At 48.2% G+C, this 57,671-nt stretch carries 42 protein-coding genes (1 of these 42 only partly in view); 15 read left to right on the forward strand and 27 right to left on the reverse strand.

The window, feature by feature from the left end; all coding sequences use genetic code 11:
- Window positions 1-126: 126 nt before the first annotated feature.
- Window positions 127-1,572 (forward strand): leucine-rich repeat domain-containing protein, encoded by a 1,446-nt coding sequence (locus HMPREF0658_RS00245; protein ID WP_006947666.1) that lies wholly within the window; start codon window positions 127-129, stop codon window positions 1,570-1,572.
- A 1-nt stretch (window position 1,573) separates the two neighbouring features.
- Window positions 1,574-1,786 carry a hypothetical protein gene (locus HMPREF0658_RS00250; RefSeq protein ID WP_006947667.1) on the forward strand — a complete coding sequence of 71 codons (213 nt, stop codon included), beginning with the start codon at window positions 1,574-1,576 and terminating at the stop codon, window positions 1,784-1,786.
- Window positions 1,787-2,579: 793 nt separating this feature from the next.
- Here the strand turns inward: HMPREF0658_RS00250 and mutL are convergent.
- From mutL to HMPREF0658_RS00290, 8 genes are all read right to left on the reverse strand, one after another.
- Window positions 2,580-4,394 (reverse strand): DNA mismatch repair endonuclease MutL, encoded by a 1,815-nt coding sequence (gene mutL / locus HMPREF0658_RS00255; protein ID WP_006947671.1) that lies wholly within the window; start codon window positions 4,392-4,394, stop codon window positions 2,580-2,582.
- A 13-nt stretch (window positions 4,395-4,407) separates the two neighbouring features.
- Window positions 4,408-4,698: a hypothetical protein gene (locus HMPREF0658_RS00260; RefSeq protein ID WP_006947678.1), complete on the reverse strand. Its 291-nt coding sequence runs from the start codon at window positions 4,696-4,698 to the stop codon at window positions 4,408-4,410.
- Entirely contained in the window at window positions 4,695-6,374 is a 1,680-nt protein-coding gene (locus HMPREF0658_RS00265; RefSeq protein ID WP_006947679.1) for an OstA-like protein, read from the reverse strand. The genes HMPREF0658_RS00260 and HMPREF0658_RS00265 overlap by 4 nt, the downstream gene beginning before the upstream one ends.
- Entirely contained in the window at window positions 6,371-7,792 is a 1,422-nt protein-coding gene (locus tag HMPREF0658_RS00270; protein ID WP_006947680.1) for a peptidylprolyl isomerase, read from the reverse strand. Before HMPREF0658_RS00270 ends, HMPREF0658_RS00265 begins: the two co-directional genes overlap by 4 nt.
- 13 nt (window positions 7,793-7,805) lie before the next feature.
- Window positions 7,806-9,227, reverse strand: a complete 1,422-nt coding sequence (locus tag HMPREF0658_RS00275) for a peptidylprolyl isomerase (protein WP_006947681.1) — start codon at window positions 9,225-9,227, stop codon at window positions 7,806-7,808.
- Between the two features lie 86 nt (window positions 9,228-9,313).
- Window positions 9,314-10,798, reverse strand: coding sequence for an IMP dehydrogenase (guaB, locus tag HMPREF0658_RS00280; protein WP_006947682.1), 1,485 nt, complete (start codon window positions 10,796-10,798; stop codon window positions 9,314-9,316).
- Window positions 10,799-11,224: 426 nt separating this feature from the next.
- Complete coding sequence (locus HMPREF0658_RS00285) at window positions 11,225-12,310, reverse strand: glycosyltransferase family 9 protein (RefSeq protein ID WP_006947683.1); 1,086 nt, start codon at window positions 12,308-12,310, stop codon at window positions 11,225-11,227.
- A 145-nt stretch (window positions 12,311-12,455) separates the two neighbouring features.
- Window positions 12,456-13,085 (reverse strand): DUF4254 domain-containing protein, encoded by a 630-nt coding sequence (locus HMPREF0658_RS00290; protein ID WP_024990918.1) that lies wholly within the window; start codon window positions 13,083-13,085, stop codon window positions 12,456-12,458.
- A gap of 323 nt (window positions 13,086-13,408) precedes the next feature.
- Here HMPREF0658_RS00290 and HMPREF0658_RS00295 point away from each other — a divergent pair, with 323 nt between their 5' ends.
- From HMPREF0658_RS00295 to rnc, 3 genes are all read left to right on the forward strand, one after another.
- Window positions 13,409-13,645, forward strand: a complete 237-nt coding sequence (locus HMPREF0658_RS00295; protein WP_006947693.1) for an acyl carrier protein — start codon at window positions 13,409-13,411, stop codon at window positions 13,643-13,645.
- Between the two features lie 83 nt (window positions 13,646-13,728).
- Window positions 13,729-14,991 carry a beta-ketoacyl-ACP synthase II gene (gene fabF / locus HMPREF0658_RS00300; RefSeq protein WP_006947695.1) on the forward strand — a complete coding sequence of 421 codons (1,263 nt, stop codon included), beginning with the start codon at window positions 13,729-13,731 and terminating at the stop codon, window positions 14,989-14,991.
- Window positions 14,981-16,060: a ribonuclease III gene (rnc, locus tag HMPREF0658_RS00305; RefSeq protein WP_006947696.1), complete on the forward strand. Its 1,080-nt coding sequence runs from the start codon at window positions 14,981-14,983 to the stop codon at window positions 16,058-16,060. Before fabF ends, rnc begins: the two co-directional genes overlap by 11 nt.
- Window positions 16,061-16,207: 147 nt before the next feature.
- Here the strand turns inward: rnc and porZ are convergent, their stop codons facing one another.
- The 6 genes from porZ to HMPREF0658_RS00335 all read right to left on the reverse strand — a co-directional run bounded on the left by porZ (window position 16,208) and on the right by HMPREF0658_RS00335 (window position 23,978).
- On the reverse strand, window positions 16,208-18,493 hold the full coding sequence (gene porZ / locus HMPREF0658_RS00310; protein ID WP_006947698.1) for a type IX secretion system anionic LPS delivery protein PorZ: 2,286 nt from the start codon (window positions 18,491-18,493) through the stop codon (window positions 16,208-16,210).
- 12 nt (window positions 18,494-18,505) lie between these two features.
- Window positions 18,506-19,111 carry a non-canonical purine NTP diphosphatase gene (locus tag HMPREF0658_RS00315; protein ID WP_006947699.1) on the reverse strand — a complete coding sequence of 202 codons (606 nt, stop codon included), beginning with the start codon at window positions 19,109-19,111 and terminating at the stop codon, window positions 18,506-18,508.
- A complete protein-coding gene (locus HMPREF0658_RS00320) occupies window positions 19,108-20,025 on the reverse strand; it encodes a YitT family protein (RefSeq protein ID WP_238305532.1) in 918 nt (305 codons plus the stop codon). The genes HMPREF0658_RS00315 and HMPREF0658_RS00320 overlap by 4 nt, the downstream gene beginning before the upstream one ends.
- Window positions 20,026-20,042: 17 nt before the next feature.
- Window positions 20,043-22,919, reverse strand: a complete 2,877-nt coding sequence (gene leuS, locus HMPREF0658_RS00325) for a leucine--tRNA ligase (protein ID WP_006947701.1) — start codon at window positions 22,917-22,919, stop codon at window positions 20,043-20,045.
- A gap of 261 nt (window positions 22,920-23,180) precedes the next feature.
- Complete coding sequence (locus tag HMPREF0658_RS00330) at window positions 23,181-23,378, reverse strand: PspC domain-containing protein (protein WP_024990919.1); 198 nt, start codon at window positions 23,376-23,378, stop codon at window positions 23,181-23,183.
- A gap of 111 nt (window positions 23,379-23,489) precedes the next feature.
- Window positions 23,490-23,978: an arginine repressor gene (locus HMPREF0658_RS00335; RefSeq protein ID WP_006947704.1), complete on the reverse strand. Its 489-nt coding sequence runs from the start codon at window positions 23,976-23,978 to the stop codon at window positions 23,490-23,492.
- 794 nt (window positions 23,979-24,772) lie between these two features.
- Here HMPREF0658_RS00335 and HMPREF0658_RS00340 point away from each other — a divergent pair.
- From HMPREF0658_RS00340 to pdxT, 7 genes are all read left to right on the forward strand, one after another.
- Window positions 24,773-25,510 (forward strand): acid phosphatase, encoded by a 738-nt coding sequence (locus HMPREF0658_RS00340; RefSeq protein ID WP_006947705.1) that lies wholly within the window; start codon window positions 24,773-24,775, stop codon window positions 25,508-25,510.
- A complete protein-coding gene (locus HMPREF0658_RS00345; protein ID WP_006947707.1) occupies window positions 25,507-26,181 on the forward strand; it encodes a M15 family metallopeptidase in 675 nt (224 codons plus the stop codon). The genes HMPREF0658_RS00340 and HMPREF0658_RS00345 overlap by 4 nt, the downstream gene beginning before the upstream one ends.
- 9 nt (window positions 26,182-26,190) lie before the next feature.
- Window positions 26,191-27,411: a THUMP-like domain-containing protein gene (locus HMPREF0658_RS00350; protein ID WP_006947715.1), complete on the forward strand. Its 1,221-nt coding sequence runs from the start codon at window positions 26,191-26,193 to the stop codon at window positions 27,409-27,411.
- Window positions 27,412-27,833: 422 nt separating this feature from the next.
- Window positions 27,834-32,312: a carboxypeptidase regulatory-like domain-containing protein gene (locus HMPREF0658_RS00355; RefSeq protein WP_006947718.1), complete on the forward strand. Its 4,479-nt coding sequence runs from the start codon at window positions 27,834-27,836 to the stop codon at window positions 32,310-32,312.
- 526 nt (window positions 32,313-32,838) lie between these two features.
- A complete protein-coding gene (locus HMPREF0658_RS00360; RefSeq protein ID WP_006947719.1) occupies window positions 32,839-33,963 on the forward strand; it encodes a hydroxymethylpyrimidine/phosphomethylpyrimidine kinase in 1,125 nt (374 codons plus the stop codon).
- Between the two features lie 4 nt (window positions 33,964-33,967).
- Complete coding sequence (gene pdxS / locus HMPREF0658_RS00365; RefSeq protein WP_024990920.1) at window positions 33,968-34,843, forward strand: pyridoxal 5'-phosphate synthase lyase subunit PdxS; 876 nt, start codon at window positions 33,968-33,970, stop codon at window positions 34,841-34,843.
- Window positions 34,844-34,847: 4 nt separating this feature from the next.
- Window positions 34,848-35,417 (forward strand): pyridoxal 5'-phosphate synthase glutaminase subunit PdxT, encoded by a 570-nt coding sequence (gene pdxT, locus HMPREF0658_RS00370; RefSeq protein ID WP_006947722.1) that lies wholly within the window; start codon window positions 34,848-34,850, stop codon window positions 35,415-35,417.
- Between the two features lie 222 nt (window positions 35,418-35,639).
- Here the strand turns inward: pdxT and HMPREF0658_RS00375 are convergent, their stop codons facing one another.
- From HMPREF0658_RS00375 to mazG, 7 genes are all read right to left on the reverse strand, one after another.
- Window positions 35,640-37,214, reverse strand: a complete 1,575-nt coding sequence (locus tag HMPREF0658_RS00375) for an Rne/Rng family ribonuclease (protein WP_006947724.1) — start codon at window positions 37,212-37,214, stop codon at window positions 35,640-35,642.
- Window positions 37,215-37,541: 327 nt separating this feature from the next.
- Window positions 37,542-37,841: an HU family DNA-binding protein gene (locus HMPREF0658_RS00380; protein WP_006947726.1), complete on the reverse strand. Its 300-nt coding sequence runs from the start codon at window positions 37,839-37,841 to the stop codon at window positions 37,542-37,544.
- Between the two features lie 618 nt (window positions 37,842-38,459).
- Window positions 38,460-38,645 (reverse strand): hypothetical protein, encoded by a 186-nt coding sequence (locus HMPREF0658_RS00385; RefSeq protein WP_006947733.1) that lies wholly within the window; start codon window positions 38,643-38,645, stop codon window positions 38,460-38,462.
- Between the two features lie 7 nt (window positions 38,646-38,652).
- Window positions 38,653-41,250, reverse strand: coding sequence for a leucine-rich repeat domain-containing protein (locus HMPREF0658_RS00390; RefSeq protein WP_169302850.1), 2,598 nt, complete (start codon window positions 41,248-41,250; stop codon window positions 38,653-38,655).
- A 585-nt stretch (window positions 41,251-41,835) separates the two neighbouring features.
- Window positions 41,836-42,750: a ribonuclease Z gene (locus HMPREF0658_RS00395; protein ID WP_006947735.1), complete on the reverse strand. Its 915-nt coding sequence runs from the start codon at window positions 42,748-42,750 to the stop codon at window positions 41,836-41,838.
- Between the two features lie 12 nt (window positions 42,751-42,762).
- Window positions 42,763-43,323, reverse strand: coding sequence for a lipocalin family protein (locus HMPREF0658_RS00400; protein ID WP_006947736.1), 561 nt, complete (start codon window positions 43,321-43,323; stop codon window positions 42,763-42,765).
- 28 nt (window positions 43,324-43,351) lie between these two features.
- A complete protein-coding gene (gene mazG / locus HMPREF0658_RS00405) occupies window positions 43,352-44,143 on the reverse strand; it encodes a nucleoside triphosphate pyrophosphohydrolase (protein ID WP_006947737.1) in 792 nt (263 codons plus the stop codon).
- Between the two features lie 89 nt (window positions 44,144-44,232).
- Here mazG and HMPREF0658_RS00410 point away from each other — a divergent pair, with 89 nt between their 5' ends.
- Both HMPREF0658_RS00410 and HMPREF0658_RS00415 read left to right on the forward strand, forming a co-directional pair.
- Complete coding sequence (locus HMPREF0658_RS00410) at window positions 44,233-46,872, forward strand: valine--tRNA ligase (RefSeq protein ID WP_006947738.1); 2,640 nt, start codon at window positions 44,233-44,235, stop codon at window positions 46,870-46,872.
- On the forward strand, window positions 46,869-48,050 hold the full coding sequence (locus HMPREF0658_RS00415) for a clostripain-related cysteine peptidase (protein WP_006947739.1): 1,182 nt from the start codon (window positions 46,869-46,871) through the stop codon (window positions 48,048-48,050). Before HMPREF0658_RS00410 ends, HMPREF0658_RS00415 begins: the two co-directional genes overlap by 4 nt.
- 144 nt (window positions 48,051-48,194) lie before the next feature.
- On the opposite strand, the gene HMPREF0658_RS00420 is transcribed toward HMPREF0658_RS00415, so the two are convergent.
- Together HMPREF0658_RS00420 and lepA are read right to left on the reverse strand one after the other, a co-directional pair.
- Window positions 48,195-48,791 (reverse strand): Crp/Fnr family transcriptional regulator, encoded by a 597-nt coding sequence (locus HMPREF0658_RS00420; protein ID WP_006947742.1) that lies wholly within the window; start codon window positions 48,789-48,791, stop codon window positions 48,195-48,197.
- A gap of 27 nt (window positions 48,792-48,818) precedes the next feature.
- Window positions 48,819-50,600, reverse strand: coding sequence for a translation elongation factor 4 (gene lepA, locus HMPREF0658_RS00425; protein WP_006947743.1), 1,782 nt, complete (start codon window positions 50,598-50,600; stop codon window positions 48,819-48,821).
- A gap of 156 nt (window positions 50,601-50,756) precedes the next feature.
- Between lepA and HMPREF0658_RS00430 the strand changes: the two genes are divergently transcribed.
- Window positions 50,757-51,182, forward strand: a complete 426-nt coding sequence (locus tag HMPREF0658_RS00430) for a hypothetical protein (protein WP_024990922.1) — start codon at window positions 50,757-50,759, stop codon at window positions 51,180-51,182.
- 351 nt (window positions 51,183-51,533) lie between these two features.
- Here HMPREF0658_RS00430 and HMPREF0658_RS00435 read toward each other — a convergent pair whose 3' ends face one another.
- The 4 genes from HMPREF0658_RS00435 to HMPREF0658_RS00450 all read right to left on the reverse strand — a co-directional run.
- Complete coding sequence (locus HMPREF0658_RS00435; protein ID WP_006947748.1) at window positions 51,534-53,063, reverse strand: hypothetical protein; 1,530 nt, start codon at window positions 53,061-53,063, stop codon at window positions 51,534-51,536.
- A gap of 283 nt (window positions 53,064-53,346) precedes the next feature.
- Complete coding sequence (locus tag HMPREF0658_RS00440) at window positions 53,347-55,902, reverse strand: DUF5686 family protein (RefSeq protein WP_006947749.1); 2,556 nt, start codon at window positions 55,900-55,902, stop codon at window positions 53,347-53,349.
- The gene (locus HMPREF0658_RS00445; RefSeq protein ID WP_006947750.1) at window positions 55,886-57,193 is read right to left on the reverse strand and encodes an inositol-3-phosphate synthase; all 1,308 of its coding nucleotides are present in this window, start codon (window positions 57,191-57,193) and stop codon (window positions 55,886-55,888) included. Before HMPREF0658_RS00445 ends, HMPREF0658_RS00440 begins: the two co-directional genes overlap by 17 nt.
- A 156-nt stretch (window positions 57,194-57,349) precedes the next feature.
- Window positions 57,350-57,671: the 3' portion of an HAD family hydrolase gene (locus HMPREF0658_RS00450; protein WP_006947751.1), read on the reverse strand. It continues 395 nt past the right edge of the window; only the last 322 of its 717 coding nucleotides appear in the window; the start codon falls outside the window, past its right edge; it ends in the stop codon at window positions 57,350-57,352.

Genomic DNA, 57,671 nt, shown 5'->3' on the forward strand with positions numbered 1-57,671 from the left:
TCCCCTATAGGCAAAGGGCTCCGAGGAGTTCCCTTTGTTTGCTTTTTCGTGCCTATTTGCAAGGTGCAGAAAGGCAAAAAATTACTCCATTTTTAGTAAGTATTCAGTAATAAAAAAATCAGTGATATGAAGAGAATTCTATTTTATTTATTTGCGCTTGTATATTCGTGTCAACTCATGGCGCAGAGTTTCATCCTCAACAATGCTGATGGCATTCCTTTGAAGTATGACATCATCAACACCAATCCGCGCCAAGTAAGACTGACCGGGCGTGGAGCAATTCCAGCCGGTTTCACCGGGACAGATTTAAATCTCCCTGGCTTCATTTCTTATGGAGGAAATTCCTATCAAGTTGTTGAAATCGGTGAACAAGCTTTCTTTACAGAGAATAAATTCACTAACCTCCATATTTCAGAAGGTGTTTTAAGGCTCAAAGCGCATGCCATAGCTCGAAGTCACTGTGTTTCCATTACGCTGCCCAGCAGTTTGGAAAAGATAGAAGATACCGAAATGTTTTCGAGTGAAACCCTTAAATATGTTTATGGGCTTGAGAATACCAAAATCACCGAATTGCCAGGGAATACTTTTGCTTCTTGTTACGTCTTGGAGTATGTCAAATTGCCCTCTCAATTGCAAGTTATCGGCGATTATTGTTTTATCCAAACCAATCTTACGGCGTTGGAAATTCCTGCCACGGTAAAGAAAATCGGTATATGGGCTTTTATGATGAGTAAAATTGCGGAGTTTGATATTCCCGCCTCGGTGGAAGAAATTGGATGGGGAGCATTTACTTCTAACAACGTGTCGAAAATAAGGATGCATCGCGCTATTCCTCCTACTGCAAGTGGTCAGCTATTTTATAATCTTACGAATCTGAGCGTCTTTGTTCCAACTGAGGCCACACTCACCTATGAAACGACAGCACATTGGGCAGACTTGAAAGGAGTCTATCGCGAAGAAGTGAAAATCGGCACTTCGGGCTATGCCACGCTCTATCTCGAGACCGAGAACTTCGAGGTACCCACGGGCTGCGAGGCATTCGTGATAGAAAGCATCGTTCCCAGTGCAACACCCGGCGAAAGGAAAAAAGCCAACGCCAAGAAGTTTGTCGCCGGCAGCATCATCCCCGCAGGACAGGCCGTGATATTGAAAGGCACAGCCGGACAGACCTATGAATACAAGGCCAACGTGTCGGGCACACCGGTCACCATCGCCCAAAACCTGCTCGTGGGCACCGCCACCGAGCAAACCCTCAACGCCCCCGGTTATAAATATTTCCTCTTCGGCAGCGGCCCGAACGGACAAGGCTTTTACCGCCAGACAGGCCATGACATCAGCTCTATCCACCTCAAGGCGCATAAGGCCGGACTGCGCATCCCCGCCTCGGTAGCCGGCTCGGCCAAGGCATTCATCATCGATTTTGATGAAGCCGAAGACGGCAGCGTGACGGCAATTCGCGACATCGAAACCGACAACCATCGCCCCGACATCATCTACAACCTGCAAGGGCAGCGCGTAACCCACCCCGAGAAAGGCATTTACATTGTAAACGGTAAAAAGAAAGTGTACTAAAATGGAAACAACAAAAATCACCAAGAGACCCTACATCGCCCCCGTCAGCCGCGTTGTACGCTTAGCCGTGAGCGGCGATATCGCAGAACAATTTCCCGTTAATTCATGGCATAGCATCAATGAAGGCGATGCCAAGCCCGGCGACTTCGACGAAGACGAGTGGGAAGACGACGAGCAGACCACCGGAACGGGATACAACCTGTGGACAGAATAAGTCGCGCACTCCACGTAACCGGATTTAGCCTCTGCCGGCATCGCTCGGCACTCTGCAAGCCGGATTTAGCCTCTGCCGACACCGTTCGGCACTCTGCAAGTCGGATTTAGCCTCTGCCGGCACCGTTCGGCACTCTGCAAGCCGGATTTAGCCTCTGCCGACACCGTTCGGCACTCTGCAAGCCGGATTTAGCCTCTGCCGACACCGCTCGGCACTCCGCAAGCCGGATTTAGACTCTGCCGGCACCGTTCGGCACTCAAATGGTTCCGGAATCATTGATTTCCGAGCAAAAGAGTGCCGTGCGGCGCAAAAATCATTGATTTCCGAGCGAAAGAGTGCCGAGCGGCGCAACTGATGCGGGAAGCATAAAAGAAACACCTTTATATATGTACACACATAGGGTGGTACGCGTCGCGACGACGCGTACCACTCGCTTTTTTTGTTGATAAAGCCGACAATGCTTGTAAGAAAGAGCCTCGGAGAGGCGATGGAGCACAGGCAGGGGTGAAGCCCCTGTTAAGCATACGCAAAAAGAAAAAGCCCCAAAGGGGCGATGGAACGGCAGCATGTCCGTTATCGTTCCGTCACTCCTCCGGAGTTTTGATGGGGGATGCTTCATGCAGGGGTTACGCTATCGCTTCACCACCTGCCTGTATTCTGTCGCCCCTTTGGGGCTTACAATCCACACAACCTTATCCCAAACTCGCGTTCTGATGGGGGCGGTACATTCATCTCAGGGCGGGCGTCCTGCGGGATTCACCATCTGCCTGCATTCCACCGCTCCTCGGGAGCTTTAAGTATTGAGCATTTGCTCGATATTCTTTTGTTCTAAGATACAGAGCACGGGTTTGCCGGTGGGGGTATAGTTCACGTTGGAACAGGCAAAGAGGGCATTGACGATGGCTTCCATCTCGTCGTTGTTCAGCACCTGCCCTTGCGGTATGGCAGCCTGACGGGCAAGGCTCATGGCCAACGAATGGTTGATGTCTTCGCGGATGTCTGTTCCTTGCTCAATGGCTGTGCTCACCATCTCGTTGATAAGGCTCACGACGTTGAGTCCCTCTATGTCGGCCGGTATGCCATTGATGGCGTAAGTGCCTCCTCCGAGATCGGTTAAGTCGAAGCCCATGCCGGTCATTTCGGGCAGGATGCGGTCGAGCAATGCGGCTTCAGATGGCGGAAAGCTGACGGTCTCGGGGAAGAGCACCTGCTGGGCATGGCCTGAGTGGTGGGTCAGCTGCTGCATATATTTCTCGTATAAGATGCGGATATGCGCCCTGTGCTGGTCGATAATCATCAGTCCGGATTTGACGGCAGTCATGATATACTGCCCTTTATACTGATAATGAACGGGCGATTTTTCGGAGATAAGGTTCTCGTCGGTACGCTCTTCTGCTTGCGGAAACAAGGTGTGTTGCGCCTCCGTGCCGCCTTTCAATCCCTCGTAAATCTGTTCCCATTGTTCGGGAGCTTGTGTGCGTCTATGAGCGGCCTGCTCTTTGAACGGATTGTAGAACGGATTGTAGTTTACTTTCGGCGTGGTGGCGTGGTTGGGAAGCGGGTTGAACACGGGAATATCGGGTTTCCCTTGTGTGTCGAAGTCTATGGAGGGAACATCGTTGAATTTACCGAACGTCTCTCTGACGGCGGCCGAAAGTATCTGCCAGATAGGCTGTTCGTTCTCGAATTTGATTTCTGTTTTCGTGGGATGGATGTTCACATCGATGTCTTGAGGATTGACATCGAAATAAATAAAGTAGGGTATCTGTTCGCCGGCAGGTACCAAACGCTCGTAGGCCGACATGACCGCTTTTGCAAAATACGGGTGTTTCATGTAGCGGCCGTTTACGAAGAAGAACTGTCGGGCACCGCGCTTACGTGCCGACTCGGGCTTGCCGATGAAACCGGAGATGCGACAGAGCTGTGTATCGGCTTTGATGGGCAGCAGTTCCTGATTGAGTTTTCGCCCGAAGATATCGATGATTCGTTGCCGTGTTGTTCCCTGCGCGAGGTTGAAAAGCTCTGTGCCGTTGCTGTGAAGGGTGAATCGAATGTGGGGATTTACCAAGACGATGCGCTCGAAGACGGTGGTGATGTGGCTCAGTTCGGTGGCGTTCGACTTGAGGAACTTTCGTCTTGCCGGCACGTTGAAGAAAAGGTTTTCCACCGTGATGTTCGTTCCTTCGGCGCACGAAACAGGCTCTTGACCGGTGAATTGGAAGCCGGAAACGGAAAGGCGGGTGCCCAATTGCGTGCCGCGAAGCCGTGTACGGAGTTCTATTTGGGCAACTGCGGCGATAGAAGCGAGGGCTTCTCCGCGGAAGCCCATGGTGTGGAGTGCGAACAAATCGTCGGCTTTACGAATCTTCGAGGTGGCATGGCGCTCGAAAGAAAGGCGGGCATCGGTGTCGGACATGCCGCACCCGTCATCAATCACCTGTATGGACGTGCGGCCGGCATCTGTCACCGAAACGTGTATGGTCTCTGCTCCGGCATCTACGGCGTTTTCCACCAATTCTTTGATAACCGATGCCGGACGCTGGATAACCTCGCCTGCAGCAATCTGGTTGGCCACTGTATCGGGTAAAAGTTGTATGATGTCGCTCATCGTTGTCTGCTTTCTACATATTTATATAAACCCATATCAACGCCAAAAGGAAGAGCAGCAGCACGGGCAGACCGATACTTACGGGAAGTGCAAAGTGGTTTTCGCCATGACGATGACGGCGTAGACGGGGTGTTGCCTCTGTGAAACGGTCTTTCCACCGGTCGGCATCCGGAGTGTTGCCGACTTTCTCTTGAACGGCACGTGCAGCCCTTTCTTCTATCTGCCGCAGGCGTTCTTTCCGTTCGTCTACGTAGATATATTCGTGGTGAAAGGGTCTCGGCCGACGTTGCTGGAAAAACATCATGGGGCAGTTCCTTTCGTTTGAGTGAGCATCGGCAGAGGAGCTTCGCGGCTTTCCTGCGGCTTCAACACCTTGTCGGCTTGTTTCCCGCGCCATTCGTAGATGTCGTCTTTGTTGAGCGGGCGCACATCATCGAACCATGCAAACGAGGGCAGGGCGTGTTTCTCGGCAGGAGCCTGCGTCATGGGATAGAGCGTACCCTCGGCCTTCGGCATCCAGATACGTTGTAATTGGCGGTCGGCGCCGATATACATCTTCATCGTATCAGTCTCAATATAGTTGAGTCCGATGAGCGTACTGTCTTTGTCGTCGATGGGATAGTACACCGATGCCACGTTTCCCTCTGCCCACGCCTCGCGCATGTTGCCGTCGATAAAGAAAGCTTTCATCTGCTTTGAAGCCACTTGGTTGTAGTGTTTCCCGTCTGCCATCTGCTCAACGGAGAGTGCTTGGCCGATGACATGGGCGAAGCGAACGGTGGAATCGTTGAAGTAAACCAATATTTTCTCTCCTAACAGTTGCCGGTTTGCATTCCACACAATAGGGTCTTTGTACATCGTCATGCAAGAGTCTTTGGAGTTGAAAACCAGCGAATCGCATACGGCCTGCACGTCCGTACGGTACGCCCGCACCTTATGGAAGGCGTGAACCTTGCGATACATCGAGTCGGTATTGATGTGAAACGTGTAGAGTTTCATGGTGTCGGCATGCAGATAGAGCGTGTCTTTCTGCGAGAAATCCATGGCAACAGGATTTTTTGTGGCAACGGCATAGCCCGTTTTCTCATTATAATAGCAGTAGCCGCCTGTGAGTTGGTTCTTTTGAATGTTGTCTGTATAGACCACATGGCCGTACCCTTGACTGATACCCCTTTTGCTGTCGTGATACAGACTGTCGGCCGTCATGTTCTTCCCTTTGTTCGTTACGGTAGACCGCTCAAAGAGTTGCGCCTTGTCTCGCTGTGTGTCGAAAAGCCCCTTTGTGGTATGTATCACGCTCTTTCCGGAGGTAACAACCGACGGACCATCTACTCTGGCGGTCGATTTCCTTGTGTCGTAATACAGGGTATCTGTCTTCACAATGTATTTAGGGCTTTTCAGATGCACGTCGTATTTAAACACTGCTTGCTTTGTGGCGGTGTGATATTCGCCCCAATCGGAAGTAAGCACGGTTTTCTTGTCTACTAACTTGCCGCCTTCAAAGAAGTAACCGATGCCATACATGCGGTCGAAATTCAGACTGTCGCAATACAATCGTGAGCCCCGATGCTGCAAAACAACGTGATGACGGGCTTCTGCCATCTGCTCATTGCCGTCATAATAGGCGTAATCGCTTGTCAGCGAAAGGGTGTCCCCTTGCTTCATGCGTACATGCCCGAAAGCTCTGAAAGAATTGGAAGCCTCATAGAAATAGGCACTATCGCAGGTCATGTGGGCTCCTTGATGAAGAAAATGCACACGTCCCTTTACGATTTGTGCATCGGGACGCGAACCGTAGAGGTCGTAAAACAGTTCGTCGGCATGTACAAGATACACCTTTTGGTCGGTTTTCGCAGGCGTACGCTTGCGCGGACGGGTCTGTTTCGACTGTACCAAACTTAGTCCAAACAGGCATAGAACCCAGAGTAGGAGGATTCTATGCCCGCTGTTTTTCGTTCCGTATCTGTTATCGGATGTCATTTAATCCAACCTTGATATTCAAAATTACAATGCTTATAGCGGTCGTTCATTCGGACATAAGTATCCTTTATCTTTTGGGTTATCCATGCGTTGATGACCTCTTCGCGGCGTTTTGCCAAGACAACGTCTTTCATTGTCTGGAAGTCTTCGGTGATGGTAGCCTGATGTCCGTCTATCTTAGACCGTAGACGGATGATGGCGCACACTGTCTTTCCACGGCTGTTAATCATTTTGAACGCCTGCGAAACTTGGCCGACACGGAGCGTATCCACCACTCGGGCTATTTCGGTGGGCAGGTCTTGCATGCGGAACTTCGAGGTACGGGAATTTGAATTGGCATTGGCCATGAGCCCGTGGTTGTTTCTCGTGTCCTTGTCATCCGAGACATACATGGCTGCTTCGTCAAAAGTGAACTTACCGTTGCGTATGTCCGAACCGATGGAGTCTAAGTGAAGGATGGCATCATCGATGCCTTTCTGCGATACGACGGGTTTCTTTAAGATATGACGCACTTTCACTTTGTCGCCTCGCTTGTCGATGAGCTGGATGATATGATAGCCAAATTCCGTCTCTACCACTTTGGAAATCTTTTTCGGATCGGTAAGGTTGAAAGCCACGGAAGCAAATGCGGGGTCTAACATACCTCGTCCCGTGTAGTCCAGCTCTCCGCCTTGACGGGCTGACCCCGGGTCTTCGGAATACAGACGGGCAAGCGTTGCAAAGGAGGTTTCTCCCTTATTCACCCGCTCGGTGTATTGTCTCAACTCGTCTTTTACGCGGTTAATCTCCTCTTGGGGTATCTTCGGCGTGCGCGTGATGATTTGTACTTCCACTTCGGTAGGCACAAACGGGATGCTGTCTTTTGGCATATCGCGGAAATAAGCCCGTACTTCCCCGGGCGTAACGCTGATGCCTTCTACTAATTTCTCACGCATCTTGTGAATCATCTGACGGTTTTTAAAGTCGTCATGCAGTTCCTGTCGTATCTGCGTAATGCTCTGTTTGCGGTATTCTTCTAACTTTTCACGCGAGCCAATCATCTGTATCCAGTAGTTAATCTGCTGGTCAATGCTCTGGTTTATCTCGGTTTCGGTAACAGAGATACTGTCCAAGGCTGCTTGATGCAGAAAGAGTTTCTGTACAGCAAGTTGTTCGGGGATGCTGCAATCAGGGTCTCCGGGGAACTTCATCCCTTCGGCTTCACCCTGCTGCCTCATCATTTCAACGTCTGATTTAAGTATCGGCTCGTCGCCAACCACCCAGATGACTTCGTCTATTACGCTGGCTGGGTTGTTGTCGATGCTCTCTGTCGAATCGTTGGCTGCTGCTGTAGTATGGGGCAAATGTCCCTTAGCCGACATTCCCGCCCATAGTGTCAGGGCTGCGAAACCTGCCAAAATTTTATATCCGGTCTTCATTTTCCTGTTGTTTTCAATGTTTATTCACGGTTGCCAATACATCTTGATGGATGACAACGGGATATTTCCTGCGGAGTGCCTGCACCCATTCGGCCTCCAGATAGTCTTGATAATCGGCTGTGACAAGGCCTCTTACATCGCTCATTTCTTTGGGTGCTTTGAGCAATTTGCCGTAAACACCGGCTACGGGACAGTCTTTCTGCTGTACAACGGTCGTATCTTTATGAAACACTTCACGGTCTATCAGCGCATTATCGCCTTGCTTAAACAATCCTTTTTCTACGCGAATGCGTAGCGTATTGTCTGTATTGAACGCCTTGCGCAGCACTTCCGGCCATTCTTCAAAGGCCTTTCCACGCAAGCATTGCTTTACTTTCTTCACGTCGGAGGCCTCTTTCACGTAGTAGGCAATGCCTTTATAACGGGGCGAATCCCATTGATACGTCTTCTTATGTTTTTTGAAATAGGCCGTCAATGCAGCTTCGTCCTGTGCTGCTTTCTCCCAAATCATGCGATTGCTGATTTCATATAAGAGTAAGCCATCATGGTATTCAGCGATAAGATATTTGAGACTCTGCTCTTTTTCAGAGAGTTCTGCCGCTTTCTCATCCATGATTTGTGCCTCAGTTTTTCCTGTTTTTGAGGTCTCGGCCATTTCTTTCAATCGTTCGTCGGCTATCTTTTCGCGTATATTCCGCGTTTTTAATGCCCTAATGATGTCGGCTTTCAATTCGTCGAAAGGTTCCATCTGCTTGCGGTCGAGCATTCTGATGATATGATAACCGGCAAATGACAACATCGGCGGTGCTGTCTCTCCTGTTTTCAAACGATAGGCTGTTTTCTCAAAATCTTCCAGCGTCTCACCCGGTGCAAACCACGGGAGAGCACCTCCTTGCCGTGCCGACATAGGGTCTTCGGAATATTTTTCAGCCAATGTGGCAAAGTCTGCACCGCCTCGTAGTGCAGCATAGATGGAGTCGATGCGCTGTTTGGCTCGGTCAAGTGCTTCTTTCGGGGCATTCTGCGGCACACGTATAAAGATATGGGCGGGATGTATCAATCCTTTGTCGCCTATCTGGGCACGGCGTTGCTCGTAAATTTTCCGCGCCTCTGCCTCCACATCAGCATCGGTTATCAGCAAGGGTTTCACCTGCTGATTGCGGTAAACGGTAAACTCGTTCTTAAACGATGAAAGCGTGTCTAAACGGGCATCGAGGGCTGCTCGCACCTTTAGTTTATAGTTGATGAACAGCTCTGCGTATTCCTCTACTGTCTTCGGGTCTATCGCCTCCTTACCGTTGTTCTTGTTATAGGAGTATTCAAACTCGGAACGGCTTACCGGTTGCCCCGCAATGGTCATGATAATGGGGTCTGTCTGCGCAGCGACAATCATGCTCCACAACAGTAACGAAATCAGCAATGCCTTTCTTTTCATTTCTTTTCCGATAGTTCTTGTTTTCCGAAAGCGCGGTTTTCAACCATGGAACGGTGATTTTTCACGCTTTGCAATCTTCCTTTTTCTTATTCGGGACGGCTGTAATTGGGTGCTTCGCTGGTAATGGATATATCGTGAGGATGGCTTTCCATGACACCGGCATTTGTGATACGCGTGAATTTGGCCTCATGAAGCGCATCGATACTGTTGGCACCGCAATAGCCCATACCGGAGCGAAGACCGCCCACCATCTGATAGATGACTTCCTGCACGGTACCTTTGTAGGGTACGCGCCCTGCAATCCCTTCGGGTACGAGCTTCTTTACTTCCTGCGTATCGGCTTGGAAATAGCGGTCTTTAGAGCCGTTTTTCTGTTCCATCGCTTCGAGACTGCCCATTCCGCGATAACTTTTGAACTTGCGACCGTTGAAGATGATGGTCTCGCCCGGGCTCTCTTCGGTGCCTGCAACGAGAGAGCCAATCATTACGGAACTGCCTCCGGCAGCGAGTGCTTTTACTACATCGCCCGAATAGCGCAGACCTCCGTCGGCAATCAAGGGCACTCCCGTACCTTTCAAAGCTGCGTAAACGTCGTACACAGCACTCAATTGCGGCACGCCAACGCCTGCTACCACGCGTGTGGTACATATCGACCCCGGACCTATTCCCACCTTTACGGCATCGGCACCGTTGTCTGCTAACAGCTTGGCCGCTTGTCCCGTAGCCACGTTTCCCACAACGATGTCTACATGGGGGAATGCCGATTTGGCTTCAATGAGTTTCTCTACCACGTATTTGGAGTGCCCATGCGCCGTGTCAATGACGATTGCGTCAGCCTTGGCATCTACCAAAGCCTGCATCCGTTCCAGCGTATCTGTCGTTACGCCTACGCCTGCGGCTACCCTCAAGCGCCCTTTTTCGTCTTTGCAGGCCATAGGTTTGTCTTTCGCCTTGGTGATGTCTTTATAAGTAATCAGTCCTACCAAACGATTGTCTTTATCAATGACCGGCAGTTTCTCTATCTTGTTTTCCTGCAAGATTTGTGCTGCTGCGGCCAAATCGGTCTGAATGTTTGTCGTCACCAAGTTTTCTTTTGTCATCACCTCGTCTATCTTTTTGTCGAACCGGCGCTCAAAACGGAGGTCGCGATTGGTCACGATTCCCGCCAAATGGCCTGTCTCATCTACCACAGGAATACCTCCTATATGGTATTCGGCCATCAGGTTCAGCGCGTCCTGCACCGTGCTTCCGCAGCGAATGGTCACAGGGTCGTAAATCATACCGTTCTCTGCCCGCTTCACAATAGCTACCTGTCGGGCTTGGTCTTCGATAGACATGTTCTTGTGAATGACGCCTATTCCGCCTTCACGGGCGATGGCTATGCCCATGGCAGCTTCGGTTACGGTGTCCATGGCAGCCGTAACAAAGGGGATATTCAGCTCTATGTGGCGCGAAAATCTTGTCTTCAACGACACCGTTTTCGGCAAAACCTCAGAATAAGCGGGAATTAACAGGACGTCATCGAAAGTTAATCCGTCCATCACAATTTTATCTGCAACAAATGATGACATAGGTATTGGAAAATTTATTGCGTGCAAATTTAGCAATAAATTTCTACATCTGCGGTATCTTTCCTCACATTTCGTGTCCTCGTTAATGCTATTTAACGCGGTAAAAACGGTCGTCTCTCAGCACGGAACAGGGGATTGAACAAAGGTGTTGTTGAACGATGAAAGCAATCCTCCTTAACTTGCACAAAGTGAAACGACAGTCTACAAATTCAGGATGGGCGATTGAGAAAAAGTCGGAGAGATGGAACGGATTTGTAAGAGCTATGCTTTAAGTGTGTAAAAACATAGCTTTGAGGCGATAAAAGGATAGCGATGAGCATGTAAAAGGATAGCTTTTACAGATAGAAGTGTATCTATTTGTGAGTCAGTTGTTTATGTATAATGCGAGAAAACGTGTCTTCCTGTTTCCCTGATATGTGGCAACGCTTATGCGAGGGGAGAGGGAGGATTGGATTCGAGTGCACGTCGGGTCAGCACATCGCTGACTTTTTCAACAATCATAGCCGGCTGAATCTCGTTCAAACAGGTGTAATCACCACGCAAACAAGGCTTGTTTCCGTAGATGGAACATGGCCGGCAGGGTAGTGGTATCTGCACGGCATGGGTCTCCTGTTGCTGCCATCCCATGAATCCCGCATAGGGATGGGTGGCTCCCCATATACTGACTACGGGTGTGGCCACGAGCGATGCGAGGTGCATATTTGCGCTATCCATGCTAATCATGAGGTCTAATTGACTCATGAGTATGAGTTCCTGCGTCATTCCCTGCAACGTTTCCGAGGCATTTATGACTTGTTGAAAACGACGGCACCATGTGTTGAAAACGGCTTTTTCTTTGTCGCCGCCTCCGAAAAGCATTATGCGGCAGTGGGGATACCTCTCGATAAGCATGGCGAGGGTTTGTTCCATGAGGGGTAACGGGTATATTTTTCCCTTGTGGGCGGCAAAGGGTGCAAGGCCTATCCATGGTCTTTGGTGGGTGGAGTCGGTAAAAATCTGCGGAAGAGAGGAAAGAGACACCTGCCCATCGGGAAAGATACTGTGGAAATCAAGTTTGACGGGATAGCCCAAACGTGCCAGCACGTCGGCGTAGTTTTGAAAGGAAGTGGGAAGTTGGTGAAGAACTTTGTGTTTGCGGGAAATGAGCTGTTGCCGCTCTCGACGATGCTTATCAATATGCCTTGTCTTTGTGCCGGCAAGCCAAAATCGAAGTCGCAGATAGCGGGAACGTAACACATCGTGGAAGTCGGCCACTGCGGTAAATCGCTTTGCGGTAAGCCTCCGGTAGAGAGCATTCAAGCCTTTGAGTCCCTGGTATTCGTTTTTTACGTCGGCACTCATAAAGCTGATATTCGGTGAAAGCCCCTCAAAAAACGTTCTGCTGAAAGGTTTGCTCAGCACGGTAATGTGCAACGAAGGGTATTGGCGTGCCAAAGAATAGACAACGGGCACGGTCATCGCCACATCGCCGATGGCCGAAAAGCGGATAATCAGAAGATGGTCGGTCTTCATAGGGTTAGGTATCAAGGTACAGAATCGAGAGAAACACTCTCTTGCCCCACTTACTGTTCCCTATATATAATAAGGTGTAAGGGCAGACCGGCTTGTTGATTGTCTGATAGTCGGTAGGCTTGTTTCTCTTCGATGCTGCGGCATCTTATTCTTTCTTGCCGTATAATACGGGATTGGTAGCGGGGTCGTTATACATTTTCATCTGCATATAGACTTTCATGTACTTACGGCCGGCAGCAATATCGGCAAGCAGTTGGTCGATAGCTGTGCTGAGGTCTGCTTGTTGTTCCTGTAGAACGGCGAGTTTGGCACCGCATTTTTCAATGTGTTCCGGTGAGGCATCGGTGCGTTCTGTCTGCTCCTTCATGTGATAAATCTTCAGGGCGAGGATGGAGAGACGGTCGATAGCCCATGCCGGACTCTCGGTATTTATCTGTGCATCGGGCAACGCTTGTACGTCGGAATACCGCTGTCGGAAGTACGCATCAATCTGTTCTACAAGGTCTGTGCGGTCTTGGTTGGATTTATCAATGCGTCTTTTCAGGCTCAAAGCCTCAACGGGGTCGATGTGCGGGTTGCGTATGATGTCCTCGAGATGCCACTGAACGGTATCTATCCAGCATTTGAGATACAGCCGGTTTTCTATGGAGTCGCGGTTGTAAGGATTGTTGATAGGCGTATCAATGTCGTCTTTGAGGTGATAGTCGCGTATCACCTGACGGAAAATCTCATTGCAATGTTCTGCAAATGATGGGTTTGTGCATTCTTGATTCATGTGTGCAAATATACGTATTAATTTCCAAACGGCAAGCAAAAGCATAGCTTTTTAGTTGTCGTATATCATTTTTCTTTACACGCGCGAGGATTATCCCCTGTTGGATTGCCTGACTTTGAAATGAAGAAAAAAGGAACCGAAAAAGCGGTTTTTATGTAAAAACATGTTGAAAAGCAGGTTATTTTATGCACAATTGACCCATATGTGTGCAAGAAAGGTCGTTTTTTTCTTAAAAAGATTTGCGAGTTTGAATTTTAATTCGTTCCTTTGCAGCCGTAATTTCAGAAAAGAAATCATTATAAACATTTAAAAACATTACAATTATGTCAGAAATCGAATCTAAAGTAAAAGCAATTATCGTTGATAAGTTGGGTGTAGACGAGGCAGAAGTAAAGCCTGAAGCAAGCTTCACAAACGACCTTGGTGCAGATTCACTCGACACCGTTGAGCTGATTATGGAGTTTGAGAAAGAGTTCGGAATCTCTATTCCCGACGACAAAGCGGAGAAAATCGGTACCGTAGGCGATGCTATTGCTTACATCGAGGAGAACGCTAAGTAATATTAAACAAATGGTTTAGAGTCTATTGTTTATGGTTTCAATAGACTCTAAACCATATTTTTTTCACGACAAACCATTACATCATGGAATTAAAAAGAGTTGTGGTAACAGGCTTGGGAGCCGTTACTCCGTTGGGAAATACTCCCGAAGAAACTTGGGAGAACATGCTGAACGGCGTGAGCGGAGCAGGCCCCATCACTCAATTCGATTGCTCTCTATTCAAGACAAAATTTGCTTGCGAGGTGAAAAACCTGAAAGTGGAAGACTATATCGACCGTAAGGAAGCCCGCAAGATGGACCGTTACACCCAGTTGGCACTCATTTCCGCCATGCAGGGCGTAAAGGATTCAGGCATTGATTTGGAAGCAGAAGACAAAACGAAGATTGGCGTTATCTACGGCGTAGGTATCGGCGGTATTCGTACTTTTGAAGATGAAGTGGTCTATTATGGCCAGCATCTCAGCGACGGACCTAAGTTCAATCCGTTCTTTATACCGAAGATGATTTCCGATATTGCAGCCGGTCAAATCTCCATTCAGTTCGGTTTTCACGGGCCTAATTATGCCACTACTTCGGCATGTGCCTCATCTACCAATGCGTTGGCCGATGCTTTCAACCTCATCCGTTTAGGAAAAGCCAACATCATCGTTAGCGGTGGTGCCGAAGCAGCTATCTGCGGATGTGGCGTAGGCGGTTTCAATGCCATGCACGCGCTCTCTACCCGCAATGACGACCCGCAGCATGCGTCGCGTCCTTTCAGTGCGAGCCGAGACGGATTCGTGATGGGTGAAGGTGCAGGATGTATCGTATTGGAAGAGTTGGAACATGCTAAGGCACGCGGAGCGAAGATTTATGCCGAGATGGTAGGCGAGGGTGCAAGTGCCGATGCCCATCATATCACGGCAAGCCATCCCGAAGGTTTAGGCGCAAAACTTGTGATGCAGAATGCACTCAGCGATGCAAACATGAAACCGGAGGATATCGACTATATCAATGTACACGGTACTTCAACGCCCGTAGGTGACATTTCAGAGGTGAAAGCCATCAAAGAGCTATTCGGAGAGGCCGCTTATCAGCTGAATATCAGCTCTACGAAGTCGATGACAGGTCACCTCTTAGGAGCTGCCGGTGCAGTGGAAGCCATGGCCAGCATATTGGCTGTGAAGAATGACATTGTGCCTCCGACCATCAACCACGAAGAGAATGATAAAGACGAGAATATAGATTATCATCTGAACTTTACGTTCAACAAGGCCGAGAAGCGTACCGTAAGGGCTGCTTTGAGCAACACTTTCGGCTTTGGAGGTCACAATGCATGCGTTATTTTCAAAAAGTATGCTGAGTAATCTCATTGACAGAATAAGGCTCCCTTTCCGCAAGGAAAAGGAGCTTTTTTTGGCTTTACGCCGTATTATCGGCTTCTATCCCCACGAAATAAGCTACTATCAGCAGGCACTTATGCACAAGAGTGTGGCTCGTCGCAATGCAAAGGGCAAGCCGGTAAACAACGAACGGCTCGAATTCCTTGGCGATGCGATACTTGATGCCATTGTAGGCGACATCGTGTACCAACACTTCCCCGGCAAGAGAGAGGGCTTTCTTACCAATACACGCAGCAAGCTTGTGCAACGGGAGACGCTCAACCGATTGGCTAAAGAGATGGGTATCAACAATCTTATCTTGTCTTCCGGACGCACTTCCTCTCACAATAGTTATATGGGAGGTAATGCTTTCGAGGCATTGGTCGGTGCCATTTATCTCGATAAGGGCTATAACGCGTGCATGAAGTTTATGAATCATCGCATCTTAGGGCAGATCATCAATCTCGATAAGATGGCTTATAAGGAGGTGAATTTCAAAAGCAAGCTGATAGAATGGAGTCAGAAAAACCGAATCAGGCTTGATTTTGAACTCGTGGAGCAGAAAAAAGACGAAAGTGGAAACCCCGTTTTTACGTGTAAAGTCGTATTGGAAGACGTAGAAGGGTGTTGCGGTACGGGCTTCAGTAAGAAAGAAAGTCAGCAAACGGCCTCAGAGAAAACCCTGAAAAAGCTACGTCGTGAGCCTCAATTGATTGAGGAGATATTTGCTGCGAAGACCCGTCGTACACAGATGGAGGAGGAACCTGTACAGACGATTCCTGATACAGAATGTGACGAAGACTTTGTGGTGATGCACCCCGAGGTTATACAAAGAGAGACAGTTGTTGCCGATAAACCTTGTAACATGTCTTCTGCCAGCAGGAATACGCCAGATTATCGTGCTCCTCTTCCACAGCTTGCAACCGATAATGATGCGGAGACCAACGATTTTGACCTGTCTGATGTGGCCATCAATGCGAAGCCTCAATCCGAGGAAGACATTATTGCCGCTGCCGAAGCTGCCGCTTTTTCCGCTTTTTCCGATGAGGCATAAGAGTATGTTGGCTGCAAGTCCTAATGGGTAACGATGGAATAGCGCTTTGAAATCTTTTCTCTTTTCTTTATAGAAAAGGTAACTATCATATAACGAAAACGATGCTTGCAGAAGTTTGCAGCATCGTTTTTTTTCATGGATATTTACTCAATTGACGACCGCAATCTTGCAAACCACACCTTTGTTTCCATCGGAGGTGGCCGTCAGTACCATGTAAACGCCCGATGCCACGCGTCGTCCGTTGCGGTCTTTCCCGTCCCATGTAAAAGTGCCTCCATTGCTTGTGCCTTCCGCCACTAATGTCCCTGCGGCTGTAACAATCTTTACATCGGTCTCAAACGTCAGTCCGGTAACGGTAATAAGCCCTGTATAATCGGGACGAACAGGGTTGGGATAGGCATAAACGGTAGCATCGGACATGGTTTCTGCTGGTGTTGTGGCATCGCTCATATAAGAACAAAGCCCTTTGCCTGTACCAAAAAACACTTCACCCGTGGTGCCGTTGATAGCAATGGCTTCTATTTCATCTGACAGGAGCTTGCTGTTGGAGGTTGTGAAATGGTGTAATTGCTTCATGTTGTCTGCACTGATGAGGTAAACGCCGTTGGCTCTTGTGCCGAACCACTTGCGGCCAGCTCCATCGATGGCCATGCAATTGATGTCTACTCCGTCGAGGAGGTAGTCGGCATAGTTGGTGCCGTCGTTGCGCGGAATCTTGATCTGTGTGAATATTTCGTCGTTGGCATTGGCGATTTGGTTTTGTCGTAGCAAGAGTGGCCCTGCGTCCGTACCGAACCAAAGATTGCCTTCCTTGTCTTCGGCCATGCACCTTGCATACTTAACGGCAATGGCTGTACCGTCTTGGTTGACAAAAGTCTTATATTGTTTCAGCACGTCGGTATCGCGCCGATAGTAGTAAAACGAGGGTGCTTCCCAATGGTTGTTGTAAAACCAAAGGAGGTTGCGACTGTCGATCATCAACCCTTGCAATGCTCCATGGCTTCTGCCGGTAGGCATCTCAAGTAGTTCGCGATGAAAAGAACTCCACTCACCTGCAGGTGAAAGATAGAGAAGAGAAGTGGAAGGTGCCTGACTGTTGAGCACCCAAAGGCCGCCTTTCTTATCGAAAAGTACGCTTTCTGTCAGTACATAGTCCTTGCTGTTGGAAGCGAGTGCCGACTTCAGCGGACTGTTGTCTAACGTATAGTGATGCACGAACTTTCCGTTGAAGAACTCGTAAAGCCCCGTTTTCCCGCCCGCAAACACATGGGCAGGGTTATTGGGGTCGGCATCCATCGTGACAAGGTCTTCGTATTTGTGTCCCGTGAGTGGTGCAAGGTTGTCTTGAAACACAGTCCATGAACCGTCGCGAAGTACTTGCACGGTACCCGGGCGTTGCATTTCTACATTGGATCCATAGCCTCCGCTGCACGAATAGAGCGCACCGTTCGTGAACTTTAAGAAGCCGAATGTGTTGTGTTGAGGGCCATCGGGTTTGATACCGTCGGTTTTTAGTACGGGGAGATTGTCTTTTATGGTAAACGAACACAGACTTCCATCGCTTCGGTTGCCCCAATAGAGATGCGTAGCAGGGTCGTAGGAAAGGGTGGAAAGCGAGTTGTCAATCCATGAAAAATGCGGATGATGGTTGGCATTGCTCACCGCATAGAAGCCATCGGTACGTGTTAAGAGAATTCTGTCTGCACTCGCAAAGGCACGGTTATAAGAGAGATTGGCGAAACGGTTCCATATCGTGCCATTCCATACATAGCTTTCTCCATCGTTAAAGGCATAGAGCGTGCCGTTGAGGCTGAACACCTGCGAGAACTTATGGGAGGTATCTTGTGTCCATCGGTTTCTGTCTAAAAGGTTGTCGGTCAGTCGTGCGGAGAAAAGGCCATGGTATCGGGTCGTAGCGTAGATGTGTCGAGCAGTCAGTGCCACGCTTGTGGCAGACACGCCAAGATAATAAGTGTCGCTGATTTCTGCCCTTTCCACATTGATTTTCACAATTCCGAAACCCGTGGAAAGGTAAGCCGAAGAACCGACCACTGTGATGGCATTCACCGTTTTGTCTTCAGTCATCAGTTTGGTGTACAGACTTGAAATGTTGATGACAGAGCCATCGGGAGAAAGAAGATCGATGTTCTGATTCTGATAGACAATGATGAGACGTCGTGCGCTTTGACACCATGCGATATGAGCAATGTCAGAATCGCTCAACGACCGGATTTTATCATATAATTGTATACTGTTGTCGCTTTGTCGGTATGCAAAGAGGCTGCCGGAGCTAAGCACAAATACGGTATTACCGGCCGGTTCTATCTCCGTGATGTCGGCATAAGCCCTGTAAATATTCCATGAGGTAATACCTGCTGCTTGTATATGAAGCGGCAAGAGCAGGGAAAACAGGAGGTAGGCGAATCGGTTCATAGGATAGGCGTTTCAATGAAAGTGATGCAGAAGATGGTCGGCTAATTTTCTAACGGCCAGCGCACGGTGGGAGATACGGTTTTTAATATCGGTTCCCAACTCGGCAAAGGTCTTGTCGTAGCCGTTGGGGATAAAAATCGGGTCATAGCCGAATCCGCCGATTCCGTGCTTTTCACGAGCTATAAGACCGTTTATCATACCTTCAAAGAGTAGGGGCGATGAGTCGGAATCCGTGTCATGGGATGCCGGAATAAATGCAATGACAGTGCGGAAGCGTGCTCTGCGATTGTCTTTTCCATTGAGCTCGTGCAGCAACTTACGCATATTTGCTTCGCTATCGTGGTCGGTTGTGTCGTCAAATCTTGCCGAATGCACCCCCGGGGCACCATTTAAGGCCTCTACTTCTAATCCCGTATCATCGGCAAAGCAAGCCAAATGGTATTGATCGGCAATGTAGCGTGCTTTCAGGAGCGCATTCCCCTCAAGCGTATCAGCTGTTTCTGGAATGTCGGCTTCACATCCGATGTCGCTTAAAGACACAATTTCGAGCTGTGGTTCGAGTATCTTCCGAATCTCAGTAAGTTTGTTCTTGTTGTTTGTAGCGAAAACAATTTTCATTTTTTCTCTTTGGGTATTTTTACTCGCATCTCGTCAAAACCCTCTCCATAAACGCCAATCACGGAGCTTTGACTGACAAAAGCGCGGGGATCTATCATTTTAATGATGCGGAAGATGGTCTGGCTTCTGCGCTTTTTTGCTAAGACGCAAAGTACTTTCCGCTCATCTCCTGTGTACCAACCGTGACCATCCAGAATGGTAACTCCGCTATCCATCTGGGTGCCTATGGCATCGGCAATTTCCTGATACTTTGTAGAGAAAATAAGGAACTGTACCGATTCGCGGCGTGCATTCATTACATAGTCGAGTACAAAGTTTTCTATCACCATCGTACAAAGGCCGAAAACGACTTTTCGCCATACCATAATCGTGTCGTAGCCCTTATCGTAGAATACGGGGACACTGCTGCAAATGATGAGAATATCCACGATAATAAGTACCCGACCCAAAGAGAGGTTATAGTATTTGTTGACTACTGCGGCTACAATGTCTGTACCGCCCGTACTTCCGTTGTTAAGGAAAACGAGGGCAAGAGACGAACCCGTAAGACTGCAACCGATAACAACGGACATAAAATCTTGCCCGGGGCCGAGCAGTTGGATAAGTGTACCGTCGTCGTTGGTCATCATCTTCTGTGCTACGGCTAAGAAACCGGCTAACACGACGATAGCCCAAATGGTCTTCATCATGAATCTGAATCCTAAGACCTTTAAGGCTACGATGAGTAAGAGTACGTTGATAATCGTATAACTGATGTAGATGGGTATGTTCGTTCCATAGAAAATGATAGCTGCTATACCCGTTACTCCGCCCGTCACCATCTCGTATGGAAGCAGAAAACAAGCCCATCCGAAAGTATAAAGCAACAGTCCGAGCACGATAAAGGCGTAATCCTTTACCTCGTTCAGTATCATTGTACGTTGTCTTGGGGTCATTTCAATACAATATTAACAATTCTCTTAGGTACTATTATTACTTTTACTACATTCTTTCCATCGAGATATTTTGCCGTTCTTTCATCTTTAAGAACTTCTGTTTCGATGGTTTGATTGTCTGCATCGGCAGCAAATTGCATCTGGAAGCGTGCCTTTCCGTTGAATGAAACGGTGAGCTGCATGGTGCTTTCTGTTAAGTATTGTTCGTCCCAAACAGGCCATACGGCATCGCAGACACTGCCTTTCTGTCCAAGTGCAGCCCAGAGTTCTTCGGCAATATGGGGAGCGAAGGGTGCTATGAGCACCACTAATGGTGTGAGCAAAGCACGGCTATGGCATTTTTGCTGCCCTAATTCGTTGACACAAATCATGAAAGCCGAGATAGCCGTATTATAGGAGAAATGTTCGATGTCTTGAGAAACTTTCTTGATGAGCTTGTGTACGGACTTCAACGACTCTGCTGACGGTTCGGTATCATCAATAGTCATTGCACCTTCATTACTGTTTTCTCCGCGTGCCGGACCATAGAAAAGAGCCCAAAACTTTTTAAGAAACCTATGACAACCGTCTATACCGTTGGTATCCCAAGGTTTGCTTTGTTCGACCGGTCCTAAAAACATCTCATATAAGCGGAGTGTGTCTGCACCGTAGTTCTCTACGATTTTGTCGGGATTTACCACATTGAACATACTCTTAGACATTTTCTCTACAGCCCATCCGCAGATGTATTTACCGTCTTCGAGTATAAATTCGGCGTTTCGGTATTCAGGTCTCCACGCCTTGAAAGCCTCGCAATCGAGCACATCGTTATCAACGATGTTCACATCAACGTGTAACGGGGTCACGTCTGTATATTGGCTTTTCAACCCGAAAGACACGAATACGGGGTACTCTTTGTTGCTGTTGTTTACTCGATAGACAAAGTTGGAACGGCCTTGTATCATGCCTTGATTGACAAGTTTCCTAAACGGCTCTTCCACGCAGGAGTAGCCATAGTCGTGAAGGAATTTGTTCCAGAAACGGGAATAGATGAGGTGTCCTGTGGCATGTTCTGTGCCTCCCACGTAGAGGTCTACATCTTTCCAATACTCATCCTTTTCTTTTGCTACCAAAACTTCAGGGTTGTGAGGATCCATATAGCGCAGGTAATAGGCCGAACTGCCTGCAAACCCGGGCATGGTGTGGAGGTCTAATGGGAAAATGGTTGTGCCGTTGATATCGCTCTTATCGGTTATTTTGTTGTGTTCGGTATCCCATGCCCACTTTGTCGCTCTGCCCAAAGGTGGCTCTCCTGTTTCCGTAGGCTCGTATTTATCAATCTCCGGCAATTCCAATGGCAGACATTCTTCGGGCAGTATATAAGGCATGTCGTCCTTATAATATACGGGGAAAGGTTCGCCCCAATATCTTTGACGCGAGAAAATGGCATCCCTAAGCCTGTAATTCACCTTCACACGTCCGAGCCCATTTGCCGAAACGTATGCTTTGGTCTTGGCTATGGCCTCTTTTACAGTGAGACCGTTAAGATTGAGTCCTTCGTTTTCAGAGATTGAGTCCTGTTGTGGCGAATTGCAGACAATTCCTTCTTTAGCGTCGAAACTTTCAGTGCTGACATCGCATCCCTTAATAAGAGGGATAACGGGGAGTTGGAAATGGCGGGCGAAAGCATAGTCACGGCTGTCGTGAGCAGGAACTGCCATAATAGCCCCTGTGCCATATCCTGCTAAAACATAGTCGGAAACATAGATAGGTATTTCGTCGCCTGTGAGTGGATTGAGGGCATATGCCCCCGTAAATGCTCCTGTTACACGACGGTCGGAGATACGTTCTAATTCGGTACGTTTCTTCGTTTCTTCCACGTAAGCCTTCACTTCGGACTGCTGTTGCGGGGTTGTGACAAGGCTTACATATTCGCTTTCGGGTGCCAGCACCATGAATGTGACACCGAACATCGTGTCAGCACGGGTCGTAAAGACGGTGAGTTGCACGTTACTGTCTTTTACGCAGAATGCTATTTCAGCACCTTCGGAGCGACCAATCCAGTTTCGTTGCGTTTCTTTTAGCGAGTCTGTCCACTCCACTTGGTCAAGTCCGTCAAGCAATCTCTGTGCGTATGCCGAGACGCGGAGACACCATTGGCGCATTCGCTTCTGGACAACGGGATGGCCGCCACGTTCGCTTACGCCATTTACCACTTCATCGTTAGCCAATACTGTGCCAAGTGCAGGGCACCAATTCACCATTGTCTCACCCAAATAAGCAATGCGATAGTTCATCAACACCTGTTGCTGCTCTTTCTCGTTCATGGTGTTCCATGCTTCGGCCGTCAGGTTCAGTTCTTCCGAACAGGCAGCATCAAGTCCTCGTGTACCTTCTTTGGCAAGATGGTCAATGAGCATTGAAATAGGCATCGCCTTGGCCTGACGATTGTCGTAGTAAGAGTTAAACATTTTCAGGAAAGCCCATTGCGTCCATTTATAATAAGAAGGGGCACACGTTTGCACCTCTCTGTCCCAATCGAAACAGAAGCCTATACGGTCTAACTGTTGTCGATAGCGCTGTATGTTCTGTGCTGTTGTTACGGCTGGATGCTGTCCTGTCTGTATGGCATATTGCTCGGCAGGCAGTCCGTAGGCATCATATCCCATGGGATTGAGCACATTAAAACCTTTCAGACGTTTGTAACGGGCGTAAATGTCAGAAGCGATGTAACCCAAAGGGTGTCCCACATGCAACCCAGCCCCCGAGGGGTAAGGGAACATATTGAGTACATAAAATTTCTTGCGGTCGGTGTTTTCAGTTACCTGATACGTCTTGTTTTCCACCCATTTCTGCTGCCATTTCTTTTCAATATTCTTGAAATCGTATTCCATTTCTTTGTATAATCGTATTAACGGTTTAGTCACAACCGGTGCAGACTTTTCCTGTGCGGTTGTAATGAGTTGCAAATATACGCTTATTTTTTCGGAACCGCAATATTATCAAGCAGAAAGTGAAAGGCTTAAGTGCCGGTGTTTTTTCAACGTGTGATATGAAATACCGGCCGATTCTCAATCAAAAAAGAGGAATCACTGATAGTTAGTACTTCAGGATGAGTGGTGAATAGTAGAAAAGCAGTCGCAAGATAAGCTGTATTATTGCTGTATTTCTTCCGGTTCCGGCATGATAAGCCACAGAACGGGATAAAGAAGAATGCCACAAAAGGCTGTGGAAAAGGTGAGTAGTGCATAGATAATACGTACTAACGTAGGGTCAGCATCGAAATATTCGGCCAATCCGCCACATACACCGGCTAATTTCTTGTTTTTCGATAAAGTAAGTTTCTTTTCCATTTTTCGATTCATTTATTGTATTTCTTATCCATTAGACGAAGGGACAAGGTGGAAAGTTGCAAGAACACAGCTTTTCTTGTTTTCATTGTCACGTATGACAATAGCTTTTGTCTATGTCTCTTTGTTTATCAAATCGGGTAAGACAGACGAGAGACTTCTCAACACGTCACCTCTCTTTATGCCGTCTTTTATAGCAATGAAGATGGTATCGTCTCCGGCGATAGTTCCTAAAATTTCGGGTAATTTGGCATTATCAATATTGTAAGCGATACTGCTGGCATAACCCGGACGTGTGCGTATAACCCCCAAATGACCTGTAAACCTGATAGAAAGGAACCCCGAAACCTGTAGCATCTCTCGTATCGATGTCTTCGTATGTATGCGTTTATACATGGTTTCGTTGGGTAATACATATACATATTTGCCATTCATGCTTGCAGCCTTGGCTACTTTCAGCAGTTTGAGGTCGCGACTTAGTGTGGCTTGCGTAAGGTGATAACCTTCCTTAGCCAAGGCTCTCAAAACCTCTTCCTGGCTACCAAGTTCTTGACTGGATATAAGCATTTTTAATGTTGCTATTCTATCGTTTCTTTTTTTCATAGTTTGATGTATTAAATGGTTCTTTTTTAGCGTGCAAAAAATGCGTTTTCTCACTATAATACCACTCAAGCAAGTTTAGCAGTGTTCGTTTGTTTCAACGAATGCGTTTGTTTGTTGCGAAGATATAAATAAATTTGCAAATTCACAAATTCTTATTGCATGAATATAGAAAATAAGATGAGAACTATTGATGTCTTTACATTTCGGCATAAAAGCAAGATACTGTATGATAGTATCGCTTATGAAAGCGAGGGATGAGCAGGACGGTTTGCACATAAAAATCCCACGAGTTGAAGTATCGACCCGTGGGATTAAATCTGTAAAAATATCGTACTAATTATACCAGTACTCACCTCCGAGAACTCTGTTCTCCAAATTCTTGATCTCGTCACTTGTGCGTACATCTGTTTCAGTGTACCTGATAGTGAATTTACGTGTTTTCTCATCCATTGCTATATTAGTTTTGTTATTGGTTGTAAGAGGTGTTTCCTCTGTTGCAAAGATAGAAATTTATTTTTAAATGCGCAAGTTTTTTCATTGGTAAAAACAGTTAAAAAAGTTACAGTATATACGATTTTATCCTTAAATACTTACAGTTTATAATTTTTTCGTACCAAAGTAAGCGAGAAAGTAACAAATAGGAAGTTTTTGTATGAAGATGTTTTGCAGACAAAATGTTATCTCTTAGCGGAAATTTATTACCTTTGCATCAGATAGTCTGTACTTGGCAAATAGAAAACAAGTATTCTTTTGCGCTTATTGGTATTATTACTCATTCCTAAATACATAAGAAGATGAAACAAAAAACATTTTTTCTTTCGCTGTTGTTCGTATTTTTCGTACAAGTTGTTGTTGCTCAACCACAGCAGAAACACAAAGAATATCCATCCTTTTTAAAGACTTCAGATCTGCCCGACGGTGTGAAATATCTGCCTGCTCCGCCCGATACTGCGAGCATCGCCTTTCTTAATGACTTTGCAAGATATCAGTGGGGAAAGTCTATGCGAACAACAGAAAGAGGAGAAATGGCAGCCGATGATGCCGACCAATCCCCGCAGGCATTGGCTTCGCAGTTTTCAGTGGCTTTCGGATTGACCATCTCACAAGAGAAGACACCTGAAATCTACCGCCTGATAGAATTGTTGGATTCCGATTGCGGAAATGCAACCCGCACGGTAAAGAAGCACTATATGCGCAAGCGACCTTATGTGCAGTTTCATGAGTCTACATCTGTACCTGCCGATGAAGCGGGGCATTATCGTACAGGTTCTTACCCTTCGGGACATTCGGCCACAGGATGGGGTATTGCGCTGGTGCTTTCCGAAATTAATCCTGCTCGGCAAAATGAGATACTGAAACGAGGGTTTGAGATAGGGGAAAGTCGGGTTATTGCGGGTTACCATTATCAGAGTGATGTGGATATAGCACGTTTGGCAGGTAGTGCAGCCATTGCCCGTCTGCACGCCGACGAGGCCTTTATCAAACAGCTTGCTAAGGCGAAGAAAGAATTTGCCAAACTTCAAAAACCATGACCAAAACGCTTGTTGTTTTTATTGCGTTCTATTGGAGTACAGCGGTTTATGCACAGTCTCATTTAAGTAAAACGGAAAAAGCTCTGGAGAAGAAAGGCTACGTGAACGTTCGTTCGCTCGACCCATCTATCTTTGTGTCGTTGATGTATGCAAGGGCGGATAATTTTACCGGAACGATTCTCTACAGCGACCTCCATGAAGCTTATTTGCATAAGGAAGCGGCCAATGCTTTAGTAAAAGCGCAGAAGCGATTGAAGGAACTAAGACCCGATTTGAGCCTAAAGATATACGATGCAGCGCGGCCGATGTCTATTCAACAAAAGATGTGGAACGCAGTAAAAGATACGCCGAAATACTTTTATGTGAGCAATCCTGCACATGGAGGAGGTCTCCACAACTATGGGCTGGCTGTAGATATTACGCTTTGCAATCTCAAAGGAGATTCAGTGGAAATGGGTACAAAGATAGACTACATGGGTACGGCGGCGCATATCAACAATGAGGAAGGACTTGTGAAGCATCGCAGAATCTCACGCGAGGCGATGATAAACCGCCGGCTTCTCCGTGCCGTCATGCGTTATGCAGGCTTTAAACCCTTGCGTACGGAATGGTGGCATTTCAACTTTCGCACACGTGCAGAGGCTCGGAAGCAGTATCAAGTTATCCGATAAAAACACACCATGGAAGAGCATACCACCCGGTCTTTTATCCTCCGTCATCGCCTTGATGATGTGAGGACGTTGGCTTTGCAAGCAGCGAGGTATCCCGACGTGGATTTCCGTTTTGCTTTGCAGCAGATAGACGGATGGCAACGGGCACGCGTCAAGTTGCCGACATGGGCGGAATGCAATGGCATTATCTATCCGCCGCATCTCGCCATAGAGCAATGTTCGTCGGAAGCAACAGCCCGCTATAAAAAGGAGTTGGTAGAGCGACTCATGGGCGATACTCCACAGCCCCGAAAGCTGGTAGACTTAACTGGCGGAATGGGAGTGGATTTCTCTTTCCTCGCCCGTCTTTTCACCGAAGCTACTTATGTGGAAAGAGAGCGAGAGCTGTGCGAGGCGGCAGAAAACAACTTCCGATTGTTAGGCTTGGGGCAGGCGAAAGTGATATGTGGCGACAGCACCCGTTATTTGGATGTACTGCCTCATGTGCAGCTGATTTATCTCGACCCTGCACGCCGGAATATCCATGGCAGCCGCACTTTTGCCATTTCCGATTGTACACCCGACGCGGTGGCGTTGGCGAAGACGTTGACAGAGAAAGCCGATGCCGTGTTATTGAAACTTTCGCCCATGTTGGATTGGCATAAGGCGGTGGACGACCTCACCGTTGCAATAGGTCTCCCACACGTGGTGAGCGAAGTGCACATCGTGTCTGTAAACAACGAGTGCAAGGAACTTTTGCTCCTTTTGCAGCTTAGAAATCAGAATCCTCTGCGTGTGTTTTGCGCGAACGACCAACAAGTATTCGTCTTTTCACCTCACAAGACCTCTCCATCCCCACCTCCGCCTTTAGCCATCGAAGAGATAAGATATGTTTACGAGCCCAATGCCTCTGTCATGAAGGCCGGTTGTTTCGAAGAGTTTGCCGTGAAATATGGCGTGTCATACATCGGTGAAAACAGCCATCTGCTTGTCTCTTCACATATTTTGTCGCAATTCCATGGCCGTTCGTTCGTTGTAGATGCGGTGGTGCCGATGAGTAAGAAAAATCTCCGTGCTCATCTTGCCCACTTGTCCAAGGCCAATATTGCTGTGAGAAATTACCCGACATCGGTTGCTTCGCTTCGCAAACGATTGAAACTCTCAGAGGGAGGCGAAGCATATATCTTTGCCACTACGCGAGGTCACAACGAACATGTATTGCTGTTATGTCGCAGAGTTACTACTCACTGAGTGCTTTTTATACTTCCCGCATCATCGCGGCAATCCGGTAACTGAAAATATTCTGTCATCTGCGCTGGACGATGACAGTTTTACTCATTGCCAACCTGCTCTGTACTGTTATCTATAGAATGATAAAGAAAAGACGCGTATCTTTCTCGCAGTTGGTAACCATGCTAAAGCTTACACTGATAAAAGAATGAGGGATTACCTATATAAAAGCAATCCCGCAAGGGAATCTATGTTAGAGATGTTTTGCGGACAAGCAATATTTTACTATATTTGCACCGCATACAATGAAAAACAGATGGAGGGAAAGTTCCCGAACTCCGTTGCCATACCGCCCTACTACGGAGCACCGCTATCACACGATGGCAAACATGCACAATAAATGTTTCACTTTTTTATCTATTCAACTCTAAACCATTTTATCTATGAATTTCAAGATGAGGACGACAGTTTTTCTCATGCTTCTGTTGCTTCTGCCGACAGTCTGCTTGCAGGTGGATGCACAAGAGGCTTATGGATGGAATCGCTACAACTCGCAGCAGCCGGAGCAAATCGGCCCATGCAAGTTTGACGTGACCAAGCCGTCGGGGTTTCAAGTTCTGCGAACCCACGACTATAGTATTCGCGCCGGCGCATTTGCGGGCAAGAAGTATTATGTGCAGACGTGTACGAAGACGGGCGATGATCCCGCTCCCTTGGCCTTTGGAGTGTACGACTTCGCTACGGGTACGTTTACGAAAGTTGCCGATGCTACCGGCGAAAAGCCCTTCTATGATATGGCGTATGACTACAAGAATGGTATTATGTATGCCTTGGGTAAGGCCGGCCGCGTGAGCACGCTGCTCAAAGTAGATCTCGGCAGTGGCACTGTGATGGAAGTGACAGAACTTGCTCAGGAGTTTGTTGCGCTCGCCGTTGACCTGCAAGGGCAAATCTATGCGGAAAATCCCTACAGCGAACTTGTGAAGCTTGCACTTGACGGCAACGAGGAGACGCTGAACAGTTGCGACTATTCGGCCAAAAGCGATTTGCAATCTATGGGAATTGACCACAAAAGAGGTAAGCTATGGTGGGCGATCCCAACGACTCGTGAGGGCACACAGTTCCTTGATATTAACGTGAACAATGGCTACAACGACAGTAACGTTGAACTTGTCGGCGAAAAACAAATTGTCGGTCTTGATTTTCCATACTCCACGCTCAAGGATGGTGCGCCGAGTATGGTGGAAAATTTCTCAGTAGAACCTACGAGTGCCCGAGCAATGACGGTGAACATCCGACTGAATGCTCCGCGACAGACTGTGGCAGGCGGCGCGCTCGGCGCTTGTTCGATTCATCTGCTACGCGGAGGTCGAGAGGTCTTTTCCAAAGACAATGTCGCGGCAGGTGAACTTATTACCTTTAGCGAGACACTTACGGCTGATGATCTTTACACCTATAAAGTCTATGCTTCCAACAGTGAGGGTAATGGCGAGGAGGCGGTAAAAATGCTTTACGTGGGCGAAGATATTCCCGATGCCGTCAGCGATATTCAGCTTGAGAAGCAGCTCGATGGTAAGAGTTGCAAAATTTCTTGGACAGCACCCACCAAGGGTATCAACGGCGGCTATGTCCCCGCTCGGCTTCGCTATAAAGTTGTGCGCTTACCTGACAATGTCGTTGCGGGCGAAGACGTCGACGCAACTACGATAATGGACAATACGATTCCTCGTCTCGCCAATTATCAATATCGCATTACTTCCATCGGGCGTCAAGAAGGCAAGTCTGCGCTGTCGTCAACTATCGTGCTCGGCACTGCGCATACTACGCCCTATTCTTGTCGTTTCACAACTGACGACCTGCCTCTCTGGACATTCATCGATCGCAATCACGATGGTATTACGTGGAAGCAACGTATGGCGAAAGAAGGCATTTATTGCAGTTATAGTGAAAAACAAGCCGGCGACGATTGGGCTGTGTCTCGCCCCATTGCCTTAAAGGCGGGCACAAAGTATAAGATTGTGGTTACTGCCGCAGCCGCCAATCTTGAGCTTGTTGAGAAAATGAGTATCCTCTTCGGTCAGGGCGATAGGGAAGAAGATCTTGCACAATATAGAGAAGTCGCTGCGTTTGAGGTGTCTAATGAAGAAGGTGCGCGCGCCGACTACGTGGCTTACTATACACCTACGACTGACGGTAACGAGAACTTTGCCATCCGAATGAACTCCGATGCTAATAAATTCCAGCTTGAGGTTTTCAGTATCCTTATCAAAGAAGCCTCGGAAGGTTCGCTTCATGGCGTGGTGAAGCACGAAGGTGCACCGCTTGCTGACGTCAAACTTTCCCTCAAAGGGACAGACTTTACCGCTACGACTAATATGCTGGGCGAATGGAATATATCCCATGTTCCTGAAGCTGATTATACACTTGAAGCTCGTAAGGAAGGCTATGCGCTGCATAGGCAGACTGTGCGCGTGTCGGCTGATGAAACCGTCGCGATAGAAATTGTCTTGAAGAAGTTGGAGAAACTTACTGTGGGTGGTCAAGTCACTTACGCCGGCGGAACGGCATTGAGTGACGCTCGCATTGTCATGACTGCCGAGAACTCCGATGCCCACTACGTGGCTTACACGAACGGTGAAGGTAAATATACGATAGAGGACGTCTATGAGGGCGATTATCAGTTTGAAACCTCTCATCTTGGTTTGCTGCCCGACCGGCAACGTGTGAAGATTAAAGCCGGTGCAACCACGCTGCCCACCATCGCGCTCAAAGACAAAGTCGTTGCCCCGCGTCTCGTCAGTGCATCGGAGCAGAGCGATGCGGCCGTCGTGGCTTGGGAAGCGCCCATCGATACCGATTCTATCTCCTATTATAAAGGAAAAGGTGTTGCCCATATTGGTGTCTTTGCTTACACGCCTTACAGCATCGTCGGCACAGTGTTCCGTAAGGATATGGCTATCACGGCCGTCAAATGGCAGACCGACGAGTTTCGCGGGCCTCACAAGAAAGTGGACTTGGTGATATTTGCGCTCGATAGCGAGGGGAAACCTACCAACAATATTCTTTACGAGCAGGCTAATCTACTCAATACCGATAATCAGTGGTGTCGCTACGAACTGCCCGAACCGCTCGTTGTTAAAGGTGGTGCACTCGTGGCTTTCCGTTATGACGGTTATCTCAGTATGCTGGCTGATGCAGGCGAGCCCGAAGGTATCGACTTTGAGCCTAACGTTCACGTGATAAATACCGACTATCGCACCGCTGCTTTTGAGTATCTCGATCAGCACGATATGAAGAAGAATCTACTCATCGGTATCGATTATGCGATGCTTGCTCCCGATGGCTCTAAGATTGCTACCACTGTGCAGCGGCAGACGAAATATAATGTCTATCGCAAGCTTGAACAAGGCGGTGAAGATTGGGAATTCCTTGCATCAACAACTACCGATGTGCGCACTTACCGTGATTCTGAATTCGCTACGCTCCCGATGGGTTATTACCGTTATGCCGTTGCCAGCGTACTCCCTACTGATAGTGAGTCTGCTAAGGCTGCGTCTGCCTGTGTAGGTAGGAATCTGATAGCCAACCTCACGTTTAAGGTGAAGGCCAACGCCTCGTTGCCTGCCACAGTTCCGACAATCCGCTTACAAGCCGATGACGATAAAACAGAAGTCTATACCGCTACGCAAATAGACGAGACGACTTGGAATATTCCGCATCTGACAAAGAAAAAATACCACTTATATGCCGAGCTTGACGGCTTTGATGATCTCAGTGCCGCACTGACAATTGATGGTGAGGAAACAGAATTTCGTCATGAGCTATATTTCAAAGAGCGACTGTTGGCTCCCTATAATCTCAAAGTGGCGCAGCAAGGTGCCGATGTCGCATTATCGTGGAACGAAGACAACTTTATTTTCGACGACTTCGAGTCCTATGAGCCATTTACCCTTGAACCGGCTACGCCTGATAAGAACTGGATATATTGGGATATGGACAAGGCTCCGACCGTGGAGTTTGACAATATCTCTTTCAAATATATGGGTTCTCCGATGAGTTATATGGTATTTAATCCTTACGCCACTACGCCGGCGTTGGTTTACTTCGATGCCGGATCCTTACCTTATTCCGGACGGCAGTGTCTGGCCTCTTTCGGCAATCGCGGCAAGAGTAACAACGATTTCGTATTCTCGCCCGTTCTTCATTTCACGGGAAAGGCCACCTTCCGATGTGTCGTGAAAAGTTTCACCAACGTACTTGGAGCAGCTTCCATCCGCGTCGGTTATACAAAAACGGATTATCCAAAGACAACGGCTGATATCGTTTGGCTCAGTGAGCCCTTGACCGTTTCCGACAAGACTTGGCAAGAACTGGCCGTAGAAGTGCCCGTCGATGCTCGGCGTATGGTGTTGGTAAATGAAACGCCGCGCGGCTTCTTCCTGATGGTAGACAATCTGTTTGTGGGAGAAGAATGCCCCTATGCTGATGGGAAGATCAAAAAGCCCTTGGTTGATCGTGCGACGTATGAGGTGATGATAGATGGCCGGTTGGCTGCTAACATTGACCAATCGGCAAAGCGGGTTCTGCTAACGGAGCTTTCTGCCGGGGAACACACGGCAGAAGTCGCGGCGGTTTATCAATCCGGGCGGTCAGAAGTGAAACGTATCACGTTTGACGTGCAAGGCGGTACGAGCATTGACAAAGCAATTGCCGCTCCCGACTTCTCGGCACATTTCTCTGCCGATGGCCGTTTGCTTACCGGTTCTGCGGTGGATCGTTGGGAAATCTATGATACCGGTGGTCGTTTTGTTTTGAAGGGCATGGCCCACAATACTGATGTTTCAATGCTTTCTGCCGCTTACTATGTGGTGCGGCTGCATAATATGACCCGCACAAAGAGTCTGAAGTTAATCAAGAGATAACCGAAGCAGAGTTACCTCTGAATTCATGTAATACGGGGTAGGAGTCCGGCAGGATTCCTACCCCGTATTCATCCGTATTGCAGTATTGCGCAAAGCATTAAAAGTTGTTGAAGAATAGGCGTTCTGTCCAATCCCAACTTGGGATTCGATTTTTCACGCGTGTTTTGTGCCGTCCCAACTTGGGATTTGATTTTTCACGGGTGTTTTGCGCCGTCCCAACTTGGGATTTGATTTTTCACGCGTGTTTTGCGCCATCCCAACTTGGGATTCGATTTTTCACGGGTGTTTTACGCCGTCCCAACTTGGGATTCGATTTTTCACGCGTGTTTTGCCCAGTCCCAACTTGGGATTTGATTTTCATACACGAGTTTGGAATAGGTTATCGGACTGTAAGCCTCTTTGGGGCGATTGGATAAGAATCTCTTATCCCGAATTCGCATATTCTTATACAAAGGGTGGTTTTCTTTGTCAAAATGCGAACATTATTTCCGTATCTCTCGATTTTTTATTTCCTTTGCATCCGTAAATGAAAGCCATTGCAGTGAACGATACGAGCATACGACCTATATTAACCATTACCGGTTCCGATGGAACAGGAGGTGCGGGCGTGCAAGCCGATATCCGCATGATAGCATCATTGGGTGGGTATGCCGTGTCGGCCATCACATCGGTCACGGTGCAGAACACATTGGGCATCCAGCAGTTCTTCGACTTGCCTGCCGACATCGTGGAGGGGCAGATAGAGGCCATCGTGAACGACGTGCAACCGTGTATGGTAAAAATCGGCATGGTCAGACAGGCCGATGTATTGCGCACTGTGACCGATGCCATGAAACGGTATGCAATAGGAAGCGTGATATGCGACCCCGTCATCCGTTCGAGCAACGGCGAAGTACTGATGACCGATGAGGTGGTGGAGGAGATGAAAATGCTGCTGCTGCCGTTATGCTCACTCGTCGTCATGAAGCGCGAAGATGCCGAATACATGTTGCACTGCACTATCGAAACGAACGACGACCTGCTCTGTGCCGCCCGAGAGATTTTAGCCTGCGGATGCGGTGCGGTGTTGCTGCAAGGCGGGCAGGGATTGTCGGGTTTGCAAACAGACGTTCTCATAACGGCGGACGACAGTCAACCCCACTATTTCTCATCGGCCGACAGCACCGCAGAACCTTGGCAAGCGCACGGACAAAGCGGTCATCTATCATCGGCCGTCGCCACCTTTATGAGTCAGGGACAGAGCGTGACGGAAGCTGTAACGCATGCCCGCACATACATCAACCAGCTGCCTGTGTTCTCGTCGGGGTTGGTGGGACGTAGCAGCGAACTTTATAACGACTTCATCAACGAGGTAGCAACACACCACAAGACCAACAGCGACGTGCGCTACTATGCCGACCGGCTCAACGTGAGCAGCCGCTATCTGGCGCAGGTGTCGAAGCGTATTGCAGGGAAGTCGCCCAAGAGCATCATCGATGAATACCTGATGCAGGAAATAGAGCTGCTGCTGACTTCTACCGACAAGACCGTGCAGGAGATTGCCTATGAGTGCGGATTCCGTTCGCAGGCACATTTCTCTAAATTCTTCCGCAAAATGAAGGACTGCACGCCCAGTGAATATAGAAAAAATGTCAAACCAAAACAATCATAAAAAAATGAAAGAGAACAGACAAACATTGAACAGAAATCTCGCCCAGATGTTGAAGGGCGGAGTTATCATGGACGTAACCACGCCCGAACAGGCACGTGTGGCCGAGGCTGCCGGCGCTTGCGCAGTCATGGCTTTGGAGCGTATTCCCGCAGACATCAGAGCCGCCGGCGGCGTGTCTCGCATGAGCGACCCCAAGATGATTAAAGGCATTCAGGCGGCTGTGAGCATCCCCGTGATGGCGAAGTGCCGCATCGGTCATTTTGCCGAGGCACAGATTCTGCAAGCCATCGAAATCGACTATATCGACGAGAGCGAGGTGCTTTCTCCGGCCGACGACGTGTACCACATCGATAAAAACAAGTTCGACGTGCCTTTCGTATGCGGTGCGAAGAACCTGAGCGAAGCGCTCCGCCGCATTGCCGAGGGTGCCACGATGATTCGCACGAAGGGCGAGCCCGGAACGGGCGACGTGGTGCAGGCCGTGCGCCACATGCGCATGATGCAGAGCGAGATGAGACGGCTCGTGTCGATGTCGGAAGATGAACTCTACGACGCAGCCAAATTGATGCAGGCTCCGCTCGACCTCGTGATGTACGTGCATAAGCATGGCAAGTTGCCCGTAGTGAACTTCGCTGCAGGTGGCGTGGCCACTCCCGCCGATGCCGCGCTGATGATGCAGCTTGGTGCAGAAGGTGTGTTCGTGGGGTCGGGCATTTTCAAATCGGGCGACCCCGAGAAGCGCGCACAGGCCATCGTACAGGCTGTAACCAATTTCAACGATGCCAAGAAGCTGGCCGAACTCTCCGAAGATCTCGGCGAAGCCATGGTAGGCATCAACGAGCAGGAGATATCGCTGCTTATGGCAGAGAGAGGAAAATAGGCCGATGAAGATTGCAGTATTAGCTCTGCAAGGAGCTTTTCTGGAGCATGAGCGCATGCTCGAACGATTGGGTGCCGAATGGTTTGAGATACGTCAGAAGGCCGATTGGGAACAGCCCAAAGACGGACTGATTATCCCGGGCGGCGAAAGCACCACGATGCTGAAACTGTTGCACGACCTCGACCTCTTCGACGACATACGCGCGGCCATCGCCGGCGGTCTTCCCGTGTTCGGCACTTGTGCCGGTCTCATCCTGCTCGCTAAGAGCGTGGCGGGCGATGACATCGAACGTCTCGGAACGATGGACATGGAGGTGTGTCGCAATGCCTATGGACGTCAGCTCGGCAGTTTCTACACCGAGGCTCCGATGAAGGGAGTGGGCGAGCAAGTGCCGATGACGTTTATCCGTGCCCCCTATATCAATAGGGTAGGCGAGGGCGTGGAGGTGCTCGCCGAGGTAGACGGGCACATCGTTGCCGCGCGGCAAGATCATCAGTTTGTCACCTCATTTCATCCCGAACTCAACAACGATACAGCCGTTCACGCTTATTTCCTGCGGATGATTAGAGAATAATCTCTCCGCAGAGACACAATAGAAGAAGTCGCTTTCACTCGTTTGAAGGCGGCTTCTTTCGTTTTCGTAGTCCAAGAATAATTTATTCCGACGTTGCGGCAGGTGCTTTAGTCCAAGAATAATTTATTCCGGCATTGCGGCAGGTGCTTTAGTCCAAGAATAATTTATTCCGGCATTACGCTCAATCAAATAAAAAGAGGGAACCGCACTGGCTCCCTCCTTTTATTTGGTTTCTATCTCCTCTTTCATGTCGATAAACTCTTTCTTGCTGTCGTAGAATTCGTATTGCAAGAATGCAAGTTTCTGCGAGGGGATGATGTGCACGCCCCATCCGTACCGCAGTTGCCACTTCCGTTTCAGGCTTACAATGCCCTGATTGATGTAAGCGGCCACGTAGGGATGTACGTGCAGATAGAATTTCGTGATTCCAATCTTGTTTACAAGGTGGTCAATTTTTCCTTCCAGCTGGTCGGTGAAGAGGAAGCTGGATTTGATTTTTCCCTTGCCGAAGCAAGTGGGGCAGGTTTCGTCCACGTTTACATCCATGGCCGGACGCACGCGCTGACGGGTGATTTGCATGAGACCGAATTTACTCAACGGGAGAATGTTGTGCCGGGCTCGGTCTTTCTGCATGTTCTTACACATGCGCTCGTAGAGCAATTGACGGTCTTCGGCCACATTCATGTCGATGAAGTCTACCACGATGATGCCGCCCATGTCGCGCAAGCGGAGTTGGCGGGCTAATTCGTCGGCAGCTCCGAGGTTTACCTCAAGTGCGTTGGCCTCTTGTCCGTTTTCCGAGCGCGTTCTGTTGCCGCTGTTCACATCTACCACATGCAGTGCTTCGGTGTGCTCAATAATCAGGTAAGCTCCGTGCTTGTAGTTGACGGCCTTACCGAACCCCGATTTAATTTGCTTGGTGATGTTGAAGTTGTCGAAAATGGGTACGTTTCCCGTGTATTGCTTTACGATGGCGGCTTTTTCAGGTGCAATGAGCGTGACGTACTGTTTCACTTCGTTGAACACCTCTTCGTTGTTGATGTAGATGTTCTCGTAGGTAGGGTCGAAGAGGTCTCTTAACATGGCGACGGCGCGACCTGTCTCCTCGAAGATGAGTTGCGGTCTCTTTTGCGTCTTCTGCACTTTGGCAATGGCATCGTCCCAACGTTTGAGGAGCACCTTAAGTTCGGTGTCGAGTTCGGCTACTCGTCTGCCCTCTGCTACGGTGCGCACGATGATGCCGAAGTTTTTGGGCTTGATGCTGTGGATGAGTTGCTTAAGGCGCGCACGCTCTTCACCGCTCTTGATTTTCGAGGATACCGAAACTTTATCATTGAAAGGGATGAGCACCAAATATCGCCCGGCAAAGGAAAGCTCGCACGTCAGTCGAGGGCCTTTTGTTGAGATAGGCTCTTTCACGACTTGCACCAGCACTTCCTGCCCTATGGTGAGTGTCTGTGTCACGCTACCGTCTTTCTTTAAATCAGGCAGACGTGTAGCTTTGGAAAATGGATAAAGTTTCTTGCGGTCAGCCTCAACCTGTTTGAGATACTTGCCGTAAGAATTGAATTGACCACCTAAGTCAAGATAATGTAGAAAGGCATCACGTTCATAACCTACATCTACGAACGAGGCATTCAGCCCGGGCATCAGTTTTTTTACCTTTGCCACGTAGATGTTTCCTACAGAGAATGACGCAGAACGAGGTTCATTCTGATACTCTACCAGTCGTTTGTCTTCCAGCAGGGCGATAGAAATCTCCTTGTCTCTGACATCAATTACTACTTCGCTGGTCATTTCTCACATTATTGTTACTTAGTGTTTAATAAAAAAGGGCATGCCAATGATGTCTTTATAAACCATTTTGGCAAACCCCGCAGTCCGAATAGACTGGTAAGCAAGCAGCCTTTACTTGCTCTTATGTCTATTCTTTCTCAGTCTTTTTTTACGCTTGTGCGTAGCCATCTTGTGGCCTTTTTTCTTTTTCCCGCTTGGCATAGCTTAAATTTTAATAGTGTTTATGATAATGTTTGTATTCTTTTATATTCTGTTTTGATGGATTTCCTGCTTTCACGCATCGGGGCTGTGCATGACTGCTCCGCACAGAAAAAGTATTGAAACGTGTCAATCGTTTTCAGTAATCTCTTCTCCCTTCATCTTTTGGATGAAGCTCTTGGCGGGTTTGAAACCGGGGAAATCGTGTGCGGCAATGGTAATCGTGGTGTTTTTGGAAATATTGCGTGCCGTCTTTTCTGCCCTGTGCTTTACGATGAAGCTGCCGAAGCCGCGCAGATATACGTTTTCTCTCTTGTCTAAAAGGCTCTGCTTAATGGTCTCCATGAATGCCTCTACCGTCGTCGATACGTCTTTTTTAGGCAACCCTGTCGTTGCGGCAATCTCATTGATAATGTCTGCTTTCGTCATTTTTATGTAAAATTAAAATGATTATGATTTATATACTCCTTTTTTGAATGTGCTTGCAAAGATACAAGTTTTTACCGTGATATGGAAATTTATTTGTTTTTTTTTGCATAACGATAGTAGCGCATAAATCAGAAGTACATATACCTCTGTATCAGTCGGGTATTGAAAGACATCTGTAGATATAGAAATAAGTGAGACGCAGCAAGAATGGATTGTCAGTGCAGCTGTCTATCAAGTCGAAAACCTCTTTCTATAAGGTGGCTTCCTCATCTTATTTTTCTTCTATTCTATATTCATCTCTAAAAAATCAGACAATCTCAAATTACAAATCTGACAGTGTGAAAATCACAATTTCACACTGTCAGATTTTTGATAATAGATAGGCACTTGTCCGACTGTCTGTTCACATTTGCCCGACTTGCTGAAAATAGTTGGCCGACTCTGCATGAAAAGTTGGCCAACTTTGCGCAAATAGTTGGCCAACTTTTTCCAACGAGTTGCCCAACTTTTCACAATGAGTTGCCCAACTTTTTTCCCCTCTCTGAAATGCCTGTAAATAAAGGCTTTCCGGAGGTTGCATCACAGAGGTACAAACCTTCTGCATACTGTTCTGGGGCTCTATTCCTGCCACGGCTGATAATCCGACAGGGTTTGCTCGTTCTCCTCGTCCTCATCGAAGAAGCCGTCTTTGCCCAGTCCGCCACCCGGCGAGGGACCGGGGCCTACTTTTGTCGTAAAGGTTTGCATCATTTCTTCTTCCATGGGGAGAATTGTTATTTCGGGTCGTTGATATTGCTGTTTCATAGCGTGCTTAGTTTTTATAGAATTTCTTTCCGTTCACTATGTAGATGTTGCCCGAGGGTAGACGGTTATAGTCGCGACCGAGATTCTTACCGTCGAGCGAGTAGAATGGGTAGCGGCCGTTCCTGACGTCGGCTTCACCCTTGCGAACGCTGTTGATGTCGGTCACTACAGGTCCCTCTTCAAGCACCATGATGAAACTCTTGGCAGCTGCCTTTCCTGTGGGACTTGTGAGGAATGCACGGAACGAATGGATATACCCGTTAGGGTTGGCCGTGGTGACGGGTAGCCATGTGTTGCCTACGTTTAGGTTATAGGCTTTCATTCCTGCCGCCGTGGTGTTGGGGATGAATTGTGTGGTGCCGTTGATCATCCAATCTGTGTCGAGCGGACTTATCACGCCGGTTGCAGACAATGCGGGAGTAACGGGTACCACGACGTTGTGCATCTCGGGCAGGTTGTGGCTCCCGCCGTCGGTTACACGCACCACATAGGGCTTGTTAGCATCGAGTGTTGCCGATGTTGGTAGGGGAGCAAAGACGAAATAAGATTCTCCGTTTGCCCGCTTCATCCGTTTCAGTTCGTAGGCCACCATGCCTGTGGGCAACGTGGTGGGATAAGGCAGGAAGAGTGTTGCGGCATCCGCGCCTGAGAATGTGCGGGTATAGTTGGCTTTAGTTGCTGTGAACTGATGCTTGATTTCGTAGTCACAGCCACGGTTTCCTTTGTATTTCTCATGGGTGTCATAAACCACAAAGTTGTCGCATTGCCCATCTACAACGAAGTTTACATCACCCTGTCTAATCTTTGACTTATTCGTTCCGTTGGGCAGATAAACAAGGGTATAAGGATAAGCCAATGTAAAGGGTGACCCCGTCACATTACGCGAGATGACCGAAGCCGTTAAGGGTTGGCAACCGAGCATATCGATATATTTCAAACTGTAACAATTTGCCCAAGCTCCCTCGCCAATGGTAGTAAGCTGTGAACCTGAATCAAAGGTAAAACTCTCTAAATCCATACACTGCCAAAATGTGTGATAGCCTATTTCTCTGACAGCAGCAGGTATTCTGACGTTACCTGTGAGATGATAACAATTTACAAATGCTTCTTGGCCTATCTTTTGTAAGCTGGCAGGGAACACAAGGTCACCGCTCAGATTATTACATTCCCAAAAGGCGGCATAGCGGATGTCAGTTAAATTGTTGGGAAGATAAAGACGTCCGTTAAATCCTCTACAGTCTCTGAACGCTCTGTCACCAATCCATACTGAAGCGGGTATGTGCAAATCGCCACGCATATTAAAACAGCCATGGAAAGCATCATTATCAATGTGTTGCAATGTATTGGGAAGAGAAAGGGCTGTAAAGCCGGAACAATTCTGAAAAGCATTAGCTCCTATAAAATCTGCACGGGGAATATTGAGTGTGCCCGATAGGTGATAGCAATTATTGAAACAGAAGGTGGGGACGTTCTCCAGCGAGCCTGATAAAATGAGCTGCCCATTGAAACCGGGACAATCGTTAAATGAATATTCTGATAATCGTGTTACCGTGTGGAGGTCAAGATTACCATTCAGGCGATGACAATGCTCAAAAGCATGCGCGCCAATGAACCACACATTACCTTGTAGGTAGAGTTGTCCATCGAAATTATAATCACTTTGAAAAGCATAATGCCCAACGGTTGCCACTTTGGGTGGAAGAACAATACTGCCATGCAGATTATTGCAATTATGGAAAGTGTAATCGGGAACTGTAGTCATATTATCAGCATAGTCGAGCCATCCGTTTAAATTCGTACAGTTCTCAAATACGGCAATCCCCATACTGTTCACCGAATTGGGCACGTAAAGATTACCCGTGAGCTTGCGGCAACTATTAAATGCTTTTGCTCCAATAGACTGTAGATTATTGGAGAGATGAAGCCAACCCGCCATATTCTCATTTCGTGCGAAAGCTTCTCCACCAATCGCCGTAACGACATCCTGAACATGACAGTTGCCTGTTATACCCGTGCAGTCTTGATAGGTTCCATCATGAATAACAGTGACATTCTGTGGGGTCACCAAGTTACCACTGAGACTACGGCATTGAGCAAAAGCATAAGAACGGATATCGTTTACAGAGGGTGGCGTGTAGTTAAGCACTTCACCTTGTATAGCCGAGTTCTGAAAACACCTCTCACCAATAAATTGAATATTGAAAGGCTGCCATGTCTGACCGGTAACAGGATTGGTGTAGGTATAATTCATGCCGGTTATTCCTGTAATACCCGTGTCTTTAAAAAGGCCTCCTCCTAAATGCGTATAGGGATACCCACGCCAAGCATACTGGGATCTCCCCAATGCGTCTACCACAACTATATCCCATAAGTCCATTGGTAAATCAACGTTCCCATAAAGGCTACGACCACCGCCCGCATCATAAACATAATGGATTTGACTTGCACCCCACGGAGGAGACCCTCCCCAATTCGGCGTATAGATACGCCACTTCCAATTGCTCTGCTTTCCTTTGTTCTCTCGGTTTGCACCGCTGTCCCATGCCTGCACATGAAAGCAGAAAGCAATCAACAATGTTGATAAAAATAAAAGTCGTTTCATCATATTCATTTGTTTAAAATGTTTCAATCATTTGTTCTCATTTCTCCTCTTGCTGAAGTTGATAAAGGGCACGAAAAAGCCTGCAAGAATATTCCGTAGAATACCTTTGCAGGCTGTTGTTTTCGTTATATATGCTGTATATTACGCGTGTGCGTGCGCGTCCCTTATATAATATACGTCTGCATTGTGTGTGTGTGTGTGTGTGTTAGCAAAATATTCGGGCTGACCAAATATAAAGTGTTAAAAGATAAGGAGAAACACACATTTCTCTTTACCTCGCCAATACTTTTATAAATTAGGGTTAGTCTGCTCACGAATACTTGATTTAATACCTTGACTTCTTTTTACCGCGGCAAAGATACATAAAGATTCTTAAGCGAACAAGAAAAAACTAAAAAACTTTGCCCGAGATGTCTCTAATGATGACATTCCTACTGTAGTCCATCGCTCCCCCTTATACAGTGGGGGTTGTGAAAGATTGCCGACTTTGCCCTGTATAAACGGCATCTGTGGCACGGACAAACGGCATCTGTACGGGGTACGAATGCCGACCTTGATGTTGTGGCCTTTGCAGAGGGTGGGAAGTGATTATACGTCGAAGATGGCACCTTCGTAAGAGAGAAACGATGGGGGAAAGACGGAACGGGCTTCGAGGAGCAGAGTTTGCTCATCATCGTATCGTGCACTGTAGTGTCCTAAAAGGAGTTTAGAGACATGGGCATCGCGTGCCACGGTGGCAGCTTGTCGTGCCGTGCTGTGGTAGTAGAGACGGGCACGGGAAAGGAGGTCGTGTGTGTAGGTCGCCTCGTGGTAGAGACAGTCTGCACCCTCGACGAGTCGGTGGAGTGTAGGGATATAGCGTGTGTCGGAGCAATAGGCATAGCTGCGGGGGCGGTCGGGTGGAGAAACGAGCCGGACGTTGGGGATGAATTCACCCTCATCGGTTGTCCAATCGGCACCGGACTTGATATTGTTGATTTGGCTCACAGGTATGCGATAGAAGTCTATCATGTCGCTCCGTATGTGGGGTAGGGTGGGCTTTTCTCGGAAAAGATATCCGCAGCGGGGTATGCGGTGTTGCAGGGGAATGGTTTCTACGGTGAGGCTTCGGTCTTCGTAGACGACGGCGGTGCGTGTGGTGTCTACGGCGTGGAAGACGACCTCGAATTCGAGGCCGTGGCAAAACAATTCTATCTGCGCATGAAGCATTCCTTCGAGTTCTTTCGGGGCGTAGACATGGAGGGCGGCAGTGCGTCCGAGCAAGCCGAAGGTACTGATGAGACCGATAAGACCGAAGCAATGGTCGCCATGGAGATGGGAGATGAAGATGGCACCGAGTTTGGTGAAACGTATTTTTGAGCGACGAAGCTGAATCTGCGTACCCTCGCCGCAGTCTATCATGAAGAGCTTTTCGCGTAGCTCCACTATCTGCGAAGTGGCATAGTGTTTCAGTGTGGGCAGGGCGCTACCGCATCCGAGGATGTGTATTCTGAACGGCTCCATCGGGGAAGCAGGTTATTTCTGTCGCTTGTAGACGAAGATGCCGCGTCTGTTTTCCAGCATGAGGGAATCGGCACCAAGGGTGTTGATGGTAAAAGTGTCGCGGTTGAGCAGCAGTTGTCCGTTGAATATTTTCCAGCTTGTATAGGGATTGCTCTCAGCTTGGACATGGGATTCCACCAATCCACCCTCTTTTAGCTCGAAGTTCTTGTCCAGACTCGTCCATTTTCCCATGAGGGTAGTGAGATTGATAACGGTGGTGGCCATACGTTCATCGCCTATTTGGTTACCTACAACTGCCATCCTGTCGCCGGCCAGTAGTCCGCCTTTCACGACAGGGGTGGCATCTTCGTCGTCGATGAGATAAGTAAAAGTGTTACCTTCGTCGGTCACAAGTTCAAGGCTATGCATGGACGTTCCGTCACCGCAAATGCCGTAGACGGTGGTGTCTGCCGAGGATGTTTGCGAAAGGGAGTCGTTGGAGGACGGTTGTCCTGCATTCTTGTTAGATAGATGGCAGCCCGAAGCGCATATCATTAGTGCGATGAGGCAGGGAATAAGTTTGATTGCTTTCATAAGTCGTATGATGATAGAGTGAAAATGTTTACGATAGTTTTTCCTGTGCTTTGGCCTCATTCCAAAGGGCGTCCATCTCTTCCAAGGTCATGTCGGTGAGCGGTCTTCCCGCTTTGATGGAATGTTGCTCAATGTAGTTGAAGCGGTTGATAAACTTGCGATTGGTACGCTCTAAGGCATTGTCGGGGTTGAGATGATAGAGACGGGCGGCATTGATGACACTGAAAAGGAAGTCGCCCAACTCGTCGGTGGAGGCATCTTTGTCTTCCCGTTCCAGCTCTGTGCGCAACTCGTTCAGCTCTTCGCTTACCTTATCCCATACATCTTCACGTTTCTGCCAGTCGAAGCCTACGTTGCGGGCTTTGTCTTGTATGCGGTAGGCCTTGATGACCGAGGGGAGCGCATCGGGAACGCCGGCAAGTACGGTCTTGTTTCCGTCTTTTTCTTTTAGCTTGATTTGCTCCCACGTCTGCAATACGGCTTCTTCCGTGTCAGCTTTTGTGTCACCGTAAATATGCGGATGGCGGAATATCAGTTTGTCAGCCTCTTGGTTGCAGACATCGGCAATATCGAAGTTGTTGGCTTCACTACCGATGATGGCATAGAAGAGCACGTGTTCGAGAACGTCTCCTAATTCCTTGCAAATGTCTTTGCGATCATTCTTCATCAACGCATCGCATAACTCGAAAACCTCTTCGATGGTATTGGGACGTAGGCTTTCGTTGGTCTGCTTCCTGTCCCAAGGACATTTTTCCCGTAGATTGTCCAATACATCAAGTAGCCTTCCGAAGGCTTCCAATTTCTCTTCACGTGTGTGCATAATCCAGCTTTTAATGGTGCAAAGCTACATATTTTCCATTGAAATTGTGTAAATTTGCAGCGTTTTATTCAACCAATTGACGTATTAAGATGGAATTAGCAAGTAAGTATGACCCGAAAGAAGTGGAGTCGAAATGGTATCAATATTGGCTTGACAATAAGCTTTTTGCCAGCAAACCGGATAACACGAGAGAACCTTATACGATTGTGATGCCTCCACCCAACGTAACCGGTGTGTTGCACATGGGGCACATGTTGAACAATACGATACAGGACATACTGGTGCGTCGCGCTCGTATGGAGGGGAAAAACGCGTGCTGGGTTCCGGGAACCGACCATGCCTCGATTGCTACGGAGGCGAAGGTTGTAGCTAAACTGGCCGAGCAGGGAATAAAGAAAACCGATATGACTCGTGATGAGTTCCTGAAACATGCGTGGGATTGGACGAATGAGCATGGTGGCATCATCCTGAAGCAATTGCGCCGGTTAGGAGCTTCGTGCGATTGGAATCGTACAGCGTTCACAATGGATGAGGAACGGTCGAATAGTGTCATCAAGGTGTTCTGCGATTTATACGATAAAGGTTTCATCTATCGTGGTGTGCGTATGGTGAATTGGGACCCGCAGGCACAAACAGCGTTGAGCGATGAAGAGGTAATATATAAGGAGGAACATTCAAAGCTCTACTATCTCAAATATATGGTGGTTGAGGAGCCCGGTCGATATGCTATCGTGGCTACCACACGTCCGGAGACGATTATGGGCGACACGGCCATGTGTATCAACCCCAACGACCCGAAGAATACGTGGCTCAAAGGCAAGCACGTTGTTGTTCCGTTGGTGGGCAGGGAGATTCCTGTCATCGAAGATGAGTATGTGGATGTAGAGTTCGGTACCGGATGCCTGAAGGTGACACCCGCGCACGATATCAATGATCATCAGCTCGGATTGAAGCACGGTCTTGCAACCATCGACATTTTCAACGACAACGGAACAATCTCCGAAGCTGCCGGACTTTACGTCGGCATGGATCGTATGGACGTGCGCAAGCAGATAGCCATAGATCTCGAAGACGCGGGATTAATGGAAAAGGTGGAAGATTATGATAACAAGGTTGGATATTCTGAGCGTACGCACGTGCCCATCGAACCGAAACTGTCTACACAATGGTTCCTTAAGATGCAGCATTTTGCCGATCTTGCACTGCAGCCGGTGATGGACGATGACATTCGTTTCTATCCGCAGAAATACAAGAACACCTATCACCATTGGCTCGAAAATATCAAAGACTGGTGCATCTCACGACAGCTGTGGTGGGGGCATCGCATTCCGGCTTATTATTTCACTGTCGATGGCAAGCGCGAATATGTGGTTGCACCTTCTGCCGAAGAGGCTTTGACAAAGGCAAAACAGAAATGCAATGCATTGACTGCTACCGATCTTCAGCAGGATGAAGATTGTCTTGACACGTGGTTTTCGTCGTGGCTCTGGCCTATTTCCGTCTTTGACGGAATCAACCATCCGGACAACGAGGATATAAAATATTATTATCCCACGAGCGACCTCGTAACCGGCCCCGATATTATTTTTTTCTGGGTGGCACGAATGATTATGGCAGGCTACGAATACAAGTGTAAGATGCCTTTCAAGAATGTGTATTTCACGGGTATTGTGCGCGACAAGCTCGGCCGCAAGATGTCGAAATCACTTGGCAATTCTCCTGATCCAATAGAATTGATTGATAAATATGGTGCCGATGGTGTACGAATGGGAATGATGCTCTCTGCACCGGCCGGCAACGATATTCTCTTCGATGAAACGTTGTGCGAACAAGGACGCAATTTCAACAACAAGATTTGGAATGCCTTCCGACTCGTGAAGGGATGGGAAGTTGCCGATACTGAACAGTCCGACGCTAGCCGAATCGCTAGCCGATGGTTCGAAGCCAAACTTCGCGAGACCAACGAGGAGTTGAACGACTTATTCTCGAAGTATCGCATCTCGGAGGCCTTGATGGTCGTCTATCGTCTCTTTTGGGACGAGTTCTCCGGCTGGTATCTCGAAATGATTAAGCCTGCTTACGGTACGGCTATCGACCGCGTAAGTTACAACATTACGCTTAGATTCTTCGAGACCTTGCTCAACATGCTTCACCCATTTATGCCTTTTATCACCGAAGAATTGTGGCAACATCTTTTCGATCGTAAGGCTGGTGAATCCATCATGTGCGAAAGATTGCAGATCGCTGTTCCTACGGAGGATGACAAGCGGCTAAGCTCCGATATTGAACTCGTGAAGCAGATTGTTAGCGGCGTTCGCACCGTTCGCAATCAAAAGAATATCGCCCCCAAAGAACAACTCGTTCTCCACGCAATCGGACAGAACCGATTCGCAGCTTACGACGGCATCGTTATAAAGATGGCTAACCTCGCCAGCATAGAAACCGTGAGTGAAAAGGCTGCCGATACTGCGCAATTCATGGTCGGAACCGACGAATATGCCGTACCCGTTGGCAGCCTCATAGACATTGAGGCCGAAATCAAAAAGCAGGAAGCCCTGCTGGCTCATCTTGAGGGATTCCTCGCGGGCATCAAAAAGAAACTCGCCAACGAACGTTTCGTAGCCAATGCTCCTGAGGCTGTCGTAGCCCTCGAACGCAAAAAACAAAGCGATTCCGAGGAGAAGATAACTGCCTTGAAACAATCGCTGTCTGAACTCAAAAAGCAATGAAGAAACTCCTGCAATTCCTCCTCGGTACGCTATTGTTCGTTATCGCGTCATGCGATAGCGACGTACTTGCACCATACCCCATCCCGCAAGCACAGGCCGACAAGACAGTGTTTGTCTACATGCCTTGGAGCGCGAGTAGAAGTGGCCACTCCGGCAGCCTTTACGATGCGTTTCAACAGAATCTTAGGGATATGAAAACAGCCATACAGGCCGATGGCGGATTGGGGAAGAACCGCGTGATAGTGTTTATTTCCACATCGGGTACAACGGCCGTGATGATGGAGATTACCTATGCCGGCGGCATCTGCAAGCAAGATACACTGGAAACATACAATGCCGCAAACATCCCCGCTTTCACGACCTCCAGCGGCATTTCCCGCATTTTGAATCGAGTGAAGCGGCAAGCACCGGCCAATCAATATGCAATGATAATAGGATGCCACGGCACCGGATGGCTTTTCTCCAATGGCGGAAGAAGTCGCGTGCAGACCCGTTATTTCGGTGGTACCGAACCTTACACTCAGACAAACATCCCCGTATTGGCCGACGGAATAAAAGATGCGGGAATGAAGATGCAGTTCGTTATGTTCGACGACTGTTACATGTCGAACGTCGAGGTGGCCTACGAGTTGCGCCACGTTGCCGACCATCTTATTGGCTGTTGCAGCGAGATTATGGCCTATGGCATGCCCTATCACCAGATGTGGAAGTATCTCGTGCAGCCCTTGCCCGACTATCGGAAAGTGGTTGAGACGTTCCACCATTTTTATTCCACCTATTCATACCCTTACGGAAACATTGGCGTGACAGATTGCCGCTATGCAGAGGAGATGGCCGGTGTGATGCGCATCATCAACAGTCGTTTCACGTTGAGTAATGCTACGTCGGTGCAGCGATTAGACGGCTATCACGACGTGATTTTCTATGATATGGGTGACTACGTGAGCAAGTTGTGCACCGACCCCATTCTTTACGTCGATTTTCAAACAACATTGGATAAGTTGGTGCCTTTCAAAGCGCATACTCCGATGGCATACACCGCGCTGGGGCAGTTGCCGTCGCCCAAGATACCCGTTTCCACTTTCAGCGGTCTCACCATCAGCGACCCCACCGTATCCACTTTTGAGCGGGCGGCAGTGAATAAGAAATTGACATCGTGGTGGGCTGCCACACATTGATGAGTCCTGTTTTCATCAGTCTATAAAACTTCCGAGATACAATTGCCAATGGTGGAATTGTATCTCGGATTTTGTTCTGTCCCTTTGTAAGTTTACAACAGCATTGCGACAAGTCGTTTACTCGCGGCATCTGAAGCACCGGTGTTAATCCAATAGGGTGGATGCACGCACGCGGCTCAGTGTTTCGGGCGTCATTTGCAAGTAGCTGGCAATGTAGATGAGTGGTGCGCGTTGTACCATTTTGGGGATGAGTTTGCAGAGACGACGGTAACGGTCTTGTGCCGTTTCAAAGCGCACGAGGTCGGCGTGTACCTGCGAGAGTATGAGCGACTCCTCCAGAATCTTGCGGTAGAGTATCTGAATGTTCACGTTGTGCAGTGCCACATTCTCAAGTTCCTGTTTGGGCAGCAGGTAAACGATAGTGGGCTCAAGTGCCTCCATCTGCAATCGAGTTGGCTCTTCGCGGAACAGGCTCTCGATACACATGACCACGGAATTGTCTACGCCCATGTGTTCGGTTACTTCTTTTTCGCCTTTGAAATAAAACTGTCTTATCAGTCCTGTGTCGATGTAGTAGAAGCCTCGGCAGATGTCTCCTTCTTTGAGAATCATCTGCCCCTTGGCAAACTTCATCGGAACGAGAATACTTTCCAATACATCCAGTTCCTCGTGTGTCATGGTGCTGTATTTGCGTGCCAATTCTCTTGCAATGTCGCGTGTGGTATTAGACGAACCTCTCATGATTGTTCTCCTTCTTTCATTTGTTGATTAGTCAAGTTTCAGTACGGCAAGGAAAGCTTTCTGCGGCACCTCTACGTTACCTATCTGCTTCATGCGTTTCTTGCCTTTTTTCTGTTTCTCCAGTAGTTTCCGTTTCCGACTCACGTCGCCGCCATAGCATTTTGCCGTAACGTCTTTGCGTACGCATTTCACTGTTTCGCGTGCTACGATTTTGGCTCCGATAGCTGCTTGGATGGCGATGTCGAACTGTTGGCGAGGGATGAGTTCCTTTAGTTTCTCGCACATCTGCCGGCCGAGTGTCACGGCATTGTCCTGATGTGTCAGCGTAGAGAGTGCATCCACAGGTTCGCCGTTGAGCAAGATGTCGAGCTTCGCCAATTTGGAGGGGCGGAATGAGTCAATATGATAATCGAATGACGCATAGCCTTTGGAGATGCTCTTCAGCTTGTCGTAAAAGTCTATCACAATCTCTCCGAGGGGCAGCATGAAGTGGAGCTCGACGCGGTTTCCACTCACATATTCTTGTTTGATGAGTTCGCCGCGCTTATCGAGGCAGAGCGTCATGATGGGGCCGATGAAATTCGTTGTTGTGATGATGCTGGCGCGAATGTAGGGTTCTTCGATGTGGTCGATGGCTGTCGGCTCCGGCAGACCGGAGGGGTTGTGCACCTCGTGCTCATTTCCTAACTTGTCGTACACCATGTACGATACGTTGGGCACGGTGGTAATCACGTCCATATTGAACTCTCTGTCGAGTCGCTCCTGAATGATTTCCATGTGGAGCAGACCGAGAAAGCCGCACCGGAAGCCGAACCCTAAGGCGACAGACGATTCGGGAGAGAACGTGAGCGAGGCATCGTTGAGTTGTAGCTTTTCCAGCGAGGCACGCAGGTTTTCATAGTCGGAAGGGTCGATGGGATAAACACCCGCAAAGACCATCGGCTTCACCTCTTGGAAACCGGCGATGGCCGATTGGCAGGGTTTTGCTACGTGGGTGATGGTGTCGCCCACTTTCACCTCTTTGGCATCTTTGATTCCGCTAATGATGTAGCCCACTTCGCCTGTGCTGAGCTTCTCGCGTGGCACCATGTCCATCTTTAGTACGCCTATCTCGTCGGCGTCGTATTCCATGCCTGTGTTGAAGAACTTCACCTTGTCGCCTTTCCGAATTTCTCCGTTTTCAATTTTGAAATAGGCGATGATGCCGCGGAAAGAGTTGAATACTGAGTCGAAAATGAGCGCTTGCAGCGGAGCGGTCTTGTCGCCTTTAGGGTGGGGGATGCGCTCCACCACGGCTCTTAGGATTTCCTCTACACCTTCACCCGTTTTTCCTGATGCTCGGATGATGTCTTTGCGGTCGCATCCGAGCAACTCGACGATTTCGTCTTCCACTTCGTCGGGCATTGCGCTCGGCATATCGATTTTGTTGATGATGGGCACGATTTCCAAATCGTGTTCTATGGCCATGTAGAGATTTGAGATGGTTTGTGCCTGCACGCCCTGCGTAGCATCGACGATGAGCAATGCACCCTCGCAAGCGGCAATGCTGCGCGACACTTCGTAGGAGAAGTCCACATGCCCCGGGGTGTCTATCAAGTTCAGCGTATATTTCTGTCCATCCTGCACATACTCCATCTGTATGGCGTGGCTCTTGATGGTGATGCCGCGCTCGCGTTCCAGATCCATATCGTCGAGCATTTGTCCCGTAGTGACCTGAATGGTGTTCGTGTATTCCAATAAGCGGTCTGCAAGGGTAGACTTGCCATGGTCGATATGGGCGATGATGCAGAAATTTCGTATAAGATTCATCTGTGTTGTGTATGTTTGCGTTGACAAATATACGAAAATATGATAACATGGCGGGAAATCGCCTATAAGGGACGTTTACTTTTAATGTATTTTAAAATAGGAGCAAGGCGACAAAATAAGGGATTCTTCGTAATTTTGCAACAAAACATCAAACGTATGAACAAAGTTACTTTATTCTGCATTTTTTCCGCAATGATGCTCTCTTCGTGTCAGGAAAGCATCGAAGACCGCGCTGCCAAGGAGGCACGCGAATACACGGAAAAATACTGTCCTACGCCTACCGTGAATTATACGCGCACGGACAGTGTGACTTTCGACCGCACCACTCGCACTTATCATTATTATTGCACGTTGTCGGACAGGATGGACAACCGCGACATCATTGATAAGAACCGGAAAATGCTCCACGACTCACTGTTGCAGGCCATTGTGGAATCGACCCATCTGCAAGCCTACAAGGAAGCCGGATTCAATTTTACTTATACCTGCAGGTCGGCTGCGCATCCCCGCATGGTTCTCTATGAAGACACATTTACTCCGAAAGAATACAATGTCATCGCCGGCAGCGGAAAAGCGGGATAGGCATAGATTCACGCACGGCGTATCTCACAACGAGCGCTGATACGCTCTGCGCAAAGGGTAGAGAAAGGTCTCAACGAGCGAGCCGTTTTCCGCTCACCAGCAAACTTTTTTCCGCTCACCAGCAGAATTTCTTTTGCTCACCAGCAGAATATGGGATGCTCACAACCGCAGAAATTTGTGTGTTATTTAAGTTTTACCGGATAGCAATATTTTATTCTCTTCCAACTACTTGGAAAGCTGTTTTGAGGAAGATTTAATTTTTTGATGATACAACAAACGCCCCACATACAGGCTTGTCGGCTCATTGTATGTGGGGCGAACAGTCACTGGAGCTTCTGCGAAGGTGAGGTTTTAGATATCGATATCCAATCCCACGCCGAAGACTTTGTTTGTGCGGGTAAAGCTATCGGTATTCTTTACTGCTATCTCGCTTACTCCCGATTTGATGACGCTGTCGTAGGCTTTGTCAAAGGTCTCGTAATTTGTCCAGAAGTATGCCACGTTGAGTTTCACTTTTTCCGAGATTTGAAAGCCGGCACCAAAGCCAATGGAATAGCTGCTCGTCACGAAACTCATGTCGTTGAGGTAGTCGCCGTTGCCTAAGCCATACTTTGTGCGCTGTACGCCGGCACTCACCTGTACTACTTTCGAGATGTCCCACTCCGCTCCGGCAAGAAACTCTTGGGTATTTCCCGCAAGCAGCTTCTGCTTGTCGTTGGCCATATCGGCATTCTTATCGAAGAAAAGGTGGTAGCCGGCCATGACGCGCACAGTGGGTGATACCTCGTATTGTGCGCCGAGAGTGAAGAGTCCGGGGATGTCGTTTGGCGTGTTCACTCCATGCTTGAAGAGCCCCGTGTCATCTCTTTTCGTGTTGTTCTCGATGTTCAGATTGGTATTCATCTCATACCTTACACCCACATTCAGCTTCTTATACTTATAGTCGAGACCGATGATGGGTGTCACGCCCCATCCTGTCTGGGTGCAATCAAGATACTTGTCGGCAAACTGTCTTTTGGTCTTGTCCATTTGATCGGCTGCTGCGGCATATTGTGCTGCTGCCGTTTGCAATGCAGCTTTTTTTGCAGGGTCGGTGGTTTGGGTGGCTTGCAGTTCGTAGAGTGCAGATTTTTCTTTGAGCGAGACGGCTTTGTCTCCGAAATACTGAAAGAGATTGTAGTCGGTACCGCCAATGTTGGCTGTGATGTCGGTAATGCTTCCCTCGTATCGGTTGGAGACATAGTTGAAACGTGCACCTACATAGCCGGCCAGATGGTCGTTGAATTTGTAGGTAGCACCCAGTTGCAGACCGAAGATGTATTGTTGTCCGTTGATATAACTGTTTACCCGATACCCGGGTGTAGTGGTTGTCAGACCCTGTGCATGAAGCAATGCGGGAATCATGGCAATTTGACGTTCAAATGACCCGAGACCGTCGTTGAAAGTTGCCTTACCGCCTCCGCCCCCAATGGCAAATCCGGCTTGAAATCCCCACTTGTCATAATTCAGTGCAGCTTGTATTGACGGAATGATCGGCACAGAGGCTGTACCCTTGAATCTTTTCACGCCGTCCTCATTACCACCATTCAACCGGAATGGCTGATAGTAGGGCGTACTCGCTAACGAGGGTACGGTGATGCCGCTGCGGATGGTTCGCGTTTGATAGGCATTCTGTACATTGAACGACAGGTGTAGTCCCTTTCCGAGGAAAGCAACGCCTGCAGGATTGCTATACACACCATCGATGCCTATGGCTCCATCGCGGGCAGGATTGCGCAGGAAGATAATGTTTTGGTTGGTGTTCGTAAGGAGACCTCCGGCGAAGGCGGCCTCGCTCATTAGCGTCATTAGCGCAAGAGAAACTAATTTTACTTGATTCATCTTAAATATTTATCGTTATTTTCGCGGCAAAGTTACTTGAATTGTTTTGTTTACTTTGCTTTCAACGTGTACATTTAAGAGATGATAACAAATTTCTTCGGGTATGTCCATGTGATACGTCAGTTCGGGATAAGAATATTTAAGTTGTGAGAGAGGAGGCGGCAGTGGAGTACAGCGGAATGATAAAAGTGACCCTCACTATTGGGAAAAAGACACCCCATTTCTCTAACTTCGCAGCAGAACTTAGACAGATGCTTAAACCGAACTCGCGTATACATGGTATTCAGAACGTCATTTCAAACTTAAACCGAATACCCTCTCTTTTCCCCGTCATATGAGAAGTATAACTGAGGCGGCGTACATAGTCGATGGAAAAGAATTTGAAGACATTATGTACGCCTATAGTCATTTCCCAATAAGGCTCTTTAGAGTTGATAATGCGAGTTCCGGAGGGGAACAGGAACAACGTCTTGTCCGCAGTGTTTTGCGGCAGGAAAGGATTATTCTTGTCGGTAAGCGTGCCCCACAATCCTTTGATACCTATAAATTCGCGCCATTTGAGCTTTTTCACGAGAGGAATCCGATTGAGGAGTTTCCCACTTAAATCCCATCCTATATCAAGCGTTACAAAACGGTCGGTAAGAAATTCCATATTTCCCATGACGGAGAAAGTACCATCGTGAATGAAATAAGAGAGATTAGAGGCTGGCATGATAAGCAATGGGAAAGGTACCTTATTCCATTGTACACCTCCTTTTACGTATGTATCAATCTTGCCCCAGCTATTCATCCAAAAACGTTTATAGAAACTTGCTTCGGTATAGTTGTAGCGGTATTGTCCGCCAAAGACGCCTTTGAATCCCATCGTATGGCTAAGGTTGAACTCGGGCGCATCAAGATTTACGGGAAAGCGGTGCTGTTTGGTGTTGATATATGTTTTGCCCGGAGCATAGAACAGCCCGATAGATGCCTCGGCAGTGCGTATCTTTTGTATGGAGAGACCATCGGAAAGGCGATTGAACACGAGTTCGCCTGTGGGGCGATTACTTTCCAACTTCAGGGCAGCTGTTGTACGAAAGCCTCCATCCGTTTCCCAATCGAATTTTAGTTTTTGTCGGTTATAGAAGTACATTTGTTCTACTTTCTGCCACCGTATGGCAGTAAACACGTTGTCTTTATCGGTCATGAGAAATTTATCCGATGGCGACATTACGTCGTAAGCCGTTTCTATGGAGAGTGTACGAATGGGAAATTCGGTGGGCTGATATTCTTTCTTATTGAATGAATAGGTAACGAGCGAGCTGTAATAGTGGTCGCGGGTCTTTGTGCCATATGCATAATATCCTTTCCAGAACCAATGAGAATTGAGTGAAGCTGTGGTTTGTCCGCTGGCGCGAAGACGTATTCCGTCTACAAAATTCTTGGAAATGAGTGTATTGATAGGACCTATGTCGAACTTGCTCTTTGTGCGTTCAGTGCCCGTCTCTACAAAGTTTTCAATCAATGCTTTCAGTCCGAAAAGCAGATATTTAAAGCCTTTTGTCTGTTCCATACGATGAATGAAAGCATCCATGGATGATTCGCTTTTTGTGAGTTCTACGGTTCGGTATCGTTGCCAGAAGTTTTCGTCGCGTAGTTTTGCATCTGCTTCATAGCGTTCTTTGGCCTTCCCGCGAAACAATTTCTTGGGCAGTTCGTCAAAAGCGTAGTCTGTGAGTCGGGTCGTTCGCAAAACGATTGCTTTGGAGAGCAAATTATTGATTTTCAACTCTACCATCAAATCATCGGAAGAAAGCACCCATTCGCCGTTGGGAAGTTGCGTATAGTCTTGCTGTATTTGCATGTTTTCCACGAAATTTACGTCGGATCGCGTGGGAATGGTCAGCAAGCAACGCTTCACATGCAAGGTAGAGTCTGCAAGGATGTAAAGTTCTCCGCGGAAGCCAAAGTCCTGCAAGTTATTGGGAGCAAACTGAAGATGGTAGCATTTATCTTTATCTACATACACAGTGTCTTCTATAAAGAATTTGTAAAATGCAACGGCATCTTTTCCGATGGGGCTGGTAAAGGGATATTGCAGCAGTCTCACTTGATCGTCGTATATGTCTACGTCGGTGAAAATATCTTTCATCATAGTGTTGAGGATACTTCCCGTTTCAATGATTTGATTGACTCCTGTGGTACTTTGGCCTTTGATAATATCTTTTTCACTGCGTGGATTCTTTCTGTACACGTGTTGTATCACGGTTTCATCTATGGAAATGGGCAGTATGAGTTTATTGTTGTAAGGACAGGTCTCTACCTGCTCGATTAGCCAAGGCGACTTTTTGAAGCGTGTGCTTTCGAGTTCCTCGGGTTTGATGTCGTTGACCGCCAGCGTCAGCTTTTGATATTTGTTGTATTGATAATAGTCGTGGTTGTTGAGATGGGTACGTTTTTTTGCTGCTATAACCCGCTGCATAAGTTCCACAGCGGGATTGTTTTTGCGGCTATATTTCTTCTTTCGCTTCGATTTCACGACGACCTCGTCGAGCTGATGCGTATCTGTCTTAAGACGAAATGTGAGCGAGTGGGGGGTGGAAGATTTGATGAGTATGCGCTGTGATACATAACCTACGGCACTGATGGTAAGATACCAGCCGTTGTGCCTTTCCACTGAAAAGACACCGGCTGAGTTTCCGGAAACAGCTATGCTGCTTCCTTTGTAAGAGGCACTTGGATAGGCGATGGTATCGCCTGTTTGAGCATCAAGTACGATACCCGTTATCTGGGCATTGGCAAAGAGTGTTGATGCCCAGAGTAGGATAATCGTGAGGAATCTTCTAATCGATTTCTTCATCTGCTTCGTAACCGCCCATCTCGCGTAGGGCATTTTTCAGCATTGTGTACTGCTGGTAAAGGTTGTTGATGGGTTCTTCTCCTTGCGTATAGTCGTGCATCGGACTTTTGAGATAGAAGCTCAAGAAACGTTGTATGCCATAACGTCCGGCACGTTCGGCAAGGTCTGTCAAGAGCACGAGGTCTAACAACAGTGGCGCAGCCAGAATGGAATCACGACACAGAAAGTTGATTTTAATCTGCATGGGATAGCCCATCCAGCCGAAGATGTCGATGTTGTCCCATCCTTCTTTGTCGTCGTTGCGTGGCGGATAGTAATTGATTCTCACTTTGTGGTAGTAGTCTTTGTAGAGGTCGGGGTGTGTTTCGGCTTTCAAGATGGTTTCGAGTGTGGAGAGCTTGCTCACTTCTTTGGTGCGGAAGTTATCGGGTTCGTCGAGCACAAGGCCGTCGCGGTTGCCGAGAATGTTGGTGGAGAACCATCCGTTCAATCCCAGACAGCGTGTGCCGATGATGGGAGCAAAGCCGCTCTTTACCAATGTTTGTCCGGTCTTGAAGTCTTTTCCTGCGATGGGCATTCGCGTCTGTTCGGCCAGTTGCCACATGGCCGGAATGTCTACCGTCGTATTTGGTGCGCCCATGATGAATGGTGCGCCTTCCGAAAGGGCCGCGTATGCGTAGCACATGGAGGGGGCGATGTGTGCGCGGTCATCGGCTTTCATGGCCTCTTCGAGTGCTTTCAGTGTACCGTGTACGGGTATATACACGGGTACATATATTTCTGTGGAGGCTGCCCATACGACCACGATGCGTGCACAACCGTTGTGTTGTTTGAAAGAGCGTATATCTTCGCGTAACGATTCTACCATCTTCCAGCGTGTGGCGCAGGCTTTCACATTGTCGCCATCCAACCTTTTGGCATAGTTGCGGTCAAATGCTGCCTGCATGGGTACGATTTGCTCGAGTTCGTCGCGCACCGGTTCGATGTCTTTCTCTTTGAGCACTTCCGCATATATGGCGGCTTGATAAGCGTTCTGCGGGTAAACGTCCCATGTGCCGAATACGATGTCGTCGAGACTGGCCAGCGGCACGATGTCGCCATACGAGCGATACTGCTTGTCGGCACCTCGACCCACACGGATTTTGTCATACTGCGTTAAAGAGCCGACAGGTTTGCTCAACCCTTTGCGAATGCTCAATACACCTGTCATGAAAGTAGTTGCGACGGCACCGCAACCCACGACCATGATGCCTAATTTGCCGTTTGCCGGCTTCACATTTCCTTGTTTCATATATTCAGATATTAAAACGTTATCATCTTGTTTCCTGCTATTGATATTATTTAGTGTGGGATGAGAAACCGGTGCAGGCCTGCCCTTATCCGCTTGTACAGCCTCTTTTTCGCGATTTTTTCTTCTTCTGACTACTCGAATGGAACTTTAACGGCATTATTCGGATGGAAGTAATTGGTCTAAGCAGGTTATTACTCGGTCGGGCACGCGCTCGTCGTAGCTTTCTTTATTCCAACCTTCGCCTTTCAGCCAAACTGTTTGGCATCCTACTCTCTGCGCGGGCAGAATGTCTTTGTAGAAACTGTCGCCTACCATCACCACCTCTTCGGGCTTCAACCCCAAGGTTTCCACACCGAGCGAGAAGAGGCGCAGGTCGGGTTTCCGATAGCCGACCACAGCTGATTCTATTACGCCCATAAAGAGTTCGTCGAGCCCGAATTCCTTTAACACTGCGTTGATATTGCCGTAGAAATTGCTG

It is taken from the genome of Hoylesella marshii DSM 16973 = JCM 13450, assembly GCF_000146675.1.
GTDB lineage: Bacteria > Bacteroidota > Bacteroidia > Bacteroidales > Bacteroidaceae > Prevotella > Prevotella marshii.

Coding starts and splice junctions, on each gene's coding strand:
- HMPREF0658_RS00315 (WP_006947699.1), bottom strand. CDS start 19,111: ATGAAAATTGTTTTCGCTACAAACAACAAGAACAAACTTACTGAGATT.
- HMPREF0658_RS00270 (WP_006947680.1), bottom strand. CDS start 7,792: ATGAAGACCGGATATAAAATTTTGGCAGGTTTCGCAGCCCTGACACTA.
- HMPREF0658_RS00445 (WP_006947750.1), bottom strand. CDS start 57,193: ATGAAACAAGGAAATGTGAAGCCGGCAAACGGCAAATTAGGCATCATG.
- HMPREF0658_RS00410 (WP_006947738.1), top strand. CDS start 44,233: ATGGAATTAGCAAGTAAGTATGACCCGAAAGAAGTGGAGTCGAAATGG.
- leuS (WP_006947701.1), bottom strand. CDS start 22,919: ATGGAATACGATTTCAAGAATATTGAAAAGAAATGGCAGCAGAAATGG.
- HMPREF0658_RS00320 (WP_238305532.1), bottom strand. CDS start 20,025: ATGATACTGAACGAGGTAAAGGATTACGCCTTTATCGTGCTCGGACTG.
- HMPREF0658_RS00345 (WP_006947707.1), top strand. CDS start 25,507: ATGACCAAAACGCTTGTTGTTTTTATTGCGTTCTATTGGAGTACAGCG.
- HMPREF0658_RS00295 (WP_006947693.1), top strand. CDS start 13,409: ATGTCAGAAATCGAATCTAAAGTAAAAGCAATTATCGTTGATAAGTTG.
- HMPREF0658_RS00355 (WP_006947718.1), top strand. CDS start 27,834: ATGAATTTCAAGATGAGGACGACAGTTTTTCTCATGCTTCTGTTGCTT.
- porZ (WP_006947698.1), bottom strand. CDS start 18,493: ATGAACCGATTCGCCTACCTCCTGTTTTCCCTGCTCTTGCCGCTTCAT.
- HMPREF0658_RS00400 (WP_006947736.1), bottom strand. CDS start 43,323: ATGAAAGCAATCAAACTTATTCCCTGCCTCATCGCACTAATGATATGC.
- HMPREF0658_RS00290 (WP_024990918.1), bottom strand. CDS start 13,085: ATGAATCAAGAATGCACAAACCCATCATTTGCAGAACATTGCAATGAG.
- HMPREF0658_RS00340 (WP_006947705.1), top strand. CDS start 24,773: ATGAAACAAAAAACATTTTTTCTTTCGCTGTTGTTCGTATTTTTCGTA.
- HMPREF0658_RS00380 (WP_006947726.1), bottom strand. CDS start 37,841: ATGACGAAAGCAGACATTATCAATGAGATTGCCGCAACGACAGGGTTG.
- lepA (WP_006947743.1), bottom strand. CDS start 50,600: ATGAATCTTATACGAAATTTCTGCATCATCGCCCATATCGACCATGGC.
- HMPREF0658_RS00330 (WP_024990919.1), bottom strand. CDS start 23,378: ATGGAAAAGAAACTTACTTTATCGAAAAACAAGAAATTAGCCGGTGTA.
- HMPREF0658_RS00275 (WP_006947681.1), bottom strand. CDS start 9,227: ATGAAAAGAAAGGCATTGCTGATTTCGTTACTGTTGTGGAGCATGATT.
- HMPREF0658_RS00375 (WP_006947724.1), bottom strand. CDS start 37,214: ATGACCAGCGAAGTAGTAATTGATGTCAGAGACAAGGAGATTTCTATC.
- HMPREF0658_RS00385 (WP_006947733.1), bottom strand. CDS start 38,645: ATGAAACAGCAATATCAACGACCCGAAATAACAATTCTCCCCATGGAA.
- HMPREF0658_RS00415 (WP_006947739.1), top strand. CDS start 46,869: ATGAAGAAACTCCTGCAATTCCTCCTCGGTACGCTATTGTTCGTTATC.
- guaB (WP_006947682.1), bottom strand. CDS start 10,798: ATGTCATCATTTGTTGCAGATAAAATTGTGATGGACGGATTAACTTTC.
- pdxS (WP_024990920.1), top strand. CDS start 33,968: ATGAAAGAGAACAGACAAACATTGAACAGAAATCTCGCCCAGATGTTG.
- HMPREF0658_RS00285 (WP_006947683.1), bottom strand. CDS start 12,310: ATGAAGACCGACCATCTTCTGATTATCCGCTTTTCGGCCATCGGCGAT.
- HMPREF0658_RS00430 (WP_024990922.1), top strand. CDS start 50,757: ATGAACAAAGTTACTTTATTCTGCATTTTTTCCGCAATGATGCTCTCT.
- HMPREF0658_RS00395 (WP_006947735.1), bottom strand. CDS start 42,750: ATGGAGCCGTTCAGAATACACATCCTCGGATGCGGTAGCGCCCTGCCC.
- HMPREF0658_RS00245 (WP_006947666.1), top strand. CDS start 127: ATGAAGAGAATTCTATTTTATTTATTTGCGCTTGTATATTCGTGTCAA.
- mazG (WP_006947737.1), bottom strand. CDS start 44,143: ATGCACACACGTGAAGAGAAATTGGAAGCCTTCGGAAGGCTACTTGAT.
- HMPREF0658_RS00390 (WP_169302850.1), bottom strand. CDS start 41,250: ATGATGAAACGACTTTTATTTTTATCAACATTGTTGATTGCTTTCTGC.
- mutL (WP_006947671.1), bottom strand. CDS start 4,394: ATGAGCGACATCATACAACTTTTACCCGATACAGTGGCCAACCAGATT.
- HMPREF0658_RS00260 (WP_006947678.1), bottom strand. CDS start 4,698: ATGATGTTTTTCCAGCAACGTCGGCCGAGACCCTTTCACCACGAATAT.
- HMPREF0658_RS00265 (WP_006947679.1), bottom strand. CDS start 6,374: ATGACATCCGATAACAGATACGGAACGAAAAACAGCGGGCATAGAATC.
- HMPREF0658_RS00440 (WP_006947749.1), bottom strand. CDS start 55,902: ATGAAGAAATCGATTAGAAGATTCCTCACGATTATCCTACTCTGGGCA.
- pdxT (WP_006947722.1), top strand. CDS start 34,848: ATGAAGATTGCAGTATTAGCTCTGCAAGGAGCTTTTCTGGAGCATGAG.
- HMPREF0658_RS00250 (WP_006947667.1), top strand. CDS start 1,574: ATGGAAACAACAAAAATCACCAAGAGACCCTACATCGCCCCCGTCAGC.
- HMPREF0658_RS00420 (WP_006947742.1), bottom strand. CDS start 48,791: ATGAGAGGTTCGTCTAATACCACACGCGACATTGCAAGAGAATTGGCA.
- HMPREF0658_RS00350 (WP_006947715.1), top strand. CDS start 26,191: ATGGAAGAGCATACCACCCGGTCTTTTATCCTCCGTCATCGCCTTGAT.
- HMPREF0658_RS00335 (WP_006947704.1), bottom strand. CDS start 23,978: ATGAAAAAAAGAAACGATAGAATAGCAACATTAAAAATGCTTATATCC.
- rnc (WP_006947696.1), top strand. CDS start 14,981: ATGCTGAGTAATCTCATTGACAGAATAAGGCTCCCTTTCCGCAAGGAA.
- HMPREF0658_RS00435 (WP_006947748.1), bottom strand. CDS start 53,063: ATGAATCAAGTAAAATTAGTTTCTCTTGCGCTAATGACGCTAATGAGC.
- fabF (WP_006947695.1), top strand. CDS start 13,729: ATGGAATTAAAAAGAGTTGTGGTAACAGGCTTGGGAGCCGTTACTCCG.
- HMPREF0658_RS00360 (WP_006947719.1), top strand. CDS start 32,839: ATGAAAGCCATTGCAGTGAACGATACGAGCATACGACCTATATTAACC.